The following is a 56,951-nucleotide window of genomic DNA, read 5'->3' as shown; positions in this document are numbered from 1 at the left end:
CGACCGCATCGCGATGGACGGCAGCGCCGTCGGCACGCCGCTGGACGCCTGGCTGGCGCTCGCGGGGGCGAAACCCGCGCCGGTCGACATCCTGCCCGGGGACGGCTTCAACATCATCTATTCGTCGGGGACGACGGGCACGCCGAAGGGCATCGTCCACAGCCATGCGATGCGCTGGCAGCATATCGTCCGCGGCGCCCCGGCCTATGGCCCGAACGCGGTGACAGTGCTGTCGACCCCGCTCTATTCGAACACCACGATGGCGAGCTTCATGCCGACCGTCGGGTCGGGCGGGCAGGTCGTGTTGATGAAGAAATTCGACGCGCGCGGCTTCCTCGAACTTGCGAGCCGCGAGCGCGCGACCAATTGCATGCTGGTACCGGTGCAATACCGCCGGATCATGGCGCTCGACGATTTCGATTCGTTCGACCTTTCGAGCTTCGTCATGAAATATTGCACCTCGGCGCCCTTCGCCGCGTCATTGAAAGCCGATGTGCTGAAGCGCTGGCCGGGCGGGCTGGTCGAAATCTACGGGATGACCGAGGGGGGCGCGGCCTTCATCCTCGAGGCGCATCAATTCCCCGACAAGCTCCACACCGTCGGCCGCCCGGCGCCGGGGCATGTCGCCAAGGTGATCGACGAGGAGGGCAAGGAGCTGCCGCAAGGGTCGGTCGGCGAGGTCGTCGGCCGCTCGCCCGCAATGATGACCGGCTACAACAACCGCCCCGACGCGACCAAGGCGATGCACTGGTACGACGGCGACGGCAATCTCTTCTATCGCCACGGCGACATCGGGCGGATCGACGAAGACGGTTTCCTGACATTGATGGACCGGGCGAAAGACATGATCATCTCGGGCGGCTTCAACATCTTCCCGAGCGACCTCGAGGGCATCTTGCTGGCCGACGCGCGCGTCGTCGAAGCGGCGGTCGTCGGCATGCCGAGCGACGAATGGGGCGAGACGCCGGTCGCCTTCGTCGTGCTCAAGGACGGCGCCGATGCGGACAGCGTGCGCGCCGATTGCAACGCCAAGGTCGGCAAGACCCAGCGGCTGAGCGCGATCACGGTGGTCGACGAACTGCCGCGCAGCCCGATCGGCAAGGTGCTGAAGCGCGAACTGCGCGATCGTTACGCGGTGAGCCCCGCCGCCTGAATCGCCGCGAGCACGCTCTGGAAGCGCGCGTCGCCTTCGCCCTTGACCCACGCCCAGCGCGCCCCGCGCCGGTCGAGTTCGGCGATCGCGGCGTCCATGAACTGGCGCCGCGCGAGCTCGCTGCCGAACAGCCGCGTGCCGTCGTCGCGCCAGGGCAAGTCGAGCGCGGGGACCAGATAGAGGTCGGCGACATCATCCCACGCGTCGATCGCGGGCAGCCGTGCGCCGAGCAGCATGATCGCCCACGCCTGCGTCATCAGCGGGTCGGTGTCGGCGATCATCAGCGGCCCGGCGTGACGGCGCAGCGCCGCATCCATCGCGACATGGCCGGCGAAGATGCGCAAGAGGTCGTCGGCGTCGAGCGACGTGCCGAACGCCTCGCAATAGGTGCGGCCATATTCGGGCATCAGCACGGTATCGAAATGGCGCGCGAGCCGCGTGCCGAGCGTCGATTTGCCGACGCTTTCGGGGCCGTGGAGGACGATGCGGCGGCGGTAATGGGCACGCACGGGCTCGGCGAGCCACCGCCATCCGGTGGCGGGTTCGCTCCGCACCGCGGTGCCCGACACGGGGATCGCGGTGCGGTCGATATCGACCGGCACGAAGCGCGCGCCGACATGCGCCGCGAGTTCCTCGCCATAGGGTTCGGAGGCGAAGACCATATCGATCGGCGGCGGATGCGCGACGCGGACGATATCGGTCCAGATCGCCCAGAAATCGGGATGATCGGCGGGCTCCTGCGGAACGACGGCATCATGGCCGATCACGTCGCAGTCGGGATAGAGGTCGCGCACCCATTGCAGCCGCAGTTCGCCCGCAACCGGATCGCCCGGCAGCCAGCAGACGAGAATCGTCAGCCGGTCGACCATCGCGCGCGCGGTTTCGATTAACAGCTGGTGCCCGGCGTGGAGCGGCATGAACTTGCCGAGGAGAAAGCCGGTGGTCATGCCGTCACTCCAGCACGCGCCGCGCGGCGCCACTGGAACAGGCCGACCAGCGACATCAGCAGGAACAGGCCATAGAGCCCGGCGGTGAGCGTCAGCCCGCGCGAGGCGAAGAGCGGGATGGCGAGCAGGTCGACCCCGATCCACAACCACCAATTCTCGACCATCCGCCGCGCCATGAGGATCTGCGCGGCGACGCTCATCATCGCGATGCCGCCGTCGACCCACGGCGCGGCGGCGTCGGTGAAGCGCGCCATGCCCGCGCTCCACACCAGCCACGCCCCAACGATTCCCGCGACCCACGTGAGCCGGCTTTTGGGCGCCATCCAGCGCACCGGCACCTGCGCCGCCGCGCTCGCCGCGCGCCACGCGACCCAGCCGTAGACCTGCACGACGAAGAAAAAGACCTGGAGCAGCGCGTCGCTGTAGAGCCGTGTTTCATAGAAGATCAGCGCGTAAAGGCAGACCATCGCGAGGCCGAAGGGATAGTTCCAGACGCTGCGCGCGACGATAAGCGCGACGTTGAGCAGCCCGAGCCCGACCGCCAGCCATTCGAGATCGCTCATGCCGCGGCCTGGCTCCGCGGCCGCGTCCACAGCCCGTCGCGGCTGATCCGCCGCTGCGGCGGGCGGCGCAGCACCGACCAGCCCGCGCGCGCGACCCAGCCCAATTTGGCAAGGAGCGAGGTGCCCGCGCGGTGGTCCCACGCATGGTCGCCGCGCGCGCGCACCTCGCGCGCGATGTCGCCATAGATGCCCGCGGCGGCGAGCACCGCCCAGCGGCTGCGCGGGGGCAGCTTGCGTGCACCCCAGCGCGCCGACGCTTCATATTCCTCGGCCATTTCGGACAGCCATCTGGCCATCACCGACAGCCGCGGACGAAAGGCGGGGTGCATATGCTGGCCGGGCGGGATGTCGAGCTCGACCATCCATTCGACGGGCAGATAGCAGCGGTCGGCGGCAGCGTCCTCCGCCACGTCGCGCGCGATATTGGCGAGCTGGAAGGCGATGCCGAGATCGGACGCGCGGTCGAGCGTCGTCTCGTCCTCTGGGCCGACCCCCATCACCAGCGCCATCGCGACGCCCACGGCGCCCGCGACATGATAGCTGTAGCGCAAGAGGTCGGCCTCGCTGCGCGGGCGCCAGTCGGCGGCGTCGAGTTCAAAGCCCGCGATGATGTCGTCGATCACCGCGCGCGGGATCGCGACTTCGGTGAGCAGATAGCCCAATGCGTCGAATGCGGAGTCGCCGGTCGGCTGACCCGCATAGGCCTTGTCGGTCAGCGCGCGGATGCGCGCCACCGCGGCCTTGGCATCATGGCCCGCGGTCATGGTCCCGCCATGGTCCTGCCCGTCGGTCAGGTCGTCGGCGGCGCGGCACCAGGCGTAGAGCAGCCACACGCGCTCGCGCGTTTCGCGGTCGAACAAGCGGCTGGCGAGCGCGAAGCTTTTCGAGCCGTGCGCGATGCTGTCGTGCGCGAAGCCGTGCAGGGTTTGGGAGTCGTAGGTCAAATTCCCCTCCCGCGTGCGGGAGGGGAGTTCCAGGTCGAATGTGCCCCCGGCACATTCTTGATCAGCCGGGGGCTGATCAACCTGAAACTGGGAGGGCATGTCGAAAGGAACTGACCTAACAGGCCCTCCCCCGACCCCTCCCGCAAGCGGGAGGGGAGAAAAAGGCCCCCCGGCCATTTCATTACAGATCGTCGGCCTTCATCGTGAAGATCGGCGCGTGCGGCTCATACGCCGCCATCTTGTCGAGCAGCGGCTCGAGGCTGGCGTCGACGATCATGATACCGGCGTGCGCCGGGCGGATGAAGCCGACCGCGATCATATGCCGGTTGAAGGCGATCAGGTCGTTGTAGAAACCCGCGGCGTTGAGCAGTCCGACGGGCTTGGCGTGATAGCCGAGCTGCGCCCAGCTGATCGCTTCCCAGAGTTCGTCCATCGTGCCGACGCCGCCGGGGATGGTCAGGAAACCGTCGCTGAGGTCGGTGAACATGCGTTTGCGCTCGTGCATGCCGCTGACGACGTGCAATTCGGTGCAGCCGCGATGCGCGACCTCGCTGCCGACGAGCGCGTCGGGGATCACGCCGATGACCTCGCCGCCCGCTTCCAAGGCGCTGTCGGCGACCGCGCCCATCAGCCCGAGACGGCCGCCGCCATAGACGACGCCGATGCCCTTTTCGGCGAGAGTGCGCCCGACGTGGCGCGCGGTGTCGATATAGACCGGGTCGGCGGGGGTGGCGGAGCCACAATAGACGGCAAGGCGTTTCATTGTCTGGGTTGCTTTCAAAATTCCGTTCGGCCCCGGACTGGGATCCGGGGTTGTCGAAGCCCCTTACTTCTTCCTGCGCCTTTGAAGGAAGAACAGCCCTTCGACAAGCTCAGGGCAAACGGATTTAGGAATCGAGCATCAATGCGGCCGTCGCTTTTGCGCTCCCCACCACGCCCGGAATCCCGGCGCCCGGATGCGTCCCCGCGCCGACGAAGTAGAGGTTGGAAATCACATCGTCGCGATTGTGCGCGCGGAAATACGCGCTTTGCCAGAGCACCGGTTCGAGGCTGAACGCGCTGCCCAGATGCGCCGACAGGTCGCGGCCGAAATCGGCGGGGGTGTAGTGGAAGCGCGTGACGAGATTGGCGCGGAGGCCGGGGAGGATGCGCGCCTCGACCTCGTCCAGTATCGCATCGGCGAATTGCTGCCCGAAGGCGCCGTCCCAATCGGTCTGCGATTTGCCGAGATGCGCGACGGGGGCGAGCGCATAGAAGCCGGCATGGCCGGACGGCGCCATGCCGGGATCGGTGATGCTCGGGTGGTGGAGATACAGCGAGAAATCGTCGGGCACGACGCCGTTCCGGTAGATGTCGTCGAGCAGCCCCTTGTAGCGCGGGCCGAAGAGGATGCTGTGGTGCGCGATGGCGGGATAGTCGCCCTTGACCCCGAAATGCACGACGAACAGCGAGGGCGACCAGCGCTTGCGCGCGAGGCTCTTGGCGACCTTGGTCCCACGCTGGTGACCAAGCAGGTCGCGGTAGCTGTGCATCAGATCGCCGTTGCACGCGACCATATCGGCCGCGCCGTTCCAGCCGCTCGCGGTCGTCACACCGGTGGCGCGGTCGCCCTGCGTCTCGATGGCCGTCACCGGATCGCCGAGCCGCAGCGTGCCACCCAATCGCTCGAACAGCCGCACCATGCCACTGACCAGCGCATTGGTGCCGCCGCGCGCGAACCACACACCGCCGTCCTTTTCGATCGTGTGGATCAGGGCATAGATGCTGCTGGTCGTCATCGGATTGCCGCCGACGAGCAGCGTGTGAAAGGACAAAGCCTGCCGGAGCCTTTCGTCCTGCACATAAGAGGAGACGATCGAATAGACGCTGCGCCACGCCTGATATTTCATCAGCGCGGGCGCCGCCCGGATCATCGAGGCGAAGTCTAGGAAGGCGACCGCGCCGAGCTTCACATAGCCCTGTTCGTAGACGCCCTTCGAATAGGTCAGGAATTTCTCGTAGCCCGCGACATCGGCGGGGTTGAGCTTCGCGATCTCGGCCGCGAGCGCGGCCTCGTCGTTTGAATAATCGAAGTTCGTGCCGTCGGGCCAGTTCAGGCGGTAGAAGGGCATGACCGGGACGAGGTCGACGTCGGCCGCCATATCCTGGCCGCTCAGCGCCCAAAGCTCGTGCAGGCACGGCGGGTCGGTGATCACCGTCGGCCCGGCGTCGAAGGTGAAGCCGTCCTGCTTCCAGTGATAGGCGCGCCCGCCGGGCTTGTCGCGCGCCTCGACGATCGTCGTGGTCACTCCCGCCGATTGCAGCCGGATCGCGAGCGCGAGGCCGCCGAAACCGGCGCCGATGACAATGGCTTTACGGCTCATTTCCAGTCGAACTTGCGGATCGCGCTCAGCGCCCGGCCGACCGGCACCGGCGGCTTGCCCGCCAGCAGGCGGAGCTTGTCGCCGCGCGTCGATTGCCCGGCGTAGAAGCGCGCGATCAGCCGCGGCGACAGGCGATAGAAACGCTCGAAGACGCGCACGCGCTCGGCGGGCTCGGCGGCGCGGAACAGCATCGTGTCGAGCAGGCGATAGAAGCGCTGGCGCCGCCAGCCGCTCGCCGCGCGGTCGCGCAGCTTCGCGGGTAGGTCCGCGCCGTCCACCAGCGCCGGCAGCGCCACGGCGGTGCGCACCGCATCGGGCAGCGAATAGCCGGTGGTCGCGTGGAACGCCCCGGCGCGCGTGCCGATCCGCCCGACCTTGTCGCCCTCGGGCCAGAAACGGTCGAACTCGCCCGCGATCACCACCGGCAGCACGCCCGTCTCCTCGCGCGTATGGCCGGTCACCTCCCACTCGCGCCACGCGGCATAGGCGCCGATCCGCTCGCGGATCAGATCGGCATCGAGGTCGGGGCTGTCGCTGTAATAAGTGTCCTCGACGAATATCGTCTCTTCGTCGAGCGGCAGCAGATAGACGAAACGATAGCCGTCGAGTTGTGCGACGCGCGCGTCCATCACCACCGGGTGGGCGAGCCCGTGGCCACCCTTCACGGTCAGCGCCTGCCCGACGAATTTCTGCCAGCCGCAGGTCAGACCCAAAAGATTGCCCGCGCCGCGCGCATCGATGACGTGGCGCGCATCGAGCCGCCCGCCGCGGCCGAAGAGCAGATGGTCGGGCGCGACATGCTTGGCGCGGTCGGCGACGACGCGCTCCGCGGGCAGCGCCGCCGCGACCGCCTCGGCCAGCGCCTCGCCGGTGATGCTCTTATAGCCCATGCGCAGGGTGCGCGCGTGATGCGGGAAACGCACGTCGTAACCGTGCCAATAATGGCGGACGAGCGGCGCGACGAGCCAGCGGTCCTTCTCGGCGATGTCGCCGTCGAAAAACGACCAGATATGGTTGCCGCCGATCGCCTCGGGTTCGATCAGCCGCACGTCGAGATCGGGACGTTTGGCGGCGAGCGCCAGCGCGGCGAGCCCGCCTGCGAGTCCGCCGCCGACGATGGCGATGTCGCAGGAGGGGGCGGCGCTGGTCATGGATTTGGCGTAGCGGAGTATCGGCAGTCGGGAAAGCCGATTACCCTTTCCCCACCCCGTTTGCGCTGAGCTTGTCGAAGGGCCGTTCTTTTCTTCCGACGAACGAAGAAGGACTGTGCTTCGACAACCCCGGATCAAGTCCGGGCACGAACGGGGATGGGTGGGTGACAAGTCCTCCGGCTTGCGCCAAGAATCGCGCATGGCCGACCCGCGCATCCAGCCCGCCACCATCGACGATGCGGCCGCGATCGCCGCGATCTACGCGCACCATGTCGCGCACGGCACGGCGAGCTACGACACCGAGCCGCGCAGCATCGCCGCGACCGAGGCGCTGATCGCCGACCATCTGGCGAAGGGCTGGCCCTTCCTTACCGCCTGCGATACCCAAGGCGCACTGCTCGGCTATGCCTATGCCAGCCAGTTTCGCCCGCGCGCCGCCTATGCCTGGGCGTGCGAGGACAGCATCTATGTCGCGCCGACCGCGCAGGGTCGCGGGGTCGGGCGCGCGTTGCTCGATGCGCTGCTGGTAGCGGCGGAGGCGTGCGGGTTCCGCACCATGGTCGCGGTGATCGGCGGCGCCGAGCCCGCCTCGATCGCGCTGCACACCGCCTGCGGCTTCACCCACGCCGGGCGGCTCGCCGGGATGGGATGGAAGCACGGGCGCTGGCTCGACACCGTCTATATGCAGCGCGCGCTGGGACCCGGCACCGCCGCGCCGCCCGCTTGACTCGGTGCGCGAAACACCCGATTCCTGCGCCATGAGCAAACAGGCCCGGGTCATCGCCGTCTACAGCCTGAAGGGCGGGGTCGGAAAGACCAGCCTGGCGGTCAACCTCGCCGCCGAGGCCGCGTTGCAGGCGGGCGGCAGGACGCTGCTCTGGGACCTCGACGGCCAGGCGGCGTCGAGCTTCATCCTCGGCCATGACGGCCCCGGCAAGCGCACCGCCGACCAGGTGTTCGACCGCGATGTCGCACCGGCGAAGCTGGTCGTGCCGACCGCGATCCCCGGCCTCGACCTGTTGCCCGCCGACACCTCGCTGCGCGGGCTCGACGCTTTGTTCCTCGACGCCGGCAAGAAGAAGAGGCTCGTCCGGCTGATCGAGGAGATCGGCGCAGGGTACGACCGCGTCATCCTCGACTGCCCGCCCGGGCTGACCGAAACGAGCGAGCAGATGATGCGCGCCGCCGACCTGATCATCGTGCCGGTCATCCCGTCGCCCTTGTCGCGCCGCGCGCTCGACGAGGTGATCGCGCACCTGCGCCCGGCGAAAAAGACCAGCACCCCGCTGCTGCCCGTTTACGCGATGGTCGATGCCCGCCGTGCGCTTCACCGCGATGCGCTCGCCGCTGAGGCGGCGTGGCCGGTGCTGCCGATGGCGAGCATCATCGAGCAGATGGCGGTGCGCCGGGGGCCGGTCGCCGCCTATGCCCGGCGCAGCAAGGCGGGTGGGGCCTATGCGGCGCTGTGGGAGCGGGTCGCCGCGCTGCTCGGCACCGCCAAAAAGAAGTGAGCGCCGCGGGCGCCATCCTGCTGTCGGCGCTGGCGATGACGCTGATCGTAGGCGTGCGCTACCTGATCAGCAGCGGCGGCTTCGCGCTTGCGACGCGGATCCGGCACCCCGGCCTCTATCGCGGGCTCGAGGTGCAGATGAAGCGCGAGATCGGCTGGAGCCTCGCGAGCGCGGCGATCTATGGCATTCCCGCGGGCGTCGTCGCCTGGGGGTGGCAGGAGCAGGGCTGGACGCGGATCTATACCGGCGTCGGCGATTATCCGCTCTGGTACCTGCCGGTTAGCCTGCTCGCCTATCTGGTGATCCACGACAGCTGGTTCTATTGGACCCACCGCTGGATGCACCGGCCGCGCTGGTTCCGCATCGCGCATGCGGTGCATCACGACAGCCGCCCGCCGACCGCCTGGGCGGCGATGAGTTTCCATCCGCTCGAGGCGGTGACCGGCGCGGTCGTCATCCCCGCGCTCGTCTTCCTGATCCCGATCCATGTCGCGATGCTCGGCCTCGTCCTGACGATCATGACGGTCATGGGGGTCGGCAATCATATGGGGTGGGAAATGTTTCCGCGCGCGCTTGTTCATGGACCCGCGGGGCGCTGGCTGATAACCGCGACGCATCATCAGCAGCACCACGCGGCCTATCGGGGGAATTATGGGCTTTATTTCCGTTTCTGGGACAAGGCGTGCGGCACCGATCTGGGGCTCGGCAGCTTCGGCGCTGCTGCTGACCGCGGCGAGCGCGCCGCCCCCTAGCGTCGACGTCAGCCTGACGGGGCTGCGCAACGCCAAGGGCCAGATCCTCGTCTGCCTGACGACCAATGCCAAGGCCTTTCCCGATTGCAGCAAGGACAAGGCGTCGGTGCGTTTGGCGGTGAAGGCCAGCGATGCGGCGCATTTCAAGATCGCGGCGCCCGCGGCGGGCACCTATGCGATCGCGGTCGTCCACGACGAGAACAGCAACAACAAGATGGACCTCGCGATCTTCCTGCCCAAGGAAGGCTTCGGCTTCTCGCGCAACCCGACGATCACCGTCGGCGCGCCGAGTTTCAAGTCGGCGAGCTTCGCGGTGACCGGCGACACCGCGCAGGCGATCAAGATGAAATATATGCTGTAGACGGCGCGCCTATCGGCCGGCCATGTCCATGCAATGGCCCATCTGCGCTTCGGCCTCCGCCTCCGGCAGGGCCTCGAACGCCGCATCGTCGAAGTTCGCGACCACGACGGCGAGGTGGGCGGCGGCGATTTCGTTCCGGCCGTTTTCGGCATAATATCGCTGTTCGAGCCGCGCGACGATGTCGCCGAACGCCTTGGCTTCCTTGCTCCCCGCGGGCAGCCCGGGCAGGAAGCGCGCCATGATCGCGTAGCAATGCGCGACATCGGGCGCCTCGGCGCCGCCCAGCATCGCAATCGGGCTCAAACCGGTGACGAGGCCGTCGCCGTCGCCCGACAGGTCGATGCTGTCATAGAGCGGCCGGCACTGCTCCACCCCCGCCTCGACCATCGCCAAGGCGGTCTTTTCGCCCTGCCCTTCGCCGAGCATGCCGAAGGTGAATTCCTCGAAATCGGCCTTGTAGGCGGCGCGGACCTCAGTCTCGCTCATTCCCGTTTCGGTCATGATCGCCTCGGCCAGCCGCCCCGCCAACGTCGCGGCACTTGCGGCGGTCAGGCCATAGCTCTTGTCCGAAACCCCGCGCCCGACATCGTACATCAGCGCGCTGGCGATCGTCGCACAGCGTATCTCGCGACGGCGCGGTTCGGGCAGCGCGGCGAGGATCGGCGCGCCGTCGATTTCAGGCAGAGCCGCCGCGTCCATCGCCTCTTCGCCGCCGAAAGGTTCGGCAAAATCCATGGCGTCACCGGCCATCTCCATGGCATCGCTCGCCGGCAGCGCGTCGATGATGGCGGGATCGGTCGCCGCAGCATCGACCAGCGCGACGCAGGTGGCGAACCGGGCCTCGATCAGCTCCGCGTCGGTCATCGATGCCGCCAACGCCGCGCGGAAAGCCTCTTCGGCAGGTTCGCTGCTACCTTGCGCGCGCTGGAAGAAGCGGACCATTTCATCGGCCCTGATGGCATCGATGGCGCTTGCATCGCGCTCCGCAGCAAGCGCCGCGGCATGCTCGGAGGCGACGAGGCAATAGCGCATCTCTGCCGGATCGCGTACCATCTGGACATAATTGGGCTCGAACAGCGCCAGCAGCAGCATCCACATCACAAGGTTTCCCTCCGTCGCCGACCCCGCTCGCAATGCTTAGGAAATGCACAAGGCTTGGCAAGCGTCATTGTCGCGGCACCGCGGCGCGGCTAAAGCAGCGCGCGTGACCGCGCTCCCCTCCCGCATCGCCGCTTTCGCCGACCGCTGGCCCAGGCTTGTCGCCCTGCTGCTCGGTGCCGTGTCGGCCACCGGTTTCGCGCCGCTCCACCTGTGGCCGCTGACGCTCGCCGCGCTCGCGGGCTGGATGGCGCTGGTCGCGCGCAGTCAAAAAGGCCGGCGCGCCCTCGGCATCGGCTGGGCCTTCGGGGTCGGGCATTTCACCATCGGGCTGAACTGGATCGCGACCGCCTTCACCTATCAGGCGGCGATGCCCGCCTGGCTCGGCTGGATCGCGGTGGTGCTGCTGGCGCTGTACCTGGCGGTCTATCCCGCGCTGGCGGCGTGGGGGGCTTGGATGATAGTCCCAAATCCTCCCCGGGGCGGGGAGGTGGCGGCGCGCAGCGCCGACGGAGGGGGGGCGCGTCTTTCCGCCGACGTCGCGCAAGGCAGCGAGCCCCCTCCACCACCGCCTCCGGCGGCGGTCCCCCTCCCCGTTCCGGGGAGGATTTCATTTTCCTTCATCCTCGCTTTCGCCGCGCTCTGGACGCTGACCGAATGGCTGCGCAGCTGGGTCTTCACCGGCTTTGCCTGGAACCCGCTGAGCGCGACCATCGTCGCGGCGGCGGCGCCGGCGGAATGGATCGGCACTTACGGTCTGTCGTCGCTGATCGTCCTCGCCGCGGGCTATATGCTCTGGTCCTGGTCCGAATTGCAGCGATCGTGGCGCGACGCTGCCGCTGCGCCCGCACCGACCGAACGGCAACAGCTCAGGGAGCAGCTAGGCGTCGGCGTCCTCATCGTGGCGGGCTGGGCTCTCGCGATTCTCCTTCCCGACGCCCCCGCACCGGCCGCCAGCACGGCAAGGGCGGTTCCCATCACCGTCGTCCAACCCAATGTCGGGCAGCAGGACAAATGGGTCGGCGCCAAGGCCGATGCCAATTTCGCCAAGCTCGCGCGGCTGACCGAGGCGAAGGACGCGAACCCGCGGCTGATCCTGTGGCCCGAGGCGGCGATCCCCGACTATCTCGAGACCGGCTATCCCTTCGTCTATTACGACCGCTCGCCCGCCGAGGCGCGCGGGCGGCTCGTGGCGCTGATGAACCCCGGCGACCTGATGCTGCTCGGCGGGCTGAAGCTCGAGTTCGACAAGACGGGCGAGGCGGTCGGCGCGCGCAACGCGGTGCTGACGGTGCACGCCGACGGCTCGCTCGGCCCGCGCTACGACAAGGCGCACCTCGTCCCCTATGGCGAATATCTGCCGATGCGGCCTTTGCTGTCGGCGATCGGCCTGTCGCGGCTCGCGCCCGGCGATATCGACTTCTGGCCGGGGCCGGGGCCTAAGACGCTCGACCTCGGCGGCTTCGGCAAGGCGGGGCTGCAGATCTGCTACGAGATCATCTTTTCGGGGCAGGTCGTCGACCGGGAGCACCGCCCCGATTTCATCTTCAATCCCTCGAACGACGCCTGGTTCGGGTCGTGGGGCCCGCCGCAGCATCTGGCGCAGGCGCGGCTGCGCGCGATCGAGGAAGGGCTGCCGGTCATCCGCTCGACCCCGACCGGGATCAGCGCGGTGATCGACGCCGACGGGCGCATTCTCGATTCGATCCCGATGCACCAGCCCGGGCGGATCGACACCGTGGTGCCGCGCGCGCACGCCCCGACGCTCTTTGCGCGCTACGGCAACGCGCTGCCCGTCGGATTCGCGCTGCTGCTGCTCGCGGCGGCCATTGCGTTTCGGCGGCGCGGGCGTTAACAGCGCCCCCGACATAAAGCTTCCTTTATATTCGTTCCAAGAAGGCTCCCATGCGCAACAGCTTCCTCTTCACCTCCGAAAGCGTGTCCGAAGGCCATCCCGACAAGGTGTCGGACCAGATCAGCGATTCGATCGTCGACCTGTTCCTGTCGAAGGATCCCGAGGCGCGCGTCGCGTGCGAAACGCTGACCACGACCCAGCTCGTCGTGCTCGCGGGCGAGATCCGCTGCAAGGGCGTGTTCGAAAATGGCGAATGGGCGCCGGGCGCGCTCGAAGAGATTGAAACAACTGTTCGTAACACGGTCAGGGAAATAGGTTACGAGCAGGACGGCTTCCACTGGGAAAGCTTCCGCTTCGAGAATAATCTCCACGGCCAGTCGGCGCATATCGCGCAGGGTGTCGACGAAAGCGGCGACAAGGACGAAGGCGCCGGCGACCAGGGCATCATGTTCGGCTATGCGTCGGACGAGACCCCCGACCTGATGCCCGCGACGCTCGACTACAGCCACAAGATCCTCGAGCGCATGGCGGCCGACCGCAAGGCCGGGACCGCCCCCTTCCTCGAGCCCGACACCAAGAGCCAGGTCACTTTGCGCTATGCCAACGAGCGCCCGGTCGAGGCGACCGCGATCGTCGTGTCGACCCAGCATGCGCCGGGCTATTATTTCCACAATGGCGAGGGCGACGAGGCGAAGTACCAGGAACTGCGCAAATATGTGCTCGGCGTGATCGCCGACGTGCTGCCCGCCGAGCTGCTGACCGCGAACACCGTCTATCACATCAACCCCACGGGCCGCTTCGAGATCGGCGGACCCGACGGCGACGCCGGCCTCACCGGCCGCAAGATCATCGTCGACACCTATGGCGGTGCGAGCCCGCACGGCGGCGGCGCGTTCAGCGGCAAGGACCCGACCAAGGTCGACCGTTCGGCGGCGTATATCACGCGCTATCTTGCCAAGAACATCGTCGCCGCGGGCCTCGCGCGCCGCTGCACGATCCAGCTGAGCTACGCGATCGGTGTCGCCGAGCCGCTGTCGATCTATGTCGACCTGCACGGCACCGGCAATGTCGATGAAGGCAAGCTGGAGGCGGTCATCCCGCAGCTCGTGCGCCTGACGCCGAAGGGCATCCGCACCCACCTCGGCCTGAACAAGCCGATCTACAAGCAGACCGCGGCCTATGGCCATTTCGGCCGCACCGCGACCGGCGAGGCCTTTCCGTGGGAGCGCACCGACCTGGTCGACAAGCTCAAGGCCGCGCTGGCCTGATTGCCTGCTTCGGCCGCGCCGCCCTTGCCGAAGGGCGGCGCGGCCGAGCGCTATGACGCTGGTTTCGCACGCTTCCATCGAATCGATTGCCAGCCGCCCGCATCCTCCTAGGCTCGGCTTGGGGGGTCGGTAATTTTGCCATTCATGGCCCCTGCCATCGGCACATGGAGGGGTTCATGACGGATATTCCGAATATCATCTGGGCGTGGGGCTGTTACGTCGCGCGCAGCCACGGGACGGGGTGCCATTTCACCCAGGCGCTCGACTATTCGCAGGCCAGCGAGCTCGACGGCGGCGACGGCGGCGGCTCCTATCATCGCTACCAATGCACCGCGAAGGTCAGTGATATCCAGCTGACGGTGAGCCAGGGAATGCCGCAGCCCGACTCCTATGTCGCGGCCGATATCTGGTACGACAATGATACCAGCGGGAGCCAGAGCATCACCTTCACTGCATCGGCGCAGACGCAGCAAAGCTATACGATGTCGATCACCGAGGCGATCAGCCTGGGCATCGAAATGTCGGTGACCGCGGGGGTCGCGGGGGTCGCGACCGACACGTCGAAAGTGTCGTTGACCATGTCGGTCTCGTCGACCCAGTCGACGACGACGGGACAGTCCCGCAGCTGGAGCGTGTCGGTTCCGGTGAGCATCCCGCCCCAGAAATCGAACCATTGCGTCGCTTATATGGACACCCAGCAATTCACCATCCCCTGGACCGCCGATTGCCGGATCAGCGGCAGCGTCGCGGTGTGGTTCGACGACTGGATCGACATCAACGGCGGCAGCGACGTCCACCATCTGTGGTTCGTGCCGATCGGCAGCGTTTTCCAGACGGTGATCGACAACAATCTGTACGACACGACCGGATATCGCGTCGAAGGCAATGATATCGTGGGGACGGTCGCCGGCACCTTCTCCGGCAGCGAAGGTGTCGACATCAACGCCCGCCCCGAAGAAATGCCGCTGCGTCCGCGGCCGGCGGCGGCGATGATGATGCCGCAGGCCGTGCCCGGCATTGCCGTGCCCGCCTGAACCCGGAGGCGCCGGACCGCCGCCCTTGCCGCGAATATGCGGCATCGGCGGCGGTTCCGCCGCATTCGCGCCCGCCCGGCGTTTTGACGCTTGCCGGACTCCCTCCGATCTGACAGCAAGCGGTCGGGGTCGGGAAGGATGCGCGATGGCAAGCCGCTGGCATCAGATGGTTTTTTTGCTGGCGCCGCTCGCCGCCGCGACGGCGCCTGCCGCCGCGCAGGACAAATTGCCGGTCAAGGCCGGCAAGCCCTGGACGCATATGCATAGCGGCATCGTCATCCCCGCCGCGCTCGACGAACTGCCGCGCGTGCGCGCGACGAGCTTTGCAGCGCCCGAACTCGAGATCAGCCAGAATTTCGCGTCGGACGACGGACGCCAGTCGCTCACCCTCTCGATCTTTCGCGATACCAACGGCGCGGTACCCTTGTGGTTCGCGCAGGCGCAGCGCGCGATCGTGCTGCGCGCCGACCTGAAGAACCCCGTGCTCGCGGTGCCGCCGACCGCCTTCACCCCGCCGGGGCAGGGCGCGGCGAGCGGGCTCAAGGCGGTCTATGCCCCGACCGAGGTCGAGGGGATCCGCAGCACCGGGGTCGCATTGTTCGAGATCGGCGACTGGTATGTGAAGCTGCGCGCCAACAGCGCAACGCTGACCCCGGCCGACATGGCCGACTGGATGGAGGGCGTGATCGCCGAGCTGACGCTGCCGCCCGGTAGCGCGGCGGCGGCGGTGCCGGTCGCCGATTGCAAGCCGAAGCTGGCGAAGGCCCCCGAAGCCGCCGACTCGACGCTCGCCGACGCGGCGCTGGTCGCGGGCGTGAAGACCCCCGCGGCGCGGATCGAGGCGAAGCTCTGGTGCCTCGAGCGCGTGGTGCGCGGCAATTTCACACTCTATCGCCCCGACGCGGCGCGCGACCGCTACCTGCTGGCGAGCGGCGACAACGGCAAGGCCTTCGCCGTCCTGCCGCAGGGCGGCGGGCGCACCCGCTATCATTCGGTCAATTTCCTGACCGCGCACCAGACGACGACGATGCCCGCGCAGAACCGCCTGCCCTCGCCCGAGCGCGTGCTGGGTCTCGCCGAGGCGAAGCGCATGGTCACCGCTGTTCCGACCTGGCCCCCCGCCGCCCCCGCTCCGCCCGCTGTAAGGACAACCAAATGACGCTGTTCCCGTTCAAGCCCGTCCTCCTCGCCATCGCCATGGCCGCCATTGGCGTCGCGCCCGGCGCGTCGGCGCAGGCGCCGCTCAAGGTCAAGGAAGGCAAGGCGTGGAAGCACAAGCATAGCGGCATTGCCGTGCCCGCGACGCTCGGCGGGGTCGCGCGCAGCCGCGCGACCGCCTTTGCCCCCGAGGAGCTCGACGTCGGGCTGCAGTTCGACACCGACACCGCGTTGGAGGCGCTGTCCTTCTACATCTATCGCAACACCAACGGCAATGTGGCGCTGTGGTTCGCGCAGGCGCAAAGCGCGGTCGAAAACCGCGACATCTTCCACAAGCCGACGCTGGTCGGCGCGGTGCGCGCCTTCACCCCGCCGGGGCAGACGGCCGCCTCGGGGCTGGCCGCGACCTATGCGCCGGGCGCGCCCTCGGCCTATCGCGGCACCGGCGTGATGCTGCTGCCCGTCGGCGAATTCTATGTGAAGGTCCGCGCCTCGTCGCAGAGCCGGTCGCCCGAAGAGCTCGCGGCATGGATGGACCAGGTGCTGGCGAGCATCGAGTGGCCGAAGTCGATCGCCGGCGCAGCGGCCGCCGAACCCGTCGTCGATTGCCCGACCAAGCTGGCCTATGCCGCCACCGCCAAGGACGCGCCCAAGGACGGCGCGGCCGCCCTGATGACCAGCATTCTGGCGCTGGCCGCCGCCAATCCCAAGCTCGGCGCCAAGGAGGATTCGCGCCCGGCCGCCTGGTGCCGCGAGGCGGTGGTCGCCCCGGTGCAGGCGGTCTATCGTCCCGACGGCGATCCCGAGCGCTACCTGCTCGCGGTCGGCGACAACGGCAATGCGGTGATCGTCGGCCCCGAACTCGCGATCACCGACGCCGAAGACGGCAAGACCGAAACCGCGTCGCGCTTTTCGGTGAGCCTGGTGCAGGCCGATGCGACGATCAATTATCTCGCGCAGGACGGCCTGCCCTCACCCGAGCGCGCGATGGAGGTCATCCGCGCCAATCGCAAGATTTCGCGCGTGCCGACCTGGGGCGACAAGCGCAGCATCGAGCTCGACAGCGACGCGATGTGACCGCGAAAGGACGCTGCGGGCTTTCGCGGCGGCGCATCCCGCGCTAACGCGCGCCGCATGACTGCGTACAAGCCCGGCGACCCGACCACGATCAACCGCCTTTATGGCCGTTCGAAAGGCAAACCGCTGCGCGCGGGCCAGCAGGATCTGGTCGACACTTTGCTGCCGCAGATCGCGGTGCCGGAAGTTGGCGAAGTTGCCGCGCAGCGTCTGTTCGGCGATGACCGGCCGCTGCATTTCGAGATCGGTTTCGGCGGCGGCGAGCATATGGCGGGGCGGGCGGATATGCTGCCCGATCATGGGTTTATCGGCGCCGAGCCCTTCGTCAACGGGGTGGCCCAGGCCCTTGTCCATGTCGCGGGCGACCATGGCCGGAACTTGCCGCTCGCCAACGTCCGCATCCACCATGGCGACGCGCTGGAGGTGCTGCGCCGCATCCCCGACGGCGCGCTCAGCTTCGCCTATCTGCTCCACCCCGACCCCTGGCCCAAGGCGCGGCATGCGAAGCGGCGGATGATGAACGACGGCCCGCTCGACCTGATCGCGGCGAAGCTGAAGCCCGGCGGCGAGTTCCGCTTCGGCACCGATCATCCGATCTATCTCGAACATGCGCTGATGGTGATGCGGCGCCACCGCCACCAGTATGAATGGCTGGCGAAGGACGCCAAGGATTTCCTGACACGCCCCGCGGGCTGGCCCGAAACGCGCTACGAAGCCAAGGCGCGCGCGTTGGGGCACGAGGTCTGGTATTTCCGCTATCGGCGGCGCTGAACCCTAGCCGGCGAGCATGGCTTGCAATTCGGGCGGCGGGGCTTTCCCGGCCTTGGCCAGCTCGCCCAGCGTCGCCAGCGCCATCGCGCGATAGGCGGGGAGCAGGTCGGGGCAATCGCGGGCGATGGCGGCGAGATGCGCGCGGATCGTGTCGGCGTCGCCGCGCAGCAGCGGGCCCGACAGCGCGTCGAAGCCCTGCGCGAGGCTGTTCTCCAGCGCCGCGCGGACGAGCGGGGCGAGCAAGGCTTCGGGTTCGTCGGCGCCCGCGGCGCGAAGCGCGTGCGACGCGCCGCCGAGCAGGGTCACCAGATGGTTCGCGGCGTGCGACAAGGCCGCATGATAAAGCGCGCGCCGCTCCTCGGCGATCTCGACCGCGATGCCGCCGAGCAGGGCGACGAGCGTGCGCGCCTCGGCGAGCGTCTCGCCGTCGGGCGCGGTGATCGCGAAGCGCGCGCCGGCCATGCGCTCCAATTCCCGTTCGGGATCGCCGGTGAAGGTCATCGCGGGGTGCACCGCCGCGGTCAGCGCGCCGCATATCTGGAGCGGCGCGAGGATCGCCGCGCCGCTGCCCCCGCTGACATGGCAGACGAAGGGTTCGTGCCCGGGCTCGAGCGCGTCGGCGATCTGCGCGGCCACCACGCCGAGCGCCGCATCGGCGACCGCGATCACGATCAGGTCACACCCGACGAGCTCTTCGATCGAGTCGGCCACCGCGGCGCCGGCCGCCCCCGCCGCCGCGCGCGCGCGGTCGGACGAGCGTCCCCAGATCAGCACCGGCTCGGCCGAGCGCGGTGCCAGCGCGCGCGCCATCGCCTGCGCGACGCGCCCCGTCCCGGCGATGCCGACGCGATGATAGCGGACGCCCATCAGCTCGCGAGCTTGGGCAGCCCGTCCATGATCGCGGTCAGCGCGAGCGCATTTTCGCGCTCCATCGCGCTGTGCCCGGCGTTGGTCACCACATAGGTCGCGGGTTCGGCCCCCGCCCCGCGCAGCGCCGCGACGAGGCGCGAGGCCTGGGTCAGCGGGCACACCTGGTCGAAGCGGCCGTGGACGATATGCACCGGGATTTTCGCGAGGATGTCGGCGCTGCCGAGCAAATGGCCGGGTTCGATGAACAAATTGTTCGCGAAATAATGCGCCTCGATCTGCGCGAAGCAGAGCGCGAAATCGGCGTCGCCGAACTTGCCCGTCGCCGCCGATTCGGGGATCATGTTCGAAATCACCCCCTCCCAGAGCGACCAGGTGAGCGCGGCGTCGAGCTGCTTCGCGCGCTCGGCGTCGGTCGCCGGGACCATGTCGAAGATGCGCTTGTACGAAGCCATGACGTCGGCGCGCTCCTCCGGCGTCAGCACCGCCAGAAGCTCGGCCCATTCGTCGGGATAGTGGATATAGGCGCCGGGCGCGGTGAGCGCATAGGGCGCCTGGTGCCAGGTCGCGGCATTGCCCTGGTAGAGATAGTCGAGATCCTCGGCCGCGCCGAGGAAGATGCCGCGCAGGATCAGGCTCGCGCAATGTTCGGGAAAGGCGATCGCATAGGCCATGGCGAGCGTGCTGCCCCAGCTGCCGCCGAAGACGTGCATCGGCCCGGCGATGCCGAGCGCATCGCGGAGCTGGTTTATGTCGCCGATCAGGTCGGCGGTGGTGTTCTTCTTGAGCGCGACCGCGGGGCCCGCCGAGGCGACGGTCGGTTCGCTCTTGCCGCAGCCGCGCTGGTCGAACAGGATCACGCGGTAGCGCGCGGAATCGAAGAAGCGCGCCATTTCGGGCGAGCAGGCGCCGCCCGGCCCGCCGTGGAGGAACATCACCGGCTCGCCCGCCGGATTGCCATATTCCTCCCAATAGAGGCGGTGGTCGGGGTCGCTGTCGACCGGCAGGTGGCCGGTGCGGAGCGCCGGCGTCGCGGGATGGACCCAGGCGTCGCCGATCTTGCTCGACGTTTCGAGGCGCGAGAAATCCATCGTCATTTCCCCCCGATCGAAAGCAGTTCGACGGTGAACAGCAGGGTCGCGCCGCCGGGGATCGGACCGCGGCCGCCGATGCCATAAGCGAGATCATAGGGGATGGCGAATTCGACCTTGTCGCCGACCGCCATATATTGGACGCCCTCGGTCCAGCCCTTGATCACGCGACCCAGCGGAAAGGTCGCGGGCTGGCCGCGCGCGACCGAGCTGTCGAACTCCGACCCGTCGACGAAGGTGCCGACATAATGGACGGTGACCGCATCGTCCGTGCCGGGCCGTGGCCCCGCGCCGGTGCCCGCGATGCGGCGCCAGCGCAGCCCGCTTGCCATGACGTTCCAGCCGGTTCCCGCGTGGCGCTCGGCGAGCGCGGCCGACTGGCGGTTGAGCCAGGCGGTGGTCACCTGCTGCGCCGGGGGCTCGGTCTGCGCCGTAGCGGGGGCCGCGAGGACAAGCGCGGCGAGGAAAGAGAGGGTCCGGGGCAAGGTCATCGCGATCTCCTGAAACGAAGACCGGGGCATAGCCGGGTGGGACGGCGGTGCAATCCCCTGTTGGATGGGGAGCGGTGGTCGAGGGGCCGGTTTGGGGTGGGTAGCGGACGTTGCCGATCCTCCCCGTGCCGGGGAGGATCGCTTTATGTCCCCAACCGCCCGATACCGGACGTTGGGGGTGGGCACGGACGGCGCGGAACGAAAGGAAAATCGCGCCGGCCGCAGCCCACCCCGCCCCCTCCCCGCAAAGGGAGGAGGATTCCGAAACATCGCGATCGGGAAGCCGACACGAACAAAACGGGGCGGCCCTGTGTCAGGTACCGCCCCAGTCAGTGGATCCGCCTTGGAGAGGGAGAGGGCGGATCGGAGATTGGTGTCGTCTGGCTATGCTTAGTTGGCGGACGCGACCTGCGCGTCGCCCTGTACTTCAGTCACGCCGGCGACCTTGAGCGCGGCGCGGAACTGCTTGGCGGCGGCGCGTTCGTTGCCCGCTTCGCACAGCTTCTTGCCGGTCGAGACGAAGCGCTTGGCATTCGCCTGCTTGCCGCCTTCGGCGCCGCTGGCGGCGGTCGAAGCCTGTTCGGCGAGGCCGGCGCAGCGATAGTCGCCGCCCGACTGGGCATAGGCCGGCGAGGTGGTCGCGACGAGGCCGGTGAAAGCAAGCGCCGAAGCGGCGACGATGGCAAAAGCCGAGGGGAAGCGGCGGAAGTTGGAGAGCTGATAGGCCATGGGAGAGGTTCCTTTCGTTTCGTTGTGCAACCTTTTTAGTCGCGATTGCGCAAATAGATAATCCTCTATAATCTGCAAGTGCCTTGAAGCAGGATTTAACAATACCCCATGGGGTCCTCGACGGGATTGAGGCCTTTCTGCGTGTCGCGGAGCGGCGGAGCTTTTCCGCCGCGGCGGCCGACCTCGGCGTCTCGCCCTCGGCGATCAGCCAGACGATCAAGGGACTCGAAGCCCGCGTCGGCGCGCCCCTGTTCATGCGCACGACACGCAGCGTCGGGCTGACCCAGGCGGGCGAGATGTTCCTCGAGCGCGCGGCGCCCGCCTATGCCGGGCTTGGCGACGCCTATGAGGCGGCGCGCAACCTCGGAAACCGCCCCGCTGGACGGCTGCGCATCAATTTGATGCGCGGCGCGGTGCAGCCCCTGTTCGAACCGATCATCGCGGGCTTTTGCGAAGCCTATCCCGAGATCGAGCTGGAAATTTACGCCGAGGATGCCCTCGCCGACCTTAGTGCCGGAGGGTTCGACGCCGGCGTGCGGATGGGTGAGGCGCTCGACGCCGACATGATCGCGGTCCGTCTGACCGGACCCTTCCGTTTCGTCGCAGTCGCGACCCCCGGCTATCTTGCGAAGCACGGCCGGCCGGATGCCCCCGACGATCTCAGAAACCATCGCTGCGTGCGGATGCGGATGGGCAGCGGCGCGCTGATGCCCTGGACCTTCGAGAAAGGGAATCGCGAGATCGAGGTCGGCGTGACCGGTCCGGTGATCGTCAACGACTTCACCGCGATGATGGTCGCGGTGCGCGCCGGCGTGGCGATGGGGATGACCGCCGAGCCGGTGGTCAAGGCGCAGGTCGCTGCGGGCGAGCTCGAACTGGTGCTCGTCGACCATGCGTGCTCGACCTCGGGGCTGTTCCTCTATTATCCGAGCCGCAAGCAGGTGATGCCCAAATTGCGCGCCTTCATCGATTATGTCCGCGATTATCTGCCCGACGATGTCACCGGCTGATCGCGTGCGCACCCCTATCGCTTGGGCGCGCAAACAAATCCCTTCATCGCGCGCAGAAAAATTGGACTCGCGATTCGCCGCGAAACGCGGCAGCGGGTTGTCAACTAAAGGGGTTGGGATACATTTATGATCGATCTGGCGTCCATCGACATTTACGGGCTCCTGCCCTTCATCCTGATCGGCTTCGCCGCGCAGCTGGTCGACGGCGCGCTCGGCATGGCGTTCGGGGTCATCTGCAACACCCTGCTCGTCGCGGTGCTCGGCGTGCCGCCCGCGACCGCCTCGGCGCGCATCCATGTCGTCGAGATCTTCACGACCGGCGCATCGGGGCTCAGCCATTTGTTCCATCGCAACATCGAATGGTCCTTGTTCTGGCGGCTGCTGATCCCCGGCGTGATCGGTGGCGTCCTCGGCGCCTATGTTCTGACATCGCTGCATGCCGATGTCGTGAAGCCCTTCGTGCTGGGCTATCTGGTGCTGATCGGCGTGTGGCTCTTGATCCGCGGCCTGCTCTATCCGCCCAAGTTCGAGAAGCCCAAAGTCGTCGCGCCGCTTGCGGTCGTCGGCGGCTTTCTCGACGCCGCGGGCGGGGGCGGCTGGGGGCCGGTCGTGACATCGAACCTGCTCGTCCAGGGCGGCGAACCGCGCAAGGTCGTCGGCACGGTCAACAGCGTCGAATTCTTCCTCGCGCTCACCGTATCGGCGGCCTTCATCTATCGACTCGGCTTCGAGCAAATCCTCGGCCCGACGCTGGGTCTGATCATCGGCGGCGTCGCCGCGGCGCCGCTCGGCGCGATGATGGCCAAGCGCTTCTCGCCCAAGGTGATGCTGGTGATGGTCGGCATCGTGCTGATCGCGACCAGCGCGTTCGGGTTGTACAAGGCGCTGAACTGAGCGGGCGTTAGCTTTCGGGCGAGAGGGGACGTTTAGCCCCCCTCCCTTTTAGGGAGGGGCTTGGGGGTGGGTTTGCCGCCGAAGGCGGCGCTCTGCCTCTTGCTCGCTACGCTCGCTACCCACCCCTAACCCCTCCCTAAAAGGGAGGGGAATGGCTCAGTTCCACTCCAAAGCCGCCATCCTTCCCCAATCCCCTTGGGCTTCGCCGCCCGCCATGCTAGGGGCGCGCGCCATGCTGACGATCAACGCCCTTACCGTGCGCCTTGGCGGGCGCGCCATTCTCGACCGCGCGACCGCGAGCCTGCCCGGCAGGAGCCGGACCGGGCTGATCGGGCGCAACGGCGCGGGCAAGTCGACGCTGATGAAGGTGATGATCGGCAGCCTCGAGGCCGACGAGGGCGGCATCGAAATGCCGCGCAAGACGCGCATCGGCTATATCGCGCAGGATGCGCCGAGCGGCACCGCGACGCCGTTCGAGACGGTGCTCGCCGCCGACACCGAGCGCGCCGAACTGCTCGCAGCGTCGGAGACGGTGACCGACCCCGACCGGCTGGGCGACATCCACGAGCGGCTGATCGCGATCGACGCCTATACCGCGCCGGCGCGCGCCGCGCGTATCCTGATCGGGCTCGGCTTCGACGAGGAGATGCAGGGCCAGCCGCTCGACAGCTTCTCGGGCGGATGGAAGATGCGCGTCGCGCTCGCCGCGTTGCTGTTCTCGAACCCCGATTTGCTGCTGCTCGACGAACCGTCGAACCACCTCGACCTCGAGGCGACGATGTGGCTCGAAAGCTTCCTCAAATCCTATCCGGGCCAGCTCGTCGTGATCAGCCACGAGCGCGACCTGCTCAACAATGTCGTCGACCATATCCTCCACCTCGAGGGCGGCAAGGTGACGCTCTATCCGGGCGGCTACGACGATTTCGAGCGCCAGCGCGCCGAGCGCGCGGCGCAGCTTGCGGCGGCCAAGGCCGCGCAGGATGCGCAGCGCGCGAAGCTGCAGGATTATGTCGCGCGCAACAGCGCGCGCGCCTCGACCGCCAAACAGGCGCAGTCGCGCGCCAAGCAGCTCGCCAGGATGCAGCCGATCGCGGCGCTCGCCGAAGATCCGAGCCTGGCGTTCGATTTCCCGAGCCCCGACGAGCTGCGCCCGCCGCTGATCACGCTCGACTTGGCGAGCGTCGGCTACACGCCGGGCAAGCCGATCCTGTCGCGGCTCAACCTGCGCATCGACCCCGACGACCGCATCGCGCTCTTGGGCCGCAACGGCAACGGCAAGACGACGCTCGCGCGGCTGCTCGCGGCGCAGCTTACCCCGATGGACGGCGCGATGGCGGCGACGGGCAAGATGCGCGTCGGCTATTTCACCCAGTACCAGGTCGAGGAACTCGACGGCAGCGACACGCCGCTCGGCCATATGACGCGCGTGATGGCGGGCAAGACGCCCGGCGCGGTGCGCGCGCAATTGGGGCGCTTCGGCTTCTCGGGCAACAAGGCGACCACCGAAGTCGGCAAATTGTCGGGCGGCGAACGCGCGCGGCTGGCGCTCGCGCTGATCACGCGCGAGGCGCCGCACCTGCTGATCCTCGACGAACCGACCAACCACCTCGACGTCGACGCGCGCGAGGCGCTGGTGCAGGCCTTGAACGGCTTCGACGGCGCGGTGATCCTCGTCAGCCACGACCGCCATATGCTCGAGCTCACCGCCGACCGGCTGGTGCTCGTCGACAACGGCACCGCGCGCGATTTCGACGGCAGCATGGACGATTATGTCGCTTTCATCCTCGGCAAGTCGTCCGAGAAGGAACGAGGGGGCTCGAAGGCCGACCGCAAGGAAGACCGCAAGGCCGCCGCCGCGGCGCGCGAAGCCGCGGCGAAGGTCCGGAAGGCGGTCTCGGATGCCGAGGCCGATCTTGCCAAATATCAGGTCGTGCTGACCGCGATCGACCGCGCGATGTTCGATCCGCAGTCGGCGTCGAACGAATATGCCGGGCTGACGATGAGCGAATTGTCGCAGCGCCGCGGCAAGATCGTCGCGGCGCAGCAGGCGGCCGAGGCGCGCTGGGTCGAGGCGGGCGAGGCGCTGGAGGCGTTCGAGCGCGAGACCGCCTAGGCCGCGCGCCGCCGCGCCCGCGCGATCGACACGCTCTGGATCGCCGCCATCAGGAACAGGACGAAGGCGATAAAGCCGCCGAGCGCCGCGACGATATAATAGGTCTGCCGCCCGCCGACCGAATTGGTGGTCATCAGATAATGCGGCGAGGCGATCGTCACCCCCTGCTTCCCGAACGCCGCGACGACCCCGGCGGGCAGGCCGTTCTCGACCAGCACGCCCTGCATATGGTCGGCGAGGAAGATGTTGGTGCGCGGCGTCTCGCCGCTGTCCGTGAAGGCATGGCTCGCGCGGTCGATGAAGAAGCGCACCGGGGCGTCCTTCGCCGCGCCCTCGGCCACCACGGGCACATAGATGGTCTGATGATCGATATCGGCCGAGCGCGAGCGGAACGCCTCGTCCATTTGCAGCGCGCGGTCGGTGTCGGGCATCGCGCCCGCGAAGATCGCCGAGCCGGTCGGCGGCGTCGCATCGCCGAGGGTGGCGAGGTCGACGGTGGCGGGCGGATCCGACGGGTCGGGCAGCGTCTGCGAATAGAGCCAGGCCCCGCCCGCGACGAGCGCGAGAATGACGCCGCAGATCAGCATGCCCGTGCGCACGCGGCTGAGGATCGGCACCGGATCGTCGCCCGCGACCAGCGAGGCCTGATTGATGAGTTCGCGCTCGCGCAGCACGCGGAACGACGGGATCGCGAGGATGAAGGCGGGGACGAGCGCGGTCCAGACCTGCTCATAGCCGCCCCATTTTTCGATCTGCCATTCGGCGAGCCAGCGGTAGAGCCCGCTATAATGGCTATATTCCCACCACGCCCAGCCGGCGACGAGCGCCATCCAGCCGAGCGCGAGCCAGAAACGCAGCGATGATGTTTGCGGCATTCCCCTGCCCCCTTTGCTTCGATCATTCTATCATAGGCCCGGCCCATCGCGCTGCAGTGATTTGAGCCATAGGGCCGCGCCATGATATCCTGCGCGCCGCGGCCGAGTCCGCGCGCTTGACTCCGGCGGCACGGATCGCGATAATAGTTTCAATTGAAACCAGATTGGGAAGATGACCATGGCCGACCTGTTCGACAATCCGCTGGGCCTCGACGGTTTCGAATTCGTCGAATTTTCGGCGCCCGAGAAGGGCATTCTCGAACCGGTGTTCGAAGCGATGGGCTTCGCGCTGATCGCGCGCCACCGCTCGAAGGACGTGCAATTGTGGCGCCAGGGCGGGATCAACCTGATCGCCAATTACGAGCCCAAATCGCCCGCGGCCTATTTCGCCGCCGAGCACGGCCCCTCGGCGTGCGGCATGGGCTGGCGCGTGCGCGACGCCGCCAAGGCCTATGCCGAGGCGGTCGAACGCGGCGCCGAGCCGGTCGAGGTCAATCCGGGACCGATGGAACTGCGCCTGCCCGCGATCCGCGGCATCGGCGGATCGATCATCTATCTGATCGATCGCTACGGCGACGACCTCAGCATCTACGACATCGACTTCGTCTATGAGGAAGGCGCCGATCGCCGTCCCGTCGGCGCAGGCATGCAGCTGATCGATCATCTGACGCACAATGTCTATGGCGGCCGCATGGCGCATTGGGCGGCGTTCTACGAGCGCATCGCGGGCTTCCGCGAGATCCGCTATTTCGACATCAAGGGCGAATATACCGGGCTGACCTCGAAGGCGATGACCGCGCCCGACGGCAAGATCCGCATCCCGCTCAACGAGGAAGGCGCGGGCGGCAAGGGCCAGATCGAGGAATATCTGCGCGCTTACAATGGCGAGGGCATCCAGCATATCGCCTTCAGCTGCGACGATCTCTACGCCGCATGGGACAAGCTCAAGGCGCTCGGCAACCCCTTCGCACCCGCGCCGCCGGCGACCTATTACGAGATGCTCGAAGAGCGGCTTCCGGGCCATGGCGAGTCGGTCGAGGGCCTCCAGTCGCGCGGCATCCTGCTCGACGGGTCGACGGCCGAAGGCGACCCGCGCCTGCTGCTCCAGATTTTCGGCCAGACCGTGATCGGTCCGGTCTTCTTCGAATTCATCCAGCGCAAGAAGGACGAGGGCTTCGGCGAGGGCAATTTCACCGCGCTGTTCAAATCGATGGAAATGGACCAGATTCGCCGCGGGGTCCTGGAAGTCAAAGAGGAAGCTTGACCCTTTCACCGTTCGCCCTGAGCTTGTCGAAGGGCCGCTCTTCACTTTGAGCGAAGAAAAAAGAACGATGCTTCGACAAGCTCAGCACAAACGGAGTTGGGTAATATGACCAGCCAATCGCCCATCAAACTCGGCGGCGTCCACCATGCCGCCTATCGCTGCAAGGACGCGAAGCAGACGGTCGACTGGTACGAGCGCATGCTCGGCATGACCTATACCACCGCCTTTGCCGAGGATCATGTGCCGTCGACCGGCGAGTACGATCCGTATATGCACGTCTTCCTCGACGCGGGGAACGGCAATATCCTGGCGTTTTTCGAGCTTCCCAACCAGCCCGACATGGGGCGCGACACCAACACCCCGGCGTGGGTCCAGCATCTGGCGTTCAAGGTCGGCAGCTATGACGAACTGGTCGCCGCCAAGGCGCATCTGGAAAGCGAAGGCGTCGACGTGCTCGGCCCGACGCACCACGGCATCTTCAAGTCGATCTATTTCTTCGACCCCAACGGCCACCGCGTCGAGCTCGCCTGCGATATCGGGACCGACGAGCAATATGCCGAGCTGAAGCGCGTCGCACCGCTGATGCTCGAGGAATGGAGCCAGACCAAGAAGGCGCCGCGGCATGCGGACTGGCTGCATACGGCGGCGAACGAATGATATCCCGTCGCCCCCGCGAAGGCGGGGGCCGCTGTCGTTCCTATCCAGCGCAGACGGTATAAACCGCTAGCGGCCCCCGCCTTCGCGGGGGCGACGAATATTCTACTTCCGATTCAGCCCGATGGTCTCGAGCGTCGCGCCGCTGCACTTGTCGGCCTCGGCCGCCTTGTCATCGCCCGACAGCGCGCCGATCACGAGGAAACCCGCGACCACCGCGACGAGGAAGCCGCCGGTGACCCAGATCAGATATTTGTCGATGAACGCCTTGATCGGCGCGCCGAACAGCCGGAACAGGATTCCCACGAGCAGGAAGGAAAAGGCCCGGCTGGCGAGGCTCGCCCACAGGAAGGTCCAGAAATTCATGTGGATGAAGCCGGCGGTGATCGTCAGCAGCTTGAACGGGATCGGCGTCGCGCCCTTGATCAGGATGATCTCCGCGCCGAACTCTCGCAGATAACAGGCGGCCGGCGGGAAGGCATCGGAGAGCCCGAGCACCCCGAGCAGCCATAGCCCGACGCTCTCGTAGAGGAAAAAGCCGATCCCGTAGCCGAAAATGCCGCCCGCGACCGAGGCGAGCGTGCAAATGACGGCGTAGCGCACCGCCTTTTGCGGGTTCGCGAGGCACATGAGGCCGAGCAGCGGGTGCGGCGGGATCGGGAAGAAGCTCGCCTCGACGAAGGCGACCAGCGCGAGCCAGAACTCGGCGTGGGGGTGCGCCGATTTTTCCATGGTCCAGTTGTACATGCGCTGGATCAGGCCGGGCGGCTTGGCGGTGGCGGTCATGCTGGTCCTTGTTGCCGGGTCAGGATGACCACAGACCTCCCTTAGCCGTTCGTGTCGAGCGAAATAAAGCCCCTCCCCTTCAGGGGAGGGGTTGGGGTGGGGCCTGTCAGGTAGCGCTAGGCCGCCGGGCCCCACCCGCTGCGACTAGGCGGCAAGCCGCCAAGTCTCGCTGCCCTCCCCTGAAGGGGAGGGCGCAATTTCCATCAATGCCTAAAATGCCGCATCCCGGTGAACACCATCGCCAGCCCCGCCGCGTTCGCCGCCGCGATCACCTCGTCGTCGCGGATCGAGCCGCCGGGCTGGATGACGCAGGTCGCGCCCGCCTCGACCGCGGCGAGCAGCCCGTCGGCGAAGGGGAAGAAGGCGTCGCTCGCGACCGCGCTGCCGACGGTGCGCGGCTGGGCCCAGCCGTGCGATTCGGCGGCTTCGCGCGCCTTCACCGCGGCGATGCGCGCGCTGTCGCGGCGGTTCATCTGCCCCGCGCCGATGCCCGCGGTCGAGCCGCCCTTGGCATAGACGATCGCGTTCGATTTCACATGCTTCGCGACGGTCCAGGCGAAGAGCGCGTCGGTCAGCTCCTCGTCGGTCGGCGCGCGATCGGTGACGACCTGGAGATCGCCGACCGAGATCCGGCCATTGTCGCGGCTCTGCGCGAGCCAGCCGCCGGCGATCGTCTTCATCATGATGCCGCCGCGCGCCGGGTCTGGCAGTTCGCCGGTGAGCAGCAGGCGGAGATTCTTCTTCTTCGCAAACACCGCGCGCGCGTCGGCGTCGGCGTCGGGGGCGCAGACGACCTCGGTGAAGATGGTGCTGATCGCTTCGGCGGTGGGCCCGTCGAGCGGCCGGTTGACCGCGATGATGCCGCCGAACGCCGAGACATCGTCGCACTTCAGCGCCGCATCATAGGCCTCGGCGATCGTTGCGGCGGTCGCGACGCCGCACGGGTTGGCGTGCTTGACGATCACGCAGGTCGGACCCGCCTCGCGAAACTCGGCGACGAGTTCGAGCGCCGCGTCGGCGTCGTTGATATTATTGTAGCTGAGGTCCTTGCCCTGGACCTGCTCGGCCTGCGCGATACCGCGGCCCGCGGGGCCGGCGGGCAAATAGAGCGCGGCCTTCTGGTGCGGGTTCTCGCCATAGCGCAGCTCGGCCGACAGCTTGGCGGTCAGCGGCAGCGTGTCGGGGAAGAACTTGCCCTGGTCGGCGAAGGCGAACCATTGCGCGATCATGCTGTCATAGGTCGCGGTGTGCGCGAAGGCGGTGGCGGCGAGCCGCTTGCGCAGCGCCAGCGTCGTCGCTCCGCCGTTGGCGTCCATCTCTTCGATGACGGCTGCATAATCCTCGGGCTCGGTGACGATGCCGACGAAGGCGTGGTTCTTCGCCGACGAGCGCACCATCGCGGGACCGCCGATGTCGATATTCTCGATAATCGTATCGCGGTCGGCGCCCGACATCACGGTCTGGAGGAAGGGGTAGAGGTTGACGACGACGAGGTCGATCGCGCCGATGCCATGCTCTTCCATCGAGGCGACATGCGCCGCGTCGTCGCGCACCGCGAGGATGCCGCCGTGGACCGTCGGGTGCAAAGTCTTGACGCGGCCGTCCATCATCTCGGGAAAGCCGGTGAGGTCCGAGACGTCGAGGACATTGTGCCCGGCCTCGCGCAGCGCCTTCGCGGTCCCCCCGGTCGAGACCAGCTCGACGCCATGTTTGACGAGCGCGGCGGCAAGCTCGGTCAGCCCCGCCTTGTCGCTGACGGACAGAAGAGCGCGGCGGACGGTTATCGGGTCGGTCATGGGAAAGGGCGGCCTTTGCAGGGATGGGAAAGACGCGGCCCCCCTAGGCGGGTGGCGGCCTTTGGGCAACCTTTGAAGGATTCACGCGGAGGCGCGGAGAAGAAAAAGAGAAGAGATTTCGCGCAGAGGCGCAGAGGGCGCCGAGAAAATGGCGCCAACACCAAAACCGTTCGCCCTGAGCTTGTCGAAGCCTGTCCTGAGCGCCTGCAAGGCAGTCGAAGGGGGCTGTTCTTTCTTCGCGACGTTACAAGACAAGAACGGTGCTTCGACAAGCTCAGCACGAACGGAGTGGGATATTCCCTTCGCGCCTCCGCGTCTCCGCGTGAACCAAAAATCTCTGCGTTCTCTGCGCCTCTGCGCGAATCCGTTAAAAGCCCTACAGCCCCAGCGCCGCCGCGATCTGGTCCCAGCGGACGAGCTTGAAATTCTGCGCCTTGGGGGCGTTGTCGCCGTCCTGCGCGAGGAAGATGCCGCCCGGATAGGCGGCGCCGAAATTGCCCGCGACCGCCTCGATCCCGTCGGTCTCGCTCGTCGCGCCGAAGCTGCCCGCGGTCACCGCAAAGCGGCCGACATAATCCACGCCGGGCAGCCTGAAGACCGCATAAGCGTTGTCGCCCTGGCTCGACGCGAGCAGGTAGCGCTGGCCCTTGTGGTCGATCGTCGCGAGGCCCTCGACATCGGCGACGAGGCGCTGGTTGTCGACCGGCGCGACGAGGCGCGCGGTCGCGGTGGCGCCGTTCTGCTTGAGCTCCCAGATGCCGGCGTCTTCCTCGCCGACATAGAGCGTGTCGCCGTCGAAGACGCAGCCCTCGGACTGGGTCGGGATCTTATACTCCCATTGCGCCGCGAAGCCCGGCGCGGCGCCGTCGACGGTCAGCGTGCCGACGCGCACCGTGCCGTCCTTGACGATCAGCGCGGCGGTCAGCGGTTCGCCGGGCGCGCTCTTCTTGAGGCAGAAGCCATAGGCCTCGCCGGTCCCTGCGGCGGCGCGGCCGAGCGCGGTGAGCGACGGCGTGTCGGGGTCGAGGCGGAAGAGCGCGATATGCGCGTTGACCCCGTCGTTGCGGTCGCTCGCGGCGACAATATTGCCGACGACGTCGACATTGTTGACCAGCCCGCCCTTGATGAAGGCGATGTCCTTGCCGGCGAGGTCATAGACGTGGACCCCCGCCTTCTTGTCGGTCGCGATGATCAGCGCGCGACCCGGGTTGGCGGGATCGACCCAGATCGCCGGATCGTCGGCGGCGTCGGCGCGGCCGGTGCCGACGGGGTCGGTCTCGCCGCTCGCGGTCACCGGGACCGGCGGCAGGCCGAAGAAGACGGGCTCCTTTGCCGCGCAGCCGGCGAGTGCGGTTGCGAAGCCGAGCGCGGCGAAGAGTTTTGCGATCTTGGTCATGTCATTTCCCCGATGCGACGCAGGCCCCGCCGTCGGGCCCGACCTCGCCCGAACAGCGGCGCGTGGCAAGTGTGGGTTCGGCGATTTCGGACAGGCGATTGCCCTGTTCGGTGCGTATGAGGTCGAAGCCGTCGTAGAGCTTGCCCGACGCGGTGAAGGTGCGGAACTTGATGCGCTTCGGTTCGACGTCGACGATCTGGTAGAGCTCGGTCGCTTCGGCGACCTTGTCGGGCTGCCAGGGTGTGCGGTCGTTGAGGCGGTACATCTTCGACCCCGTCACCGAGACCAGATAGACCGGGCCCTGGATCGTGCCGTCGGCACGCGCCCTGGCGCTCGCCTCGCGGCCCGCCTCGGCGGTCAGGCGGCTGTAGCAATGGTCGTGGCCCTGCAGCACCAGGTCGACCTTGCGCTTCTCGAACACCGGCTTCCACGCCGCCTTGATCGCGGGCGTGTCGTTCGGGCGCGCGCAGGTGAAGACCGGCTGGTGGAAGAGCACGACGTTCCAGTTCGCCTTCGACGACGCCAGCGTCTGGTCGAGCCAGTCGGTCTGCGCCTGCATCGACCCGAGGTCGATCGCCGCGGTGCCGTCGAGGATGATGAAACGCACCCCCTGATAATCGACATAATAGGTCGTCGTCTCGACCGGCTGCACGCCATTCCCGGGCAGCGCGAACTGCGCGGGAAAATAGGGGCCGAGCCGGCGGCTTTCGGTGCCGTCGGGCTCGATCGTGTCGACATATTCATGGTTGCCCGTCGCGGGCAGCTGCGGGACGATCGCATAATTATAGCCGCCGGCCTGGTTCCACTCGCCCCATTCGTCGTCATGGTCGAGGTTGTCGCGCTGCGCGGCAAGGTCGCCGGCATGGACCACCAGGCGGATGTCGCCGTTGGCGTGGAAGGCCTGACGGATCACGCGGCTGGCATAGGTCAATATGCCGTTCTGGATGTCGCCGAGATAGAGGAAGCGGAAGGGCCTGTCCGCGGCGGCGGCGGTGCGGAACTGATACCATTCGCTCCAGCCCGCGGCGCCCTTGACGCGGTAGCTGTACGCGGTGTCGGGGGTCAGGCCAGTGAAGCGGATCTGGTGATAGAGCGCGGGGCCGTAGCTGCTGTCGACGGACATGGATTTGCCGGCGACGCGCTTCGCCTTTTCGCCGAGCGTCGGGCCGTCGACCGACAGCGCGATCTCGGCCTCGGCGGTCGCCTGCGCGGTGTCGGTGCGGAACGCGACCGCCATTTCGCGCGCGGGGTCGGCACCCGCGGTCAGCACGATCCGGTCGGCGAGATTCTTCGGCGCATAGGGCAGGCCCGCCGAGCGCGGGATCGGCGCGCCATCCTCTGTGAGCGTGACGATCGGGAAACCGGCCGCCGCGGGCTCGGCCGCCGCAGGGGCCGCCAGGGTCGCCAGCGCCGCGCCAATGATGAGCCTGATCAATGGCTTCGCCTTGCCGATGGCGGACATGCGCTTTCCCCTGCCGTCCAAGCGCCGCGGCGCGATTGGTCGCGCGCCCTCCCAGCAAAGCGGGTGCGCGTCAATCCCACAATATTTCCGTCACTTAAATGTCATCGAAACGTCATTCGGCTCGCCGCAAACTGTCACAGACCACCCCTAGACGCCCGGCAACCACAAAGGGGGTCTGTCCATCATGATTCGTCGTTTCAGCCTGCAATCCGCCGCCGCGCTCGCGCTCGCGACCGCGCTGATTTCCGCTCCCGCCGCCGCGCAGGAGGCGGCCGCCGACACAGCGCCGATCCAGAATGAGGACGGCTCGATCACCAGCGCGCAGGACATCGTCGTCCTCGGTACCATCGGCTATCGCAACCGCAACGACGAGCAGGCCGAACCGATCCTCACCTATGACAGCGAATTTTTCCAGCGCTTCGAGCCGCTGACCGCGGGCGACGCGTTGAAGCGCGTGCCGTCGGTGACCTTCCTGTCGGACGTCATCGAAAGCGACGGCGCGCGCCTCCGCGGCCTGCCGCCGGGCTATACCCAGATCCTGATCAACGGCGAAAAAGTGCCGGGCTCGAACGCCGACCGCAGCTTCTTCCTCGACCGTATCCCCGCCGAGTTGATCGACCGGGTCGAAATCGTCCGTTCCTCGTCGGCGCGCCGCACCGGTGATGCCGTCGCCGGCACGCTCAACATCAAGCTGCGCGACGGTTATGAACTCGATGGCGGTTACCTGCGCGCCGGTGGCCTCTATTTCGACGACAAGGAGCTCGAACCCAGCGTCGGCGGCGTGATCGGCGGGGCGCTCGGCCCGGGGCGCTTCCTGCTCGGCGCGAACTTCCAGGGCCGCCACAATCCCAAGAAGAAATTCTCGCTGCGCTACAGCGAATCGCCCGAAAACGATCCGGACTATGCGACGAACAATTTCGAGAACCGCGAAGACCAGAGCGACGTCCGCGACGGCAAGGATTATTCGTTCAACGCGACCTATGACATCAAGGGCGACACGACCGATTTTTCGATCAACGGTTTCTATGTCCACACCGACCGCACCGAGACCGAGCGCAGCTTCGAATATAATGACGCGACCGCGATCAACGGCCCCGTCCGCGCCACGCCGCCCGGTAATCTGACCGTCGACAACGCCAATGTCGCGAAGATCAACCAGGACAATTACAGCGTCAACGCCAAGCTCGCGCATCGCTGGTCGCTCGGCGAAACCAGCCTGAAGGTCGGCCTGTCGGAATTCGACGAAGACCGGTTCGAAACCGAATATGAAATCGAATTCGACCGTGCGACGCCGCGCTTCACCGGCGACCAGACGCGCAGCGCGATCACCGACAAGGAATTGTCGGTCAAGCTCGAGCATGAATTCGAACTGGGCGAAGATACCAAGCTGATCTTCGGCGGCTTCTGGCAGGACAAGGACCGCTCGGCCGCGATCACCGAAGCGCCGCGCGACCGCTACAACCTGACCGTCGCCGACCGTCAGGGTTATGACCAGTTCAACCGCAACCCGACCGAATTCGTCCGCACCTTCGGCGCCTTCGTGCCCGCGGCCGGCGGGCTCAACGCGATCGAGGAAGAGCGGCTCGACGGCTTCGTCGTCCTCGAAGGCAAGATGGACAATTTTTCGTGGGAAGCGGGCGTTCGCTACGAAACGACCGACCTGACGATCGATGACCTGACCCCGCCGGCGACGCGCTTCACCAATGATTATGAAGAGTTCCTGCCGTCGGCGTCGTTCAAGTTCGACGTCGGCAACGGTGGCCGGATCACCGGTTCGGTCGCGCGCACGAGCCGCCGTCCCGAATTCAACTTCCTGTCGCCCGCGCTGCTCGAGGCCGAATATGGCGACAACGATCTGCTCGGCAATCCGCTGCTCGACCCCGAAACCGCCTGGGGTTTCGACCTGGGGTATGAACAGCGTCTCGGCCGCTCGGGCATCGCCGGCGTCAATATCTTCTATCGCAAGGTCAACGACCTGATCGAGCTGACCAACACCGGCGACGAGGGTTCGGAAGGCGACGGCACGTTCATCTTCCAGCCGCAGAATGTCGGTGACGGCAAGGTCTATGGCATCGAGTTCGACCTTTCTACCGACCTCGGGTTCATCGGCCTGCCCGACACCGGCGTGTTCGGCAACGTCTCGTTCCTCGACAGCGAGATCACCGACCTGTTCGGCGAGCGCCGCTTCAACGGCCAGTCGGACTATGTCTACAACGTCGGCTTCATCCAGGACCTGAAGACGTTCGGCGCCGCCTTTGGTGCGACCTATCGCAAGCAGGGCGGCGCGTTCGACCGGGTGATCGGCGAAGAGATCTTCACCACCTATGGCGCCGACCTCGAAATCTTCGTCGAAAAGCGCTTCGGCAAGCGCTTCACCATCCGCGCGGTGGGGTCGAACCTGCTCGATGGTGCAAAGCGCGAGGTCTTCAACAAGTTCACGACGGTCGAAGACCAGACCGATCGCAGCTTCGACGAATATGAACTCGAAAGCGAAAAGGCCGGTCCGGTGTTCCAGCTGATCGCGCGCTACGCCTTCTGAGCCTTCCGGCGGCCGGCGCTCGGTCCCTTGAGCGCCGGCTGCTGGCTTATGCTCCTCCCTGTCGCGTAGCGATGGGGAGGTGGCAGCGCGAAGCGCTGACGGAGGGGCCATGGCGCGACGTCGTCGCCCCTTCACCATGCTTCGCATGGTCCCCCTCCCATGGCTTCGCCACAGGGAGGATCAATCCTACCCGATATGCTTGAAGATCCAGCCGATGCTCGCGCCGCCCGCCGGCGCGGTGCCGGTGACCACCAGCTGCTCGCCCGGGTGCGGGCGGCCGTCGCCGTCGACCCACAGGCTTTCCTCGACCGCGAGCGCGCCTTCGCTGGTGCGGAACTGCCATAAAGGGCCGCCCTGGATGCGCAGCAGCGCGCCCAATTTGTCGGCGGTCAGGCTGGCCGACAGCGACGGGCCGAGGTGGAAGCGCAGCACGAATTGCTTGTCGCCCTTGCGCCGGCTGCGCGGCGCGGGGAGCAGCTGGTCCTCGCCGCGCAGCTCGCGGCCGTTGGGCGACAGGATCAGCAGGCGGCGGTGGATCAGCCCATGGCGGCGCGCATAGCCGTCGTGGCTCATCTCCAGCCGGCTGCCCTGCGGCGTCTCGTGGCGGTCGAGCTCGACCTCGGTGACGCCCTTGCCGAGCGCGCCGCTGGGCAGGATCGCGGTCGAATTGCTGTCGGCGATGGTCAGCGTCGAATGCGCCGCCGTCGTACGGAGGCCGCGCGCGAGCTCCTCGGGGATCGTCGCGCCGGAGAGCGCCGCACCGCCGCAATTGACGATGATCCGGTCGGCGCCGTCCGACAGCTCGAAGGCGAGCGTCGAAGCGCAGCCGGCCTCGGTCACGCGCGCGATCGGCGGCGGCGCGGCGTCGGCGAGCAGCACGACCTTGTTCGCGACGAGCCGCTGATAGCCCCAGTCGCGCGCCTGCTTGAGCGGGCGGGTGCGCACGCCGCTGGCGGCGACGATCGCCCGGATATGCTCGGCCGATGTCGCGCCGCTGCCCTGCCAGCTGCCCATGCCGCCGTCGGCGTGGACGAGTCCGAGCAGCGCGGGCACGGCGCGCGCCAGCACTTCCTGGAGGAAGGGCGGCACCTCCATGCGGCGCATGTCATAGATGCGCGCGAGCATCGACAGCGCCATGATCGCGTCGAGCTGCGCCTGCGGCGAGCGCGCGATATTGCCGCCGTCGGCGTAGAAGCTGGTCTCGAGCACCTTGCGCAGCCCCGCCTCGCCGAATATCTGCCGCGGCTCGCCGCCGGGCATCAGCAGCGATGCGGCAACGATGCCGGTCCAGGCGACGAGTTGGCCGACGCCGGGCCGTGTCTTGTCGGCGACGCGGTCGAGGTGGCGCGCCGCGCGCGCGAGATGGTTGAGCACCGCCGAGCGATAGATGAGGTCGCTCGACGACAGGATCAGCGGCGCGTGGAACGCCCAATAGAGGATGCGCCAGCCGGCGTTGTCGGCGCGCCACGCGGGCTCGCTCACCGTCTCGCCATTGGCCGCGAGCCAGTTCCGCACCATCGCCTCGGCGATCGGCGCGCCGTCGGCGCGGCTGCCCGTCGCGGCCAAGTCGCGCAGCCAGGCGAAGCTGTGGAGATAGTCGGCAAAGGCCGGCGCGACGTTGAGCGAGCCGAAATCGCATTCGCCCAGCGGCAGCCTCAGCCCGCGGTGGAGGAAATGGCCCGCGCGGATCGCGGTGCCCGCGCGCGTGTCGCCGGGCACGGGGTCGTCGGGCACGCCGAGCAGCTTCAATGGAAAGCGCCCCTTCAGCCTGAAGGCATGCAAGGGCGTGCGCCAGGTCAGGCGCGTGATGTGATTGGCGATGCGGTCCCCGAGCGACAGGCCCTTCTCGGCGGGCAGGCGGATCAGGCGCTTGCCCGGCTCGATCGTGTCGTCGATATCGGTGCCGATGTCGGGGGCGTCGGGCGCTGCGGTCACGGCACGCACCTCTCAGGCGCCGCCGCGCAGCCGCCGGATATTGTCGGCATAGGCCTCGGGCCCGCCCTTGAAGGTCGCGGTCCCCGCGACGAGCACGTCGGCGCCGGCCGATATCGCGAGCGGCGCGGTGCCCGCGTCGATGCCGCCGTCGACCTCCAGCCTTATGTCGCGGCCCGACTTCTCGATCATCTTCTTGACCGCCTCGATCTTGCGCAGCTGGCTGGAGATGAAGCTCTGGCCGCCGAAGCCGGGGTTGACGCTCATGATCAACACCAGGTCGATGTCGTCGATCAGATAGTCGAGCATCTTCGCCGGGGTCGCGGGGTTGAGCGACACGCCCGCCTGCTTGCCGAGCGACTTGATGTGCTGGACGGTGCGGTGGATGTGCGGCCCCGCCTCGGGATGGACGGTGATGATGTCGGCGCCCGCCGCGGCGAAGGCGTCGAGGAAATGGTCGACCGGCGAGATCATCAGATGGACGTCGAAGGGCAAGGTCGAATGCGGCCGCAGCGCCTTCACCACCGCGGGGCCGATCGTCAGGTTCGGCACATAATGGCCGTCCATCACGTCGATATGCACCCAGTCGGCACCCGCCGCCTCGATCGCGCGCACTTCCTCGCCGAGCTTCGCGAAGTCGGCGCTGAGGATCGAGGGGGCGATGCGGACGGGGGTTGGCTCGGCGGACATGGGGATCGGCCTTAACCGTCTACCCGTGGTGGGGCAAGCGGGGGTGAAGGGCTAGCGGTGGAAAAGGGGTGGGGCGATCCTCCCCGGAACGGGGAGGGGGACCACCCGAAGGGTGGTGGAGGGGTACAGGAGGTTACCGCAGCGCTCGACTGCACTGCCCCTCCACCAGGCTTCGCATGGTCCCCCTCCCCCTGCGGGGGAGGAGCCTACACTACCGCCAGCGCCATCCCCCCTCCGTCCGCGCCCGATAGATCGGCAGCGGCGCCAGCCCCGCGAGGATCACGAAGATCGTCATCAGCAGCGGCCGCTCGCGGAGCAGCACTGCGATGCCGGTGATCAGCGCGACGTGCAGCACCATCAGCACCCAGCCCTGCCACGCGATCGGCAGGCCGGTGCCGTAACCGCGGCGCTTGGGCCGGAACCACGGGCGGTTATCGAGCAACAGGTGCAACATCTCAGCTCTCCTTGGGCGGGCGGCCGCGTTTCGCGGGCACCGGCGGTTTGACGCTCACCCCGCGCCGCGCCAGCGCCTCGCGCAGCAACACCTCGATCTCGGCATTGGCGCTGCGCAATTCGACCGCCGCGATCCGCTCGACCGCCGCATAGAGCGCGGGGTCGAGGCGGAGCGCGAAGGCTTTTTTGGCGGGCGCAGGCATCGGTGGTTTCCGGTCCGGGGCTCAGTAGAGCGAGCCGGCGTTGACGACGGGCTGGGTGTCGCGTTCGCCGCACAGCACGACCATCAGGTTCGACACCATCGCCGCCTTGCGCTCGTCGTCGAGTTCGACGACATTCTTTTCCGAGAGCTGGGTGAGCGCCATCTCGACCATCGTCACCGCGCCCTCGACCAGCTTCTTGCGCGCCGCGATCACCGCCTCGGCCTGCTGGCGGCGGAGCATCGCGCCGGCGATCTCCTGCGCATAGGCGAGGTGCGTGAGCCCGCATTCGTCGACGGTGATCCCCGCGACGTCGAGCCGCTCGATCAGCGCCTTGCGAAGCTCGACCCCGACCTCGTCGTGATTGCCGCGCAGCGTCACTTCCTGATGCTCGATGTCGTCATAGGGGTAGCGCGAGCCGATCGAGCGCACCGCGGCCTCGATCTGCGCCATGACGAATTCCTTGTAATCGTCGACGTCGAACAGGGCCTGTGCGGTGTCGGTGACGCGCCACACGACCTGCGCCGCCATTTCGATCGGGTTGCCGCGCAGGTCGTTGACCTTGATCTTGTCCGAAATCACGTTGTTCGCGCGCACCGCGATCTTCTTGCGCGTCAGCCAGGGCAGCACCCAGCGCAGCCCCTCTTCGCGGTCGGTGCCTTTGTAGGCGCCGAACAACTGAATCGCCGCGGCTTCATTGGGGTTGATGAGGTAGAAGCCGCAGAGGATCAGCAGGCCGACGACCGCCGAAGCGACCACGACGATCCATTTCCACGCGACCATGACCGCGGCATTGCCGTTGGTGATCCCCGCCCAGAGCGCGAGCGCGAGCAGCAGCAGCCAGATGAACAGCATCAGATAACCGCTCTGCGTGTTCGCACGCGCCTCGCGGCTGCGGTTCAGTGCGGGCGTTCCCGTATCGACCATTTTTCCCTCCGAATCACTCGATATAAAGATGATATCATATTTATATCGTTTTGGCGGGAGGTCAATGGGGTTGGGGAAGGTGCTGAAGTCCGGATTGGGGTGGTTTCCAGACCACCCTCTATTTCCGTTCGTGTCGAGCGCAGTCGAGACACCCATCGGGAGTACGCGCCTTCGGGGTGTCTCGACTTCGCTCGACACGAACGGGATTTATAGATCGGTTCGTCCGCAAACGCTCGAAACCGGCCCCTACCCTGCCTTCAGCGTATCGCGCGCCACCTTCTGCAGCGCCTCGGCCTGCGCGTCCGAAAGCCCCAGCTCGTCGGCGCCCTTTTCCTTCGCGCCGAGCACCGTCGGATCGACCCCGGTGATCGCGCCGAAGGCGACCAGCGCCGAGAGATAATAGCCCGCGACGCTGGCGTGATAATGGTCGTAGGCCCACAGATCGAGCTGGCCATAGGCGATGCCGTCATAGGGATTGGCGTCGGCGACGCCCTCGGCCATCGCGCGGTTCCACGCCTGACCGACGGGGATGATACCCTTGACCGCCGGATTGGCGGCGCGCGCGCGGTCGGCGGCAGCGCGCAGATCCTCGGCCATCGTACCCACCGGCTTGCCGTACCAGGGACCCTTGGGCGTATAGGCCTGGTCGGCGCGGCTCCACGTCGCGGCGAGGCGGATGTCGACCGCGGGGTTTTGCGCGGTGAAGAGCCTGGTCAGCCGCGCGACATTCGCCAGATAGTCGGCCGGATCGCCCGGCTTTTCGCGGTTCAGCGTGCTATACTCCTGCAGCACGACGATGTCCCAAGGCCGGTCGAACAGCTGGCGCCGCTCGTCATAATGGAAGCCCAGCGACTTGCCGCCCTGCGTCTCGAGGCTGACGTCGTAATCTAGTCCGGCCTGTTCGGCGAACAGCTTGAACAGTGCGGGCACGCCGCCATAGCCCGCCTGGTTGAGGTCGGTGACCGACCCCGCGCGCCAGTTGCGCGCCGCCGAATGCGCGCCTTGGGTGAAGCTGTTGCCGATGAACAGGATCCGCGGCGGCGCGGCCTTTTTCTCGGCGGCGGGGGTCGCCGCGCCGGCGGCGGTCGGCGCGGGCGCGCTCTCCTTTGCCGCTGCCGCCGGCGCGACGACGAGCGCGGCGGAGCCGATGATCGACCAGATGCCGTGCCCGTATTTCATGCGTCAGAACTCCGTGGTGACCGAGGTGTACCAGTAACGCCCATAGGGGCTGTAGAGCGACCCCAGATAGCCTTCCGAGGTGAGCGGCGGCTTCTTGTCGGCGATGTTGCGCACCCCGACGCGCCAGCGCATGGTGCCGCCGAGCCCGGCCGCGTCGCGGATGCGGACCTGCGCATAGAGGTTCGCGGTGAACTGCGACTTCACGCGCCACGGGTTGCCCGCCGCATCGACGAACGCGGTTTCGTCGACCGCGCCGGTATAGCGTCCGAAGGCGCCGATCTGGAAGCTTCCGAGCGACCAGGTCAGCGACGCGGTGCCGCGCCATTTCGGCCGGCCATTCGCCTCGATGAGATTCTGCGTCTCGGGCAGCGGGGTCGCGGGGTCGATGTCGCCATTGGCGCGCGCCTCGACCAGCGCATCGACCGCCGGCCCCGGCGGGCGCGAGAATTTGAGCAGCCGCGAGGCGTTGACCGCCAGGTCGAACTTGCCGATCCCGGTCTTGGGCGACTGCCAGTAGAGGCCGAAATCGAGCCCGCGCACCGTCTGCGGCTGGAGGTTGACGAACTGGTCGCGCACCGTGGTGATGCGGCCGACCGGCGCGATGCCCGTCCCCCCAAAGGCGGCGATATCGTCGGCATTGGCGGCGTCGCGGATGACATTGGGGTTCGACGATCCGTTCAGCCGCGCCAGATAGTCGAGCGCGACCGCGGTGTCGTTGCCGAGGATGCCGACGATGCCTTTTTGCCGGATCGACCAATAATCGACGGTGAAGGTCACGCGCCCGAGGTCGCCCTGCAGGAAGCTCGGCTCGAACACCGCGCCGAGGTTGTAGTTGGTCGACTTCTCGGGCTTCAGATCGGGGTTGCCCGACACGCGGCGCGAGTAACCGACATTGTTGCCGCAGGCATTGAAGCTGGCGATGCGCCCGGCGCGCAGATCGACCTCGCAGCGCAGGAAATCCTGGCTGGTCGCGAGCCGCGCATATTCGACGGCGTTGACCTGTTCGAGGTTCGGCGCGCGGAAACCCTGCGAGAAGGAACCGCGCAGGCGCAGCCCGTCGAGGACGTCCCACGCCGCCGCGACTTTGGGCCGCGCGACGCTGCCGAAATCGCTGTAATGTTCGTAGCGCCCCGCGAGCTGGACGTCGAAGCGGCGCATCAGCGGCACGCCCATCTCCTCCGACACCAGCGGCACCGCGAGCTCGGCATAGGCCGCCGCGACGGTGCGCTTGCCATAGGTGTCGGGATTGTCGCTGACCGCCGCAGCGTCGCTGATCGTCACGGCGCCGGTGACCATGTCGACGAACGGGCTCGACCCGTCGACCGCCGAATCGCGGTCGTCGCGCTGCGTCTCGCGCCGCACTTCGACCCCGAAGGCGACGCCGACCTCGCCGCCGGGCAGCTTGAACAGATCGGGACGCGAGGCGCGAAAATCGCCCATCGTCAGCGTCGTCTTCGACCGGCGTTGGAGCTGGAAGGTGATCGCGTCGATCGCGGTCGGCGAGCTCGGTGTGCAGTCGCCGAAGCTCAGCGTATCGATGCAGCCGCCGTTGAACGGGTTGTACGCATCGGGGGTCGCGAGCGCGAGGCTCTGCTGCAGCGAAGAGCTGCGCACCGCGACGCTCGAGTCGGTCGCCGACGCTTCGGAATAGACGAAGGCGCTGTCCCATTTGAAGCCCGCGGCCTCGCCGCGCACGCCGATGAGGCCGCGGATCTGCTCGCCGCTGACCTTCACCGTCTGCGGTCCGGTATCGACGAAGCGATAGGTGGTGAGCAGCACCGGCAGCCCTTCGGCGGGGACGTTGGTCAGGCTTGGCAGGCGGTTCGGGCTGCCGACCGGGCCGAAGGGATTGTAATAGTTGGTCGCCGGGATCCAGATCTGGTTGAGGTTGATCACCGGCGGCTGGATGCGCACCGTGTCCGAGCGGTAATAGCCGAACTCGCCGAACAGGGTGAGATTGTCGGTCAGGTCGTAATGGCCGTTGGCGAAGGCGTTATAGCGCTTGACGCTGGGCATCACCGCGGTGCCGACCGCGGTGTCGTAGCGCAAGTCGCGGAAGGCATTGTTCGTCGCGAGCGCGGTGTTGACGAGGCAAAGGTCGGTGGTCAGCGCCAGCGTGCAGCCGCCGAGCCGCGTCGGACGGACGGTGAAGGCGCCCGCCGCGGTGGTGAGGTTGGTGGTGCCCCGGCGCGGGCGGCCGCCGGTGACCGGGACCATCAGCGCCGGCCAGGCACCGCGCGTCGCGCGCGCGTCGGGAACCTGCGAGGCGGCAAAGTCGGGATAGTCGGCGAACAGCGGCCGCAGGTTCGCCGAAGCGGTGAAATCCTGGTCCTCGGCACGCAGCGCGCTGCGGTCGGTATATTCGAACGAGACGGTGATATTGCCGCGCTCGAAGCTCTTGCCCGCCAGGATATTGCCCTGGAATTCGGTGAGATGCGTGCCTTCGGCGCCGCCATATTGCGCCTGGAGCCGCAGCCCGTCGTAATCGTCCTTGAGCACGGTGTTGACGACGCCCGCGACCGCGTCCGAGCCGTAGAGCGCCGCGGCGCCGTCGAGCAGCACCTCGAGCCGCTCGAGCCCGGTGGTCGGGATCGCGTTCGAGTTGTAGCTCAGCACCGGCACCGTGCCGGTGTCCGACAGCCCCTGGCTCGCGGGGTGGGTGACGACGCGGCGGCCGTTCAGCAGCACCAGCGTGTTGCCGACACCGAGCGAACGCAGGTTGACCGAGCCGACGTCGCCGCGCGCGGCGTTGCTGGTCTGCGCATTGTTGCCGGGGTTGAAGCTGACGTCGCCCATTTGCGGGATATTGCGGATCAGCTCGTCGCCGCTGACCGCGCCGATCGCGTCGAGCCGGTCCTGGCCGACGACGACGACGGGCAGCGCCTCGGTCACCCGCGCGCCCTCGATGCGCGTGCCGACGACGACGATCTCGGGCTGGGTCTGGCCATCCTCGGCCTGACCCTCGTCGGCGACGTCCGCCTGCGAAGCGGTTTCGCCGTCCTGCGCCAGCGCCGGCGCCGAAGCGAACAGGCTGATCGCCGTGCCCGCCAGCAGCATTGCCGATGTCCTACCCCTCATTGTCCTTCTCCCTTTTCGGGCCTTTGGGCCCTTAATCCATGTCCTGTTCGAGCGGCGGCGCGGCGATCTTCGCCGGCGGCTCGCCGTCGAGCGCCGCGCGCAGCCGGTCGCGGTCGAGCGCATTGTCCCAGCGCGCGACGACGACGGTCGCGACCGCATTGCCGATGAAATTGGTGAGGCTGCGGCACTCGCTCATGAAGCGGTCGATGCCGAGGATCAGCGCCATTCCCGCAACGGGAACCGACGGCACGATCGACAGCGTCGCGGCGAGCGTGATGAAGCCCGCGCCGGTGACCCCGGCCGCGCCCTTCGAGCTGATCATCGCGACGAGCAGCAGCGCGATCTGGTCGCCGAGCGACAGGTCGACGTTGCACGCCTGCGCGATGAACAAAGCCGCGAGCGTCATATAGATGTTGGTGCCGTCGAGGTTGAAGCTGTAGCCCGTGGGCACGACCAGCCCGACGACCGACTTCTCGCAGCCCGCGCGCTCCATCTTCTCCATCAGGCTGGGCAGCGCGCTTTCGGACGAGGAGGTGCCGAGCACCAGCAGCAGCTCGGCCTTCAGATAGCGGATGAGCTTGAAGATCGAGAAGCCCGCGAGCCGCGCCGCGATGCCGAGCACCACGACGACGAATATCAGCGAGGTCAGATAGAAGGTCGCGACCAGCCCCGCGAGATTGGCGAGCGATTCGATGCCATATTTGCCGATGGTGAAGGCCATCGCCCCGAACGCGCCGACCGGCGCCGCGCGCATCAATATGCCCACCAGCCGGAACACCACCAGCCCGACCTTTTCGAGCAGTTCGCGCACCGGCGCCGCAGGCTCGCCGACCATCGACAGCGCGATGCCGAACAGGATCGAGACGAACAGCACCTGCAGCAGCGAGTCCCCGGCGAGCGCCGAGACCATCGTCGTCGGGATGATCGCCATCAGGAATTCGACGATGCTGCTGTGCTGCGCTTTCTCGACATAGCCGGTGACGCCCGACGTATCGAGCGTGGCGGGATCGACGTTCATCCCCGCGCCCGGCTGCACCGTGTTGGCGACGATCAGCCCGACGATCAGCGCCAGCGTCGAGAAGAAGAGGAAATAGGCAAAGGCCTTGCCCGCGACGCGGCCGACCGACCGGAGTTCGGTCATCCCCGCGATGCCGGTGACCAAGGTCAGGAAGATCACCGGCGCGATGATCATCTTGACCAGCTTGATGAAGGCGTCGCCGAGCGGCTTCAGCGCCTCGCCGGTCTCGGGCCACACATGGCCGATGATCACGCCTAGCAGGATCGCGGCGAGCACCTGGACATAGAGCTGGCTGTACAGGGGCTTCGGCCCCGCCGGTGCGTGCCCGGCTGCGTCGACTGCTATGGCGGCCACTTAGACTTCCTCCCGAGCACGGCCTTTCGCCGTTGCTTCCCCAGATTTTAGGTCCGGCACCATTGCCGGGCCAAGTGCGATGTGTTAGAATTTAACTATCTGTTTTTAATATATATATTAGAATATCCGCAGCAACATTAGTAGATTTTGTGCGATTTTCCGCATGCAATCATCAAAACTTGTGCGATAATCCGCACATGATTGAGGAGGATGATTCGCGCCCGATGGGGCATCGGCTGGATCGACGACGGCTGATCGTTACCTGCATCGTCGGGGTGCTGATCCTGCTCGCCGCCGCGCTCGGCCTGTCGGGCTGGGCGGCGCAGAGCGCGGACGCGCAGGCCGACGGCGACGCGCGCCAGAACGCGCGCGCGCACGCGAGCCTGCTCGAAAGCGAGCTGCAGAAATTCCGCCTGCTGCCGCGCGTGCTCAGCGAATTTCCCGACGTGCGCGCGGGCCTCGCCGACAAGAGCGACGCCGCTTCGCGCCGGCTCGACCGCGAGCTCGAGCAGCTTGCGGCGCGCACCGACGCCGCGGTCATCTACGTGATCGACGCCGACGGCCGCACGATCGCCGCGAGCAACTGGCGCGCGGCGACCAGCTTCGTCGGGCAGGATTATCGCTTTCGCCCCTATTTCCGCGGCGCGATGGCGAAGGGCGAGGCCGAGCTATTCGCGCTCGGCACCGTCAGCGGGCGCCCCGGCCTCTTCCTCGCGCGGCGCGTCGATGCCGGCGGGCGCGCGCTCGGGGTGATCGTGGTCAAGGTCGAGTTCGACAAGCTCGAGGCCAAATGGGCCGACTCGCCCGCAACCACCCTCGTCACCGACGGTGCGGGGATCGTCGTGATGACCAGCCGCCCCGGCTGGCGCTTCCGCTCCTTCGGCCCGATTTCGCCGGCGATGCAGAAACAGCTCCAGGCGACGCGCAGCTATGGCGACGCCGCGCTGGCGCCGCTGGCGATCGGCGACGGCTACGCCCGCGCGAGCGAGGCCGTCTCGCTCCCCGGCAGCCGGCTGCGCATCCTCCAGCCGACCGCCCCGGCGCGCAGCAGCGCCAATGCCACCGCGCGCGTGATCTTCCTGATCCTGCTGATCCTCGTCGGCGCGGCGATCGTCATGCTGCTGCGCATCGTCGAGCGGCAGGCGCTGCGCCAGGCGGCGCATGAGGCGTTGGAGCGTGAGGTCGCCGCACGCACGCAGGAACTGCGCGAAGCCAACGCCGAACTCCAGCAGGCGTCCGATCGGCAGGCCGAGGCCGACCGGCGCTACCGCGCCGCGCGCGAGGAGCTGGCGCAGGCGAGCCGCCTCGGCTCGATCGGCCAGATCACCGCCGGGGTCGCGCACGAGATCAACCAGCCGGTCGCCGCGATCCGCAGCTTCGCCGAAAACGCCCTCGCCTATCTCGACCGCGAGCAGGGCGACCAGGCGCGCGGCAATCTGGGTCATATCGTCGAGCTGACCGCGCGCGTCGGCGCGATCACCGGCGAGCTCCGCAACTTCGCGCGCCGCGCGCCCGCGCCGCTCGGCCCGGTGCCGCTGCAGTCGGCGATCGACGGCACCCTGCTGCTGATCGGCGACCGGCTGCGCGCGGCGGGCATCGCGCTCGACGTGAAGGTCGACCAGCCGGAGGCCCTAGTCCACGCCGACCGCGTCCGGCTCGAGCAGGTGCTCGTCAACCTGCTCCAGAACGCCGCCGACGCGGTGCAGGGCAGCACAGCCCCGCGCGTCGCGCTCCACGCGCATGGCGAGGGGCCGATCCTCATCGACATCGCCGACAACGGCCCCGGCGTTCCCGCCGATCTGGTGCCGCAGCTCTTCACCCCCTTCGTCACCGGCCGCCCCGACGGGCTGGGCTTGGGACTCGCGATCGCGAGCGACATCATGGCCGAGTTCGGCGGGTCGCTCACCCTCATCCCCTCGCCGCTCGGCGGCGCGGGGTTCCGCCTGACGTTGCGGTCGGCATGAGCTTCTTCACCGACAGCCAGACGATCTTCTTCGTCGACGACGACGCGAGCTTGCGCGCCGCCAACGTCCAGACGCTCGACCTCGCGGGCCTCGGGGTCGAGGCCTTTGCCGATGCCGCGAGCGTGCTGCCGCGCATCGCGCCCGACTTTCCCGGGATCGTCGTCACCGACATCCGCATGCCGGGCATGGACGGGCTCGAGCTGCGCGCCGCGATCCACGCCATCGACCCCGACATCCCCGTGGTGCTGATCACCGGCCACGCCGACGTGACGATGGCGGTGCGTGCGCTGCACGACGGCGCCTTCGACTTCCTCGCCAAGCCCTTCGCCGCCGACCATCTCGTCGGCGTCGTGCGCCGCGCGCTAGCGCATCGCGCGCTGATCCTCGACAACCGCCGCCTCGGCGCTGCCGCGGCGGCGATCGACAGCCCGCTGATCGGCGAGAGCCCGGCGATGGCGCGGCTGCGCGCGACGATCGCGCAGCTCGCGCAGGCCGACATCGACGTGCTGGTCGAGGGCGAGACCGGGACCGGCAAGGAGCTGGTCGCGCATATGCTCCACCGGCAGAGCCGGCGCAGCGCCGCCTCGCTCGTCGCGGTCAATTGTGCCGCGCTGCCGCACGAGCTGGCCGAGGCCGAGCTTTTCGGCAGCGACCTCATCGACCGCGCGAGCGGCAAGCTCGGCCAGGCGGGGCGCATCCGCAGCGCGCATCGCGGCACGCTCTTCCTCGACGAGATCGACACGATGCACCCCGCCGTGCAGGCCAAGCTGCTGCGCGTGATCGAGGAGCGCGAGGTCCAGCCGGTCGGCGCAGCGGCGCCCGAACCCGTCGACTTGCGCGTCGTCGCGGCGACCAAGACCGACCTGATGGACGCGGTGCGCGCGGGCGATTTCCGCGAGGATCTCTATTACCGCCTCCACGTCGTGAAGCTGCGCATCCCTCCCTTGCGCGAACGCCGCTCGGACATCCCGCAGACCTTCGCTTTTTTCCTCGACGAGGCGGCGGCGAAGATGGGCGCGACGGGTTTTCGCATCGACGATGCGGTGCGCCGCCACCTCGTCGAGCACGACTGGCCGGGCAATGTCCGCGAGCTCAAGAATTTCGCCTACAGCGTCGTACTCGACCTGCCTTCCGACCCCGGCCGCAGCGCGCTCGCCCCCGACATGAGCCTCGCCGAGCGCATGGCGCGCTTCGAGGCGACGATCTTGCGCGACACGCTCGCCGCGGCGAAGGGCGACATCCCCGCGGCGATGGCGCTGCTCGGCGTCCCCCGCAAGACGCTCTACGACAAGCTCGCGCGCCACGCGATCAATCCCAGGGATTTCCGCTGACCCCATAACCAGAGCCTATGCCCCGGCCAAGCAATGAGGGCTTCGCGTTCGGGGTCCGCGCGATATTCTCCCCTGCAAAGAGGCGGATACCGGCAAGCTGGGTCCGACCTCCAGGGGATCGGGTCGACGCATGCAGGTTCAACCTGTTCGGTTTCCTCAATCACGAGTTCGACTCGGGGCTCGAATTCTATGCCGAGGCGGGCTGGTACCACGCCAAGTTCCGCTCGGTGCGCGAGCAGGAAACCAACCTCGCCAGCCAGCGGCTGATCGTCCCCGCCAATGGGTACTGGAACCCCTTCGGCCCCGTCGGCAGCCCGAACCGCATCCCGGGCCTGACCGGCGTTGCGAACACGGGCGTGCCGATCGAACTGATCGACTATCGCCCGGTCGACGCGGGGCCGCTGGTCGTCGACGTCAAGAATGACACGACGCGCTTCCTCGCGGGTTTCCGCGGCGAACTGCTCGGCTTCGACTTCGACACCGCCGCGCTCTATTCGAAGGCGAAGACGACCGACAGCATGCGCACCGTGTCGCTGAGCCTGTTCCAGGAGGCGCTGTCGCGCACCGATTCCAGCGCCTATAACCCCTTCAACGGCGGCGATCCGGCCGATCCGGGGACGCGCGATTCGACGCCCAACCCGCAGAGCGTGATCGACAGCTTCATGGTCGATATCGGCCGCATCAGCTCGACCGAGCTCTATCTCGCCGATCTCAAGATCAGCAAGAACGACCTTTTCACCCTGCCCGGCGGCCGCGTCGGGCTCGCCGCGGGGGTCGAGTTCCGCCACGAGACCTTCAGGGACGACCGCGACGACCGGCTCGACGGCACACTCTTCTTCACCGCGCTCGACGGATCGTCGAACGGCAGCGACACGCTCGGCGCCAGCCCGACCCCCGACAGCCAGGGCTCGCGCGACGTGTTCTCGGGCTATCTCGAATTCGCGGTGCCGCTCGTCTCGCCCGAGATGGACGTGCCGCTGATCCACTCGCTCGACCTGCAGCTCGCGGGGCGCGCCGAATCCTACCAGGGCTTCGGCTCGGTCGCGAAGCCCAAGCTGGCGATGAGCTGGTATCCGGTGCCGAACCTGCAGCTGCGCGGCAGCTGGTCGCAGAGCTTCCGCGCGCCCAACCTGCCGCAATTGTTCGAAAACGGCATCCAGCGTTCGAACACGCGCACCGACTGGATCCGCTGCGAGGCCGACGCACGCGCCGGGCGCATCGCCAATTTCGACGCCTGCACGCGCAGTCAGGGCGTGGTCAGCAACCGTTCGGGCAGCCGCGACCTCGAGCCCGAGACCGCCGAGAATCTGTCGCTCGGCGCGACCTTCCAGCTCGACATGGGCGCGGCGGGGCGGCTGACCTTCACCACCGACTATTGGGAAATCCGCCAGAAGAACGTCATCGGCCTGTTTGGCGATTCGAACGCGCTGATCCTCGACTATCTGCTGCGGCTGCAAGGGTCGTCGAACCCGCTCGTCGAGCGCGCCGACCCGACCCCCGAACAGGTCGCGCTGTTCGATGGCACCGGGCTGACCCCGGTCGGCGACGTGATCCAGGTGATCGACTATTATACCAACCTCAGCCCGCGCAACGTCCGCGGGATCGATTTCGGCCTCTATTACAACGTCCGCGACACCGGGCTCGGCGATTTCAGCCTGCGCCTCAACGCCGCGCGCCTGCTCGAATTCTTCCAGGTGCCGGGCGCGCTGCAGCAGAGCCTGCTCGACGCGCAGGCATCGGGCGAGATCGATCCGACGATCAACGTCACCGGCGCCGCCGACCTGATCGAGGAGAATGGCCGGCCGAAATGGCGCGGTTCGGCGAGCCTCAGCTGGCGCTACAAGGGCTGGGGCGCGGGCTGGTTCGCCTCTTATGTGGGTCCGGTCAGCGACACTTCGGCCTCGCTCGCCGACGGCACGCGCTTCCGCGTCGACGATTTCCTGTCGCACAGCGTCTATGTGCAATATGAGGCCGAGGAGGGCGCGCTGAAGGACACGCGCTTCCGCGTAGGGGTCCGCAATCTTTTCAACGAACTGGCGCCGCTCGCCGATCAGACCTATGGGTATATCGGGGATCTGTACAGCAACCGCGGCCGTCAGTTCTACGCCTCGAGCAGCAAGCGTTTCTGACGTCCGACCGGAAGAGAGGACAGCATGACCGACGCCGCGCCCACACCCACCGCCACCGAGCCAGACGCCGAAGAGGCCGGGCCGCCGCCGCGCGGCCGCGTCGGGCGCGCCTTCGCAATCTGGTTCGGCATCGCGCTGTGGAAACGCATCCTCGCCGCGCTCGTCGTCGGCGCGGTCGTCGGCCTGATCTGGGGCGAAGGCGCGACCGCGATCGGCTGGATCGGCGAGCTGTTCGTGCGGCTGATCCGCATGCTCGTCGTGCCTTTGGTCTTTCTGACCATCGCCTCGGGGGTGGCGGCGCTCGCCGATCCGAAGCGGCTCGGCAGCATCGGGGTGAAGACGCTCGCCATGTATGTCTTCACCACCATGCTCGCGGTGACGACGGGGCTGATCGCAGCGACGCTGATCGGCCCCGGCGAGGGCGCGAGCTTTGCCGATGCCGTGCCGCGCGCGGTCGCCGAACCCAAGGATCCGGCGCGGATGTTCATCGAGATCATCCCCGACAATCCGATCGGCGCGATGGCGAGCGGCGCGACCTTGTCGGTGATCTTCTTCGCCATATTGGTGGGCGCCGGCGTCATCGCGGCGGGCAAGGAGGGCGAGCCGGTGCGCCGCCTGCTCGCGAGCGGCTCCGAAATCATGCTGCGCATCGTCGGCTTCGTGATGGAGACCGCCCCCTTCGGCGTCTTCGCGCTGATCGCCGTGGTGATGGGAACCAGCGGCCCGGCGAGCTTCCTCGCGGTGCTCAAGCTCGCGCTCTGCGTGCTCGCGGGGGCGACCTTCGTCACCCTCGTCATCCACGGGTTGATCGTCGTGCGGCTGCTCGCCTGGCTGCCGCCCTTGCCCTTCTTCCGCGGTATCGCCGACGCGATCATGGTCGGCTTCTCGACCTCCTCGTCGAGCGCGACCTTGCCCGTCGCGATCCGCGTCGCCGAGCGCAACCTTGGCGTCTCGTCGCCCGTCGCCTCGACCGTGCTGCCGCTGGGCGCAACGATCGGCATGGACGGCGCCGCGATGTATGTCGCGATGCTCACGCTGTTCGCGGCGCAGGCCTTCGGGCTACAGCTCTCCTTCGCCGACTATCTGGTGATCGCGGGGACGACGACGATCGTCGCCATGGGGGTCGCGCCGGTGCCCTCGGGCTCGCTGTTCGTGCTCGCCGCCGTACTCCACTCCATCGGCATCACCCCCGCGCAGACCGCGATCATCGTCGGCTTCATCCTGCCCTTCGACCGCATCCTCGACATGATCCGCACCGTCCCCAACGTCACCTGCGACCTCGCGATCGCGACCGCGGTCGCGCGCTGGGAAGGCGAGATGGACGTCGATAAATATCGTTCCGCCAAGGATATATGAGGCCTCTCCGCATGATCTTCCGCCGCTTCGTTGCCGCGACACTATCGCTCGCGCTGCTGCTCCCCGCCCCGCTGGCAGCGCAGAGCCGCAACCTGCTCGAATATCCGTCGATCCATTCGCCGACGGTCGGCACACGCAGCATGGTGGTCAGCCAGAATGCGATCGCCAGCGAGGTGGGGGCGGAAGTTTTGCGCGACGGCGGCAATGCAGTCGACGCGGCGATCGCGATCGGCTTCTTCGACGGCGGCGCCGACCCGCGCCGCGACGGCGTCGCGATCACCATCGCCCTGCTGCCAAAGGATTGACCATGCGCGCCATCGCCCTCCTCGCCGCCGCCGCCTTCCTCAGCCGCGACGCGAAGGCGGCGACCGAAAATGACGTCCTCACCTTTCTCGCCGACATTCTGCAGGAGCGCTGACATGTCCGACCTCGCCCCCTTCCACTTCGCCTTTCCCGTCGACGACCTCGCCGCCGCGCGCCATTTCTACGGCACGATACTCGGCTGCCCCGAGGGTCGGAGCGACAGCGACTGGATCGACTTCAACTTCTATGGCCACCAGATCGTCGCGCATTGCGTGAGCGCGAAGCGCGAAGCGGTCGCGGGGCACAACCCCGTTGACGGCCATGCGGTGCCGGTGCCGCATTTCGGCGTCGTCCTGCCCCCCGCCGAATGGCGCGCGCTCGCCGAGCGGCTGCAGGGCCATGGCGTGGCCTTCGTGATCGAACCGCACACGCGTTTTCCCGGCCAGCCGGGCGAGCAATCGACGATGTTCTTCCACGACCCGTCGGGCAATGCGCTCGAATTCAAAGCCTTCGCCGACCTCGGCCAGCTGTTCGCGAAATAGGGGCGGACATGCGGGGGCAGCGTCGACCCCGAGGGGCGCTCGAGGTGACGATCGACGGCCACCCCGCCGACATCGCCCCCGACGGGCGGTTCGCCGCCCCGACGCATATCTTCGGCAGCACCGAGATCGCGCCGGGCGGCTGGCGGCCGTTTCGCTTCGATTTCGAGCTCCCCGAGGGCGCACCGGGATTGCCGCCACGCCTCCAGCTGCGAATTCGCGGTGCGGGGCAGGCCACCGTCGACGATCTGGCGTTCATCGTGTGGGAACCGGCGGACAAGGACGGCGAAGTGGCGCCGGGGCGAGGCTATTGCCGAGGCCGCCGACTGATATTCGCAACGGCCCACGCGGCAGGCAAAGAAAAAGCCCGCCAAAAGGCGGGCTTGTTGTTGGTTGCGGGAGTAGGATTTGAACCTACGACCTTCAGGTTATGAGCCTGACGAGCTACCGGGCTGCTCCATCCCGCGCCACCAATGTACGATGCGCGCTGCGCACCGCTAAAACAGCAAAAGGCCGGCATCGCTGCCGGCCTCTGACTTTGTGAATGGGTTCTTCCGTTTCGACCTTACGCCGGCTGCAATGCCTGGCGACGTCCTACTCTTCCAGGGCTTGAGCCATAGTACCATCGGCGCTGTCAGGTTTCACGGCCGAGTTCGAGATGGGATCGGGTGGGTCACTGACGCCATGGTCACCAAGCAATGAAGCCGGCGTAGGGTCAAAAGGGGTTTCAATCGATGCCCGTGCAATATGGACTGATCTTCAATCATCCACCTCGCGGACAATCCGTCAGGACTGTCGTTGATGGCGGGACTCTTAAGTGCGAATAGAGCAATTAGTATCGGTTAGCTCCACGCGTTACCGCGCTTCTACATCCGATCTATCAACGTGGTGGTCTTCCACGGCTCTGTGAAATCTTATCTTGAGGGAGGCTTCCCGCTTAGATGCTTTCAGCGGTTATCCCGTCCATACATAGCTACCCTGCTGCGCGGCTGGCGCCACGACAGGTACACCAGAGGTATGTTCAACCCGGTCCTCTCGTACTAGGGTCAACTCCTCTCAAATTTCGACGCCCACGGCAGATAGGGACCAAACTGTCTCACGACGTTCTGAACCCAGCTCACGTACCACTTTAATTGGCGAACAGCCAAACCCTTGGGACCTGCTCCAGCCCCAGGATGTGATGAGCCGACATCGAGGTGCCAAACGATTCCGTCGATATGAGCTCTTGGGAATCATCAGCCTGTTATCCCCGGCGTACCTTTTATCCGTTGAGCGATGGCCCTTCCACTCGGGACCACCGGATCACTATGACCGACTTTCGTCTCTGCTCGACTCGTCAGTCTCGCAGTCAGGCAGGCTTATGCCATTGCACTCTAACAGACGGTTTCCAACCGTCCTGAGCCTACCATCGCGCGCCTCCGTTACTCTTTAGGAGGCGACCGCCCCAGTCAAACTACCCGCCACAGAGGGTCCCTGATCCAGTTTCATGGATCGAGGTTAGACATCAGAAAACAACAGGGTGGTATTTCACCTATGGCTCCACGACAGCTGGCGCCGTCGCTTCAAAGCCTCCCACCTATGCTACACAGTTCTTTCCTAATGCCACTCTGAAGCTGCAGTAAAGGTGCACGGGGTCTTTCCGTCTAACCGCGGGTACTCCGCATCTTCACGGAGAATTCAATTTCGCTGAGCATCTCCTGGAGACAGTGGGGAAGTCGTTACGCCATTCGTGCAGGTCGGAACTTACCCGACAAGGAATTTCGCTACCTTAGGACCGTTATAGTTACGGCCGCCGTTTACCTGGGCTTCATTTCGGAGCTTGCACCCCTCCACTTAACCTTCAGGCACCGGGCAGGCGTCAGGCCCTATACGTCGTCTTGAAGCCGACTTAGCAGAGCCCTGTGTTTTTGCTAAACAGTCGCTACCCCCTGGCCTGTGCCCCCCACAACTGGTTGCCCAGATGTGGGGCCTCCTTCTTCCGAAGGTACGGAGGCAATTTGCCGAGTTCCTTCAGGAGACTTCTCTCAAGCGCCTTGGTATACTCTACCATCCCACCTGTGTCGGTTTAGGGTACGGTCTATAATGGAGGGGCTATTTCCTGGAACCTCTTCAAAGCCTGCTCAATCCAATAAGAGCAGACAATTTACGAGATCCGTCACACACCTCCAGGCCCACGAATATTAACGTGGTTCCCATCGACTACCCCCTTCGGGCTCGTCTTAGGGGCCGGCTTACCCTGCTCAGATTAGCTTTAAGCAGGAACCCTTGGGATTTCGGCGAGAGGGCATCTCACCCTCTTTATCGCTACTCATGTCAGCATTCGCACTTCCGATACCTCCACGACCCATTACCAGATCGCTTCATCAGCCTACGGAACGCTCCGCTACCGCGTGTATTGCTACACACCCTAAGCTTCGGTGCACGTCTTGAGCCCCGTTACATTTTCGCCGCAGGAACCCTTATTTAGACCAGTGAGCTGTTACGCTTTCTTTAAAGGATGGCTGCTTCTAAGCCAACCTCCTGGTTGTTTTGGGATTCCCACATGCTTTACCACTTAGACGTGACTTGGGGACCTTAGCTGTAGGTCAGGGCTGTTTCCCTTTTGACGACGGACCTTAGCACCCGCCGTCTGTCTGCCGGATATTACTCATGGGTATTCGGAGTTTGGTTAGAATTGGTAGATCTCGCGACCCCCGCATCCATCCAGTGCTCTACCCCCCATGGTATTCATCCGACGCTCTACCTCAATAGATTTCGCGGAGAACCAGCTATTTCCCGGTTTGATTGGCCTTTCACCCCTAAACACAACTCATCCGACAATTTTTCAACATTGAACGGTTCGGCCCTCCAGTGCGTGTTACCGCACCTTCAGCCTGGTCATGCCTAGATCACCGGGTTTCGGGTCTAATGCAACAAACTCAGTCGCCCTATTCAGACTCGCTTTCGCTGCGCCTACACCTAACGGCTTAAGCTTGCTTGTTACACTAAGTCACTGACCCATTATGCAAGAGGTACGCAGTCAGGCCTCAAGGGCCCTCCTACTGCTTGTAGGCGTTCGGTTTCAGGTACTGTTTCACTCCCCTCATCGGGGTGCTTTTCACCTTTCCCTCACGGTACTAGTTCACTATCGGTCATGCAGGAGTACTTAGGCTTAGAGGGTGGTCCCCCTACGTTCAGACAGGGTTTCACGTGCCCCGCCCTACTCAAATCCTTCGACATCACTTTCGCATACGGGGCTGTCACCCGCTATGGCGCTCCTTTCCAGAAGCTTCTGCTAGTTGAATCGAAGGCATTGGCCTGGTCCGCGTTCGCTCGCCACTACTAACGGAGTCTCTGTTGATGTCCTTTCCTCCGGGTACTGAGATGTTTCAGTTCCCCGGGTTCGCTTCACCAAAGCTATGTATTCACTTCGGTGATACCCTTCCCATTTAACCTTCGATGCCGACAAGTCGGCACCGAAATTAAATGGTGAGGGTGGGTTTCCCCATTCGGAAATCGTGGGATCAAAGCTTGCTCACAGCTCCC

General features: G+C 66.8%; 48 protein-coding genes, 1 tRNA gene and 2 rRNA genes (2 of these 51 cut by a window edge). 24 read left to right on the top strand and 27 right to left on the bottom strand.

Features of this window, described 5'->3' with window-relative positions; genetic code table 11:
* Window positions 1-1,153, top strand: partial view of a class I adenylate-forming enzyme family protein gene (locus AC1RNQ_RS14750; protein WP_493172139.1) — the 3' portion only. The gene continues 392 nt to the left of window position 1, outside the view; 1,153 of the gene's 1,545 nt are visible here — the last part of the coding sequence; its start codon lies off the left edge, out of view; its stop codon occupies window positions 1,151-1,153.
* Here the strand turns inward: AC1RNQ_RS14750 and AC1RNQ_RS14745 are convergent.
* The 6 genes from AC1RNQ_RS14745 to crtY form a co-directional block, all read right to left on the bottom strand.
* Window positions 1,129-2,100, bottom strand: coding sequence for an AAA family ATPase (locus tag AC1RNQ_RS14745; RefSeq protein ID WP_493172137.1), 972 nt, complete (start codon window positions 2,098-2,100; stop codon window positions 1,129-1,131). The two genes, AC1RNQ_RS14750 and AC1RNQ_RS14745, sit on opposite strands and share 25 nt — an antisense overlap.
* The gene (gene pnuC, locus AC1RNQ_RS14740; protein WP_493172135.1) at window positions 2,097-2,663 is read right to left on the bottom strand and encodes a nicotinamide riboside transporter PnuC; all 567 of its coding nucleotides are present in this window, start codon (window positions 2,661-2,663) and stop codon (window positions 2,097-2,099) included. The genes AC1RNQ_RS14745 and pnuC overlap by 4 nt, the downstream gene beginning before the upstream one ends.
* Window positions 2,660-3,607, bottom strand: a complete 948-nt coding sequence (locus AC1RNQ_RS14735; protein WP_493172133.1) for a phytoene/squalene synthase family protein — start codon at window positions 3,605-3,607, stop codon at window positions 2,660-2,662. The genes pnuC and AC1RNQ_RS14735 overlap by 4 nt, the downstream gene beginning before the upstream one ends.
* A gap of 181 nt (window positions 3,608-3,788) precedes the next feature.
* Window positions 3,789-4,370 (bottom strand): LOG family protein, encoded by a 582-nt coding sequence (locus AC1RNQ_RS14730; RefSeq protein WP_493172131.1) that lies wholly within the window; start codon window positions 4,368-4,370, stop codon window positions 3,789-3,791.
* Between the two features lie 124 nt (window positions 4,371-4,494).
* A complete protein-coding gene (locus tag AC1RNQ_RS14725) occupies window positions 4,495-5,970 on the bottom strand; it encodes a phytoene desaturase (RefSeq protein ID WP_493172129.1) in 1,476 nt (491 codons plus the stop codon).
* Window positions 5,967-7,121, bottom strand: coding sequence for a lycopene beta-cyclase CrtY (gene crtY / locus AC1RNQ_RS14720; RefSeq protein WP_493172125.1), 1,155 nt, complete (start codon window positions 7,119-7,121; stop codon window positions 5,967-5,969). Before crtY ends, AC1RNQ_RS14725 begins: the two co-directional genes overlap by 4 nt.
* Window positions 7,122-7,320: 199 nt before the next feature.
* On the opposite strand from crtY, the gene AC1RNQ_RS14715 reads away from it, so the two are divergent.
* Genes AC1RNQ_RS14715 through AC1RNQ_RS14700 form a run of 4 tightly spaced genes read left to right on the top strand, consistent with a single transcriptional unit; the run spans window position 7,321 to window position 9,745 of the window.
* Entirely contained in the window at window positions 7,321-7,848 is a 528-nt protein-coding gene (locus AC1RNQ_RS14715; RefSeq protein WP_493172123.1) for a GNAT family N-acetyltransferase, read from the top strand.
* 31 nt (window positions 7,849-7,879) lie between these two features.
* Window positions 7,880-8,632: a ParA family protein gene (locus AC1RNQ_RS14710; RefSeq protein WP_493172121.1), complete on the top strand. Its 753-nt coding sequence runs from the start codon at window positions 7,880-7,882 to the stop codon at window positions 8,630-8,632.
* 35 nt (window positions 8,633-8,667) lie between these two features.
* On the top strand, window positions 8,668-9,384 hold the full coding sequence (locus AC1RNQ_RS14705; protein ID WP_493172605.1) for a sterol desaturase family protein: 717 nt from the start codon (window positions 8,668-8,670) through the stop codon (window positions 9,382-9,384).
* Window positions 9,284-9,745, top strand: coding sequence for a DUF2141 domain-containing protein (locus AC1RNQ_RS14700; protein ID WP_493172119.1), 462 nt, complete (start codon window positions 9,284-9,286; stop codon window positions 9,743-9,745). Before AC1RNQ_RS14705 ends, AC1RNQ_RS14700 begins: the two co-directional genes overlap by 101 nt.
* A gap of 9 nt (window positions 9,746-9,754) precedes the next feature.
* Here the strand turns inward: AC1RNQ_RS14700 and AC1RNQ_RS14695 are convergent, their stop codons facing one another.
* Window positions 9,755-10,843 (bottom strand): hypothetical protein, encoded by a 1,089-nt coding sequence (locus AC1RNQ_RS14695; RefSeq protein WP_493172117.1) that lies wholly within the window; start codon window positions 10,841-10,843, stop codon window positions 9,755-9,757.
* A gap of 106 nt (window positions 10,844-10,949) precedes the next feature.
* On the opposite strand from AC1RNQ_RS14695, the gene lnt reads away from it, so the two are divergent.
* The 6 genes from lnt (at window position 10,950) to trmB (ending at window position 18,006) form a co-directional block, all read left to right on the top strand.
* Entirely contained in the window at window positions 10,950-12,698 is a 1,749-nt protein-coding gene (gene lnt / locus AC1RNQ_RS14690) for an apolipoprotein N-acyltransferase (protein WP_493172115.1), read from the top strand.
* Window positions 12,699-12,748: 50 nt separating this feature from the next.
* Window positions 12,749-13,966, top strand: a complete 1,218-nt coding sequence (gene metK, locus AC1RNQ_RS14685) for a methionine adenosyltransferase (RefSeq protein ID WP_493172113.1) — start codon at window positions 12,749-12,751, stop codon at window positions 13,964-13,966.
* 176 nt (window positions 13,967-14,142) lie between these two features.
* Window positions 14,143-15,000: an ETX/MTX2 family pore-forming toxin gene (locus tag AC1RNQ_RS14680; protein ID WP_493172111.1), complete on the top strand. Its 858-nt coding sequence runs from the start codon at window positions 14,143-14,145 to the stop codon at window positions 14,998-15,000.
* 145 nt (window positions 15,001-15,145) lie between these two features.
* The gene (locus AC1RNQ_RS14675) at window positions 15,146-16,159 is read left to right on the top strand and encodes a hypothetical protein (protein ID WP_493172109.1); all 1,014 of its coding nucleotides are present in this window, start codon (window positions 15,146-15,148) and stop codon (window positions 16,157-16,159) included.
* Window positions 16,156-17,235 carry a hypothetical protein gene (locus AC1RNQ_RS14670; RefSeq protein ID WP_493172107.1) on the top strand — a complete coding sequence of 360 codons (1,080 nt, stop codon included), beginning with the start codon at window positions 16,156-16,158 and terminating at the stop codon, window positions 17,233-17,235. Before AC1RNQ_RS14675 ends, AC1RNQ_RS14670 begins: the two co-directional genes overlap by 4 nt.
* A 57-nt stretch (window positions 17,236-17,292) precedes the next feature.
* Window positions 17,293-18,006: a tRNA (guanine(46)-N(7))-methyltransferase TrmB gene (trmB, locus tag AC1RNQ_RS14665; RefSeq protein WP_493172105.1), complete on the top strand. Its 714-nt coding sequence runs from the start codon at window positions 17,293-17,295 to the stop codon at window positions 18,004-18,006.
* 3 nt (window positions 18,007-18,009) lie between these two features.
* Here the strand turns inward: trmB and AC1RNQ_RS14660 are convergent, their stop codons facing one another.
* The 4 genes from AC1RNQ_RS14660 to AC1RNQ_RS14645 all read right to left on the bottom strand — a co-directional run bounded on the left by AC1RNQ_RS14660 (window position 18,010) and on the right by AC1RNQ_RS14645 (window position 21,184).
* Entirely contained in the window at window positions 18,010-18,873 is an 864-nt protein-coding gene (locus AC1RNQ_RS14660; protein ID WP_493172103.1) for a Rossmann-like and DUF2520 domain-containing protein, read from the bottom strand.
* Entirely contained in the window at window positions 18,873-19,964 is a 1,092-nt protein-coding gene (gene pip / locus AC1RNQ_RS14655) for a prolyl aminopeptidase (protein ID WP_493172101.1), read from the bottom strand. Before pip ends, AC1RNQ_RS14660 begins: the two co-directional genes overlap by 1 nt.
* Window positions 19,965-19,966: 2 nt before the next feature.
* Entirely contained in the window at window positions 19,967-20,455 is a 489-nt protein-coding gene (locus AC1RNQ_RS14650; RefSeq protein WP_493172099.1) for an FKBP-type peptidyl-prolyl cis-trans isomerase, read from the bottom strand.
* 390 nt (window positions 20,456-20,845) lie between these two features.
* Entirely contained in the window at window positions 20,846-21,184 is a 339-nt protein-coding gene (locus AC1RNQ_RS14645) for a hypothetical protein (protein WP_493172097.1), read from the bottom strand.
* Between the two features lie 83 nt (window positions 21,185-21,267).
* Here AC1RNQ_RS14645 and AC1RNQ_RS14640 point away from each other — a divergent pair, with 83 nt between their 5' ends.
* The 3 genes from AC1RNQ_RS14640 (at window position 21,268) to AC1RNQ_RS14630 (ending at window position 25,201) form a co-directional block, all read left to right on the top strand.
* Entirely contained in the window at window positions 21,268-22,194 is a 927-nt protein-coding gene (locus tag AC1RNQ_RS14640; RefSeq protein ID WP_493172095.1) for a LysR family transcriptional regulator, read from the top strand.
* A gap of 126 nt (window positions 22,195-22,320) precedes the next feature.
* On the top strand, window positions 22,321-23,088 hold the full coding sequence (locus AC1RNQ_RS14635) for a sulfite exporter TauE/SafE family protein (RefSeq protein WP_493172093.1): 768 nt from the start codon (window positions 22,321-22,323) through the stop codon (window positions 23,086-23,088).
* Between the two features lie 232 nt (window positions 23,089-23,320).
* Window positions 23,321-25,201: an ABC-F family ATP-binding cassette domain-containing protein gene (locus tag AC1RNQ_RS14630; RefSeq protein WP_493172091.1), complete on the top strand. Its 1,881-nt coding sequence runs from the start codon at window positions 23,321-23,323 to the stop codon at window positions 25,199-25,201.
* Here the strand turns inward: AC1RNQ_RS14630 and AC1RNQ_RS14625 are convergent.
* The gene (locus AC1RNQ_RS14625) at window positions 25,198-26,076 is read right to left on the bottom strand and encodes a hypothetical protein (protein WP_493172089.1); all 879 of its coding nucleotides are present in this window, start codon (window positions 26,074-26,076) and stop codon (window positions 25,198-25,200) included. The genes AC1RNQ_RS14630 and AC1RNQ_RS14625 overlap by 4 nt on opposite strands.
* Window positions 26,077-26,254: 178 nt before the next feature.
* Here AC1RNQ_RS14625 and hppD point away from each other — a divergent pair, with 178 nt between their 5' ends.
* Together hppD and AC1RNQ_RS14615 are read left to right on the top strand one after the other, a co-directional pair.
* On the top strand, window positions 26,255-27,340 hold the full coding sequence (gene hppD / locus AC1RNQ_RS14620; RefSeq protein WP_493172603.1) for a 4-hydroxyphenylpyruvate dioxygenase: 1,086 nt from the start codon (window positions 26,255-26,257) through the stop codon (window positions 27,338-27,340).
* A gap of 105 nt (window positions 27,341-27,445) precedes the next feature.
* Window positions 27,446-27,997 (top strand): VOC family protein, encoded by a 552-nt coding sequence (locus AC1RNQ_RS14615; RefSeq protein WP_493172087.1) that lies wholly within the window; start codon window positions 27,446-27,448, stop codon window positions 27,995-27,997.
* 102 nt (window positions 27,998-28,099) lie between these two features.
* Here AC1RNQ_RS14615 and AC1RNQ_RS14610 read toward each other — a convergent pair whose 3' ends face one another.
* The 4 genes from AC1RNQ_RS14610 to AC1RNQ_RS14595 form a co-directional block, all read right to left on the bottom strand.
* On the bottom strand, window positions 28,100-28,753 hold the full coding sequence (locus tag AC1RNQ_RS14610; RefSeq protein ID WP_493172601.1) for a YqaA family protein: 654 nt from the start codon (window positions 28,751-28,753) through the stop codon (window positions 28,100-28,102).
* Between the two features lie 230 nt (window positions 28,754-28,983).
* A complete protein-coding gene (gene purH / locus AC1RNQ_RS14605; protein WP_493172085.1) occupies window positions 28,984-30,576 on the bottom strand; it encodes a bifunctional phosphoribosylaminoimidazolecarboxamide formyltransferase/IMP cyclohydrolase in 1,593 nt (530 codons plus the stop codon).
* Between the two features lie 376 nt (window positions 30,577-30,952).
* Window positions 30,953-31,972, bottom strand: coding sequence for a phytase (locus AC1RNQ_RS14600; RefSeq protein WP_493172083.1), 1,020 nt, complete (start codon window positions 31,970-31,972; stop codon window positions 30,953-30,955).
* Between the two features lies 1 nt (window position 31,973).
* Complete coding sequence (locus AC1RNQ_RS14595; RefSeq protein WP_493172082.1) at window positions 31,974-33,407, bottom strand: purple acid phosphatase family protein; 1,434 nt, start codon at window positions 33,405-33,407, stop codon at window positions 31,974-31,976.
* Between AC1RNQ_RS14595 and AC1RNQ_RS14590 the strand changes: the two genes are divergently transcribed.
* Window positions 33,391-33,585, top strand: coding sequence for a hypothetical protein (locus AC1RNQ_RS14590; protein WP_493172080.1), 195 nt, complete (start codon window positions 33,391-33,393; stop codon window positions 33,583-33,585). The two genes, AC1RNQ_RS14595 and AC1RNQ_RS14590, sit on opposite strands and share 17 nt — an antisense overlap.
* A gap of 33 nt (window positions 33,586-33,618) precedes the next feature.
* Window positions 33,619-35,973: a TonB-dependent receptor plug domain-containing protein gene (locus AC1RNQ_RS14585; RefSeq protein ID WP_493172078.1), complete on the top strand. Its 2,355-nt coding sequence runs from the start codon at window positions 33,619-33,621 to the stop codon at window positions 35,971-35,973.
* A 186-nt stretch (window positions 35,974-36,159) separates the two neighbouring features.
* On the opposite strand, the gene AC1RNQ_RS14580 is transcribed toward AC1RNQ_RS14585, so the two are convergent.
* The 8 genes from AC1RNQ_RS14580 to AC1RNQ_RS14545 form a co-directional block, all read right to left on the bottom strand.
* Window positions 36,160-37,908, bottom strand: a complete 1,749-nt coding sequence (locus tag AC1RNQ_RS14580; RefSeq protein ID WP_493172077.1) for a heparinase II/III family protein — start codon at window positions 37,906-37,908, stop codon at window positions 36,160-36,162.
* A gap of 12 nt (window positions 37,909-37,920) precedes the next feature.
* A complete protein-coding gene (rpe, locus tag AC1RNQ_RS14575; protein WP_493172075.1) occupies window positions 37,921-38,595 on the bottom strand; it encodes a ribulose-phosphate 3-epimerase in 675 nt (224 codons plus the stop codon).
* 211 nt (window positions 38,596-38,806) lie between these two features.
* Window positions 38,807-39,049 carry a hypothetical protein gene (locus AC1RNQ_RS14570; protein ID WP_493172073.1) on the bottom strand — a complete coding sequence of 81 codons (243 nt, stop codon included), beginning with the start codon at window positions 39,047-39,049 and terminating at the stop codon, window positions 38,807-38,809.
* A gap of 1 nt (window position 39,050) precedes the next feature.
* Entirely contained in the window at window positions 39,051-39,251 is a 201-nt protein-coding gene (locus AC1RNQ_RS14565; protein ID WP_493172071.1) for a type II toxin-antitoxin system antitoxin, read from the bottom strand.
* Between the two features lie 21 nt (window positions 39,252-39,272).
* Window positions 39,273-40,175, bottom strand: a complete 903-nt coding sequence (locus AC1RNQ_RS14560) for an SPFH domain-containing protein (RefSeq protein ID WP_493172069.1) — start codon at window positions 40,173-40,175, stop codon at window positions 39,273-39,275.
* Between the two features lie 246 nt (window positions 40,176-40,421).
* On the bottom strand, window positions 40,422-41,354 hold the full coding sequence (locus AC1RNQ_RS14555) for an SGNH/GDSL hydrolase family protein (protein WP_493172068.1): 933 nt from the start codon (window positions 41,352-41,354) through the stop codon (window positions 40,422-40,424).
* A 3-nt stretch (window positions 41,355-41,357) separates the two neighbouring features.
* The gene (locus AC1RNQ_RS14550) at window positions 41,358-44,432 is read right to left on the bottom strand and encodes a TonB-dependent receptor plug domain-containing protein (protein WP_493172066.1); all 3,075 of its coding nucleotides are present in this window, start codon (window positions 44,430-44,432) and stop codon (window positions 41,358-41,360) included.
* Window positions 44,433-44,463: 31 nt separating this feature from the next.
* Window positions 44,464-45,804 carry a dicarboxylate/amino acid:cation symporter gene (locus AC1RNQ_RS14545; RefSeq protein ID WP_493172064.1) on the bottom strand — a complete coding sequence of 447 codons (1,341 nt, stop codon included), beginning with the start codon at window positions 45,802-45,804 and terminating at the stop codon, window positions 44,464-44,466.
* 197 nt (window positions 45,805-46,001) lie between these two features.
* Here AC1RNQ_RS14545 and AC1RNQ_RS14540 point away from each other — a divergent pair, with 197 nt between their 5' ends.
* The 6 genes from AC1RNQ_RS14540 (at window position 46,002) to AC1RNQ_RS14515 (ending at window position 53,429) form a co-directional block, all read left to right on the top strand.
* Entirely contained in the window at window positions 46,002-47,768 is a 1,767-nt protein-coding gene (locus AC1RNQ_RS14540) for a sensor histidine kinase (protein ID WP_493172062.1), read from the top strand.
* On the top strand, window positions 47,765-49,099 hold the full coding sequence (locus tag AC1RNQ_RS14535) for a sigma-54-dependent transcriptional regulator (protein ID WP_493172060.1): 1,335 nt from the start codon (window positions 47,765-47,767) through the stop codon (window positions 49,097-49,099). The genes AC1RNQ_RS14540 and AC1RNQ_RS14535 overlap by 4 nt, the downstream gene beginning before the upstream one ends.
* A gap of 17 nt (window positions 49,100-49,116) precedes the next feature.
* Window positions 49,117-51,228, top strand: a complete 2,112-nt coding sequence (locus tag AC1RNQ_RS14530) for a TonB-dependent receptor domain-containing protein (protein ID WP_493172058.1) — start codon at window positions 49,117-49,119, stop codon at window positions 51,226-51,228.
* A gap of 24 nt (window positions 51,229-51,252) precedes the next feature.
* A complete protein-coding gene (locus AC1RNQ_RS14525; protein WP_493172056.1) occupies window positions 51,253-52,584 on the top strand; it encodes a dicarboxylate/amino acid:cation symporter in 1,332 nt (443 codons plus the stop codon).
* The gene (locus AC1RNQ_RS14520; RefSeq protein WP_493172054.1) at window positions 52,581-52,889 is read left to right on the top strand and encodes a gamma-glutamyltransferase; all 309 of its coding nucleotides are present in this window, start codon (window positions 52,581-52,583) and stop codon (window positions 52,887-52,889) included. Before AC1RNQ_RS14525 ends, AC1RNQ_RS14520 begins: the two co-directional genes overlap by 4 nt.
* Window positions 52,890-53,003: 114 nt before the next feature.
* On the top strand, window positions 53,004-53,429 hold the full coding sequence (locus tag AC1RNQ_RS14515; protein ID WP_493172052.1) for a VOC family protein: 426 nt from the start codon (window positions 53,004-53,006) through the stop codon (window positions 53,427-53,429).
* Window positions 53,430-53,816: 387 nt separating this feature from the next.
* Here AC1RNQ_RS14515 and AC1RNQ_RS14510 read toward each other — a convergent pair.
* The 3 genes from AC1RNQ_RS14510 to AC1RNQ_RS14500 form a co-directional block, all read right to left on the bottom strand.
* A tRNA-Met gene (locus tag AC1RNQ_RS14510) sits at window positions 53,817-53,893 on the bottom strand.
* A gap of 114 nt (window positions 53,894-54,007) precedes the next feature.
* A 5S ribosomal RNA gene (rrf, locus tag AC1RNQ_RS14505) occupies window positions 54,008-54,122 on the bottom strand.
* Window positions 54,123-54,239: 117 nt separating this feature from the next.
* A 23S ribosomal RNA gene (locus tag AC1RNQ_RS14500) occupies window positions 54,240-56,951 on the bottom strand; it runs 79 nt beyond the window's last position.

This window comes from Sphingopyxis sp. GW821-FHT12F08, assembly GCF_058806755.1.
This window is presented reverse-complemented; position numbering and strand designations above follow the sequence as displayed.

What these genes read in the sequence shown, in the direction of transcription:
- AC1RNQ_RS14745 (WP_493172137.1), bottom strand. Translation starts at nt 2,100, where the DNA reads ATGACCACCGGCTTTCTCCTCGGCAAGTTCATGCCGCTCCACGCCGGG.
- pnuC (WP_493172135.1), bottom strand. Translation starts at nt 2,663, where the DNA reads ATGAGCGATCTCGAATGGCTGGCGGTCGGGCTCGGGCTGCTCAACGTC.
- AC1RNQ_RS14730 (WP_493172131.1), bottom strand. Translation starts at nt 4,370, where the DNA reads ATGAAACGCCTTGCCGTCTATTGTGGCTCCGCCACCCCCGCCGACCCG.
- AC1RNQ_RS14725 (WP_493172129.1), bottom strand. Translation starts at nt 5,970, where the DNA reads ATGAGCCGTAAAGCCATTGTCATCGGCGCCGGTTTCGGCGGCCTCGCG.
- crtY (WP_493172125.1), bottom strand. Translation starts at nt 7,121, where the DNA reads ATGACCAGCGCCGCCCCCTCCTGCGACATCGCCATCGTCGGCGGCGGA.
- AC1RNQ_RS14715 (WP_493172123.1), top strand. Translation starts at nt 7,321, where the DNA reads ATGGCCGACCCGCGCATCCAGCCCGCCACCATCGACGATGCGGCCGCG.
- AC1RNQ_RS14710 (WP_493172121.1), top strand. Translation starts at nt 7,880, where the DNA reads ATGAGCAAACAGGCCCGGGTCATCGCCGTCTACAGCCTGAAGGGCGGG.
- AC1RNQ_RS14705 (WP_493172605.1), top strand. Translation starts at nt 8,668, where the DNA reads ATGACGCTGATCGTAGGCGTGCGCTACCTGATCAGCAGCGGCGGCTTC.
- AC1RNQ_RS14700 (WP_493172119.1), top strand. Translation starts at nt 9,284, where the DNA reads ATGGGCTTTATTTCCGTTTCTGGGACAAGGCGTGCGGCACCGATCTGG.
- AC1RNQ_RS14695 (WP_493172117.1), bottom strand. Translation starts at nt 10,843, where the DNA reads ATGTGGATGCTGCTGCTGGCGCTGTTCGAGCCCAATTATGTCCAGATG.
- metK (WP_493172113.1), top strand. Translation starts at nt 12,749, where the DNA reads ATGCGCAACAGCTTCCTCTTCACCTCCGAAAGCGTGTCCGAAGGCCAT.
- AC1RNQ_RS14680 (WP_493172111.1), top strand. Translation starts at nt 14,143, where the DNA reads ATGACGGATATTCCGAATATCATCTGGGCGTGGGGCTGTTACGTCGCG.
- AC1RNQ_RS14675 (WP_493172109.1), top strand. Translation starts at nt 15,146, where the DNA reads ATGGCAAGCCGCTGGCATCAGATGGTTTTTTTGCTGGCGCCGCTCGCC.
- AC1RNQ_RS14670 (WP_493172107.1), top strand. Translation starts at nt 16,156, where the DNA reads ATGACGCTGTTCCCGTTCAAGCCCGTCCTCCTCGCCATCGCCATGGCC.
- trmB (WP_493172105.1), top strand. Translation starts at nt 17,293, where the DNA reads ATGACTGCGTACAAGCCCGGCGACCCGACCACGATCAACCGCCTTTAT.
- AC1RNQ_RS14660 (WP_493172103.1), bottom strand. Translation starts at nt 18,873, where the DNA reads ATGGGCGTCCGCTATCATCGCGTCGGCATCGCCGGGACGGGGCGCGTC.
- pip (WP_493172101.1), bottom strand. Translation starts at nt 19,964, where the DNA reads ATGGATTTCTCGCGCCTCGAAACGTCGAGCAAGATCGGCGACGCCTGG.
- AC1RNQ_RS14650 (WP_493172099.1), bottom strand. Translation starts at nt 20,455, where the DNA reads ATGACCTTGCCCCGGACCCTCTCTTTCCTCGCCGCGCTTGTCCTCGCG.
- AC1RNQ_RS14645 (WP_493172097.1), bottom strand. Translation starts at nt 21,184, where the DNA reads ATGGCCTATCAGCTCTCCAACTTCCGCCGCTTCCCCTCGGCTTTTGCC.
- AC1RNQ_RS14635 (WP_493172093.1), top strand. Translation starts at nt 22,321, where the DNA reads ATGATCGATCTGGCGTCCATCGACATTTACGGGCTCCTGCCCTTCATC.
- AC1RNQ_RS14630 (WP_493172091.1), top strand. Translation starts at nt 23,321, where the DNA reads ATGCTGACGATCAACGCCCTTACCGTGCGCCTTGGCGGGCGCGCCATT.
- AC1RNQ_RS14625 (WP_493172089.1), bottom strand. Translation starts at nt 26,076, where the DNA reads ATGCCGCAAACATCATCGCTGCGTTTCTGGCTCGCGCTCGGCTGGATG.
- hppD (WP_493172603.1), top strand. Translation starts at nt 26,255, where the DNA reads ATGGCCGACCTGTTCGACAATCCGCTGGGCCTCGACGGTTTCGAATTC.
- AC1RNQ_RS14615 (WP_493172087.1), top strand. Translation starts at nt 27,446, where the DNA reads ATGACCAGCCAATCGCCCATCAAACTCGGCGGCGTCCACCATGCCGCC.
- purH (WP_493172085.1), bottom strand. Translation starts at nt 30,576, where the DNA reads ATGACCGACCCGATAACCGTCCGCCGCGCTCTTCTGTCCGTCAGCGAC.
- AC1RNQ_RS14600 (WP_493172083.1), bottom strand. Translation starts at nt 31,972, where the DNA reads ATGACCAAGATCGCAAAACTCTTCGCCGCGCTCGGCTTCGCAACCGCA.
- AC1RNQ_RS14590 (WP_493172080.1), top strand. Translation starts at nt 33,391, where the DNA reads ATGATGAGCCTGATCAATGGCTTCGCCTTGCCGATGGCGGACATGCGC.
- AC1RNQ_RS14585 (WP_493172078.1), top strand. Translation starts at nt 33,619, where the DNA reads ATGATTCGTCGTTTCAGCCTGCAATCCGCCGCCGCGCTCGCGCTCGCG.
- rpe (WP_493172075.1), bottom strand. Translation starts at nt 38,595, where the DNA reads ATGTCCGCCGAGCCAACCCCCGTCCGCATCGCCCCCTCGATCCTCAGC.
- AC1RNQ_RS14570 (WP_493172073.1), bottom strand. Translation starts at nt 39,049, where the DNA reads ATGTTGCACCTGTTGCTCGATAACCGCCCGTGGTTCCGGCCCAAGCGC.
- AC1RNQ_RS14565 (WP_493172071.1), bottom strand. Translation starts at nt 39,251, where the DNA reads ATGCCTGCGCCCGCCAAAAAAGCCTTCGCGCTCCGCCTCGACCCCGCG.
- AC1RNQ_RS14560 (WP_493172069.1), bottom strand. Translation starts at nt 40,175, where the DNA reads ATGGTCGATACGGGAACGCCCGCACTGAACCGCAGCCGCGAGGCGCGT.
- AC1RNQ_RS14555 (WP_493172068.1), bottom strand. Translation starts at nt 41,354, where the DNA reads ATGAAATACGGGCACGGCATCTGGTCGATCATCGGCTCCGCCGCGCTC.
- AC1RNQ_RS14550 (WP_493172066.1), bottom strand. Translation starts at nt 44,432, where the DNA reads ATGAGGGGTAGGACATCGGCAATGCTGCTGGCGGGCACGGCGATCAGC.
- AC1RNQ_RS14540 (WP_493172062.1), top strand. Translation starts at nt 46,002, where the DNA reads ATGATTGAGGAGGATGATTCGCGCCCGATGGGGCATCGGCTGGATCGA.
- AC1RNQ_RS14535 (WP_493172060.1), top strand. Translation starts at nt 47,765, where the DNA reads ATGAGCTTCTTCACCGACAGCCAGACGATCTTCTTCGTCGACGACGAC.
- AC1RNQ_RS14530 (WP_493172058.1), top strand. Translation starts at nt 49,117, where the DNA reads ATGCCCCGGCCAAGCAATGAGGGCTTCGCGTTCGGGGTCCGCGCGATA.
- AC1RNQ_RS14525 (WP_493172056.1), top strand. Translation starts at nt 51,253, where the DNA reads ATGACCGACGCCGCGCCCACACCCACCGCCACCGAGCCAGACGCCGAA.
- AC1RNQ_RS14520 (WP_493172054.1), top strand. Translation starts at nt 52,581, where the DNA reads ATGAGGCCTCTCCGCATGATCTTCCGCCGCTTCGTTGCCGCGACACTA.
- AC1RNQ_RS14515 (WP_493172052.1), top strand. Translation starts at nt 53,004, where the DNA reads ATGTCCGACCTCGCCCCCTTCCACTTCGCCTTTCCCGTCGACGACCTC.